This window comes from Duganella hordei (assembly GCF_040369125.1).
Lineage (GTDB): Bacteria > Pseudomonadota > Gammaproteobacteria > Burkholderiales > Burkholderiaceae_D > Rugamonas > Rugamonas hordei.
In genome coordinates this window covers 1-45,049 of the sequence record NZ_BPWI01000027.1, presented here as the reverse complement: position 1 = coordinate 45,049, position 45,049 = coordinate 1, and the positions used below count along the sequence as shown (strand labels likewise).

Genomic DNA, 45,049 nt, shown 5'->3' with positions numbered 1-45,049 from the left:
GGCCGCTGCGTCTGCTGCGGCCTGGGCTGCGGCCGCTGCGGCGGCGTCGGCTGCCGCCTTGGCGGCCGCATCGGCTGCTGCCTTGGCGGCAGCATCGGCGGCGGCCTGCGCCGCAGCCGCTGCGGCGGCGGCTTGGGCGGCAGCAGCCGCCGCTGCGGCGCCGTCGGTCACGGTCGGCTGGACGCCGGTGAAGGTGACGTTAGGCGTGGTCACCGACCCTTGCGGGGCCGCCAGTATGATCGTGCCGCCGCTGCTGTTGATCGAGGTGCCGCTGCTGGCGGTGATGCTGCCCGACGCGGCGGTGGCGCTGATGCTGCCGCCCGACGCCACGCTCAGGCTGCCGCCCAGCACGATGCCGGTGCCGGCCGTCAGCGCGATGGAGCTGCCCGAGTTCACCACCGAGCTGCTGTCCATCGCGATGCCGGTGCCGGCGGTCAGGCCGATGGTGTTGGTCGATTGCAGCGAGGTGCCTGGCGCGAGCGTGATACTGGTGCTGGCCGACAGGCCGATGTCGCTGCCGTCGATGGTGTCGTTGACCGTGATCGGGCTGTGCGCGGCGATCGACACCAGCCCGGTGTTGGCGCCGCTGTGGATGGCGTGGATCGTGCCCGTGGTGTGGATGCCGCCGTGGTTGTCGATAATGATGTTGCCGGTGGTGCTCAACGGACCCAGCGCCAGCTCGCCGCTGCTGACGGTGTTGTTGAGCCGGATGTCGCCGCTGTAGTTGGTCGCGGTGAAGGCGCCGACATGGTTGCCGGTGTTGGTCAGCGTGATGCCGTTGGTGGCCATCGCATGCAGGCTGTCGGTGACCAGCGGGCCGGTCTGCGTGATCGTTCCGCCCTCGCCCGCGTTCAGCGTGATGCCGCTTTGCGCGCGCACGCTGCCGATGGCGATGCTGTTGCCGTTGATGACATTGAGCGAGCCGCTCATATCGATGCTGCCCCCGGTCTGCGTCAGGTTGTTGACGTACAGGTTGGCGCTGCTGCTGGTACCGCTGATGGTGCCACTGGTCAGCGTCAGGTAGGTCCCGTCCAGCGAGCCATTGAGCACCAGGCTGCCGCCGTTCAGCGTCAGCGTCGCGCCGCTCGCATAGGATTTGCCGCCGGTGCCGGTGACGGTCAGCGCGCCGCCGGTCAACTCCAGGTTGCGGCCGCTGCCGACGCTGAAGTTGGCCAGCGTGGTGTTGCCGGCGCTGGCGTCGTAGGTGATGGTGCCGCTGCCGCTCTGGATGGCGGCCGCCAGCACGTTGGCGCCGTCCGGCGCGATGCCGTCGGCCCAGTTGCCGGCCGCGCTCCACAAGCCGCCGCCGACGGCATTGAACGTCGACAGCGGTCGTGCCGTGATGGTGCCAGTAGCGCTGACCGGCACCGTGTAGTTGCCGGCGTCCGCACCTGACAGCGCCAAGCCTGTGCCACCCAGCGTCACCGTCTTGCCGACGCCGACGTTCTTGTCGGCGTAGGTCGCGGTGGCGTTGCCCGCCACCAGCGAGACATTGTCGTAGTCGCCGCCAACGTGCACCACGCCGACCAGCGTGGCGCCGGTCACGGTGCCGGCGGTGGTGCCGTTGTATTCCCGGCTCAGCAGCGACAGGCTCAGCGGCGCCGGCGTGACGTGCAGCAGCGCGCTGCTGCCGGTGTAGCTGATGTCGTACTTGCTGGAATACAGGCCGCCGACGCCATGGTCACCCACATTGAACGGCCCGTCGAAGGCCAGGCTGCCGTCAACGCCGGCCGGCAGAGCGTTCACCAGCGCACCGCCGAAGGCGGCACCGGTGCCGTCATACACCTTGGTGACGCTGGTGCCGCCGGTGACGGCGACCGTGGTCGGCGTCAAGTAATCGCGCAGCATCGGCACGGTAAGGCCATCGTAGATACGCCATACGCTGCTGCTCTGGTCATGTCCCTGTCCGCTGACGTCGAAACCGGCGAAACTGGCCGCCTTCATGGTCTGCGCCGTGGTCAGCGCAGTGCCGGCGATGTCGCTGGCGGTACCGGCCTTCGTCGAATCGAAGTAGCCATGCACCAGGTTGCCGCTCTCATGCGAACCGACCATGCCGTAGACATTGGCGCCGCTGAAGGCGGTGCCGGTGACGCTGCCGTTGCTAAAGCTGTTGCTGACGGTGCCGCTGTTCAGATCGCCAAGCAGCCCGCCCATATTGGAGTGCGAGTAACTGGAATCCAGCGCATTGCCGCTGACATTGCTGGAAGTGGAGACATTGGTGATGGTGCCGTCGTTCGTGTTGCGTCCGGCGAAGCCGCCGACATTGCGGCCGCCGTCCACGGCGCCGGTCGAATACGCCACACTGATGCCGCCGCCGTTGTTGTCGCCCACGAGGCCGCCGATGATTTCGCCTGTGCTGTACACATCGCCGGTTGCAAAGGCGTGGTCGATGCTGCCCGTATGGCTGCCGTCGGCGGCGTTGCTGCCGACTAAACCGCCCGCATAGCCGAAACCGGTGGCGTTGACGTCGCCGCTGGCCGACGAATAGCTGATGCTGCCCAGGTTGCGCCCGACCAGGCCGCCGATATTGGAGGCATCACCGCCGGCAATGCCATTGACGGTGCCGCTGGCGCTGGAATCGCTGATGCTCGCGTAGTTGGTGCCCGCCATGCCGCCGACGTTGAAGACGCCGGTCACGTCGACATCGCTGTGCACGTTCTGCACCAGGCCGCCGGTCTGAGAGCTGCCGTACACGCCACCGACATTGTTGCGGCCGGTCACGATCCCGCTATTGAGCGACAGGTTCTTGATGGTGCCGGTGCCGAGATACGAGAACAGCCCGACGTTGTCGCTGGCGCCGCGATTGATATGCAGGCCGTTGATGGCCAGGTTGTTGCCGTCGAAGGTGCCGGTGTAGGCGTAGTCGAGACCGCCGATCGGTTTGAAGCCCTGGCCACCATTCCAGTTGGCGGTGCCGCTGGCGTCGATGTTGGTATTGAGCTTGTACGAGGCAAGCATCAGCAAGCTGCCCGCGCCTTGCAGGCCATAGGCATCGTCCAGCAGGTACGGCGCCGCCGAGCTGCCGTCGCCACCGGACGCGCGCAGGAAGGTGCCGCCGCCGATCCTGAAATCGTGCGCACTGAAAGCAGGCAGTGTACCGAGTTGCGCCCACGAGCCGTCGGCCAGCGTGAAGGTGCCGCCGACCGAAACGCTGGCCGGCACGCTGATGTTGTTGGTCGTTTGCAGAGTCAGGCCGCCTGCCAGCGCCAGCGGCTGGCCGATCGTGATCGAGCCGCTCTGGGCCTCCAGCAGCAGCGTGCCGCTGGCAAGCGTACTGGTCAGATCGAGGTTGCCGCTGACGGCGACATTGCCGGTATGGGCGTTATCGAAGGCGCCGATCGCCAGCGTGCCGCCGCCGACGCTAATATTCTGCAATTCAGCCTGGCTCAAGCCCAGCGTGCCGGTTGCGTCGGCCGCGCTGCCGCCCAGCGCCACATTGGTACTGTTGGAGTATGGCTGCAGCGTGACCGTATGACCAGTGCTGCCGTTCACGGCGGCGCCGAGCGTCATCTGGTCGGCCGTCAGCGTGATATCGCCGCCGGCGGTGATGGCGCTGTTGGTGGTCAGGCTGTTGACGCCGCTGGCGACCAGCGCACCGCCCACATTGACGGCGCCCAGGCTCAGGCTTTGCGCGGTGACGGTGGCGTTGCCGCTGGTGGTCTGCAACGCAATCTGGCCGCTGACGCTGTTGCCGGTGTTGTTCAGCGAAATGCTGCTGGCCGCAATGGCGCCGATGCTGCTGGCCGTCAGTGCGTCGATCGGGCTGGTGACTTGCGTGATCAGGCCGCCGTTGGCATGCAGGTTCAGCGCCGCATTGGGCGCATTGATGGCGGCATTCAGATTGATGTCGGTGGTCGCTTCCAGCGTCAGGCTGTGCGAGGAACTCCAGCTGACCGGGCTGAGGACTTTGATGAAACCGACGCCGCCACGGGTGATGTTGTTGATGGTACTTACCGTCACGTCGGTGGTAGCCAGTGCGTTTTGCAGGTTGGCGGTGGTCAGCAGCGAATCGACCCAATAATCCGTTTCGAGGAACACGGTGCTGCCCGTCGACGGCACTTCGTTATTGCCCTCCATGCCAGCCGCCGTGGCGGTACTAACGGAATTGGCGATATAAACATTGCTCGGATCGAGCAGCAGCTTGCCGGTGCTGCCTTGCGGCGCACGGGTATCGACGGCGCCCTGCATGTCCAGGTAGTGCCCGGACGTTTCGACAAAGCCGCCATTGCCGCCATTGGCACCGCCGCGCGCGGAAATGCTGCCGTAGACGCGGGTCGCCTCATCGCTCCAGACGATGACCTTGCCGCCGTCGCCAAGCCCGGTGGCGTCGGCCTTGATGACGGCATCCTTGCCGACGTAGCTTTGCTGCGCGTTCTGCACCGCCGCGTTCTTGCCCTGGTAGTCGCCGCCGACCAGCACCGTGCCGCCGCCGGCCGCGCCGCTGGCGTCGACCACCGCGTTGCCGGTCAGGCCGACCTTGTCGCCCAGCAGCTGGATATCGCCGCCGGTGTTCAGGTTGCTGCCCACCGCCGTGGTCGTGCTGCCCGCTTCGACCATCGTGGTGCCGCTCGATTTCAACACGATCCGGCCATTCTCGCCGCGCACCGCGCTGTTGGCGTTGATGGCGCCGCGCTGGCTCACCAGCGCGCCGTACACGCCGACCCGGCCGCCCTGCGCCACGATCTGGCCCAGGTTGACCGCCTGGTCCGACGGCGACGACACCACCACCTGCACGTTCGGGTCCTTCGAGTCGAACAGCTGCACGCTGTGGCCGGCCGCCAGCACCACGTCGCCGTTGGCCGACGAAATGATGCCGCTGTTTTCCACCGCCGGCGCGACCAGGAAGATCTGGCCGCCGGCCGGCGTGGTGATGGTGCCGGCGTTGCTGACCTTGCCCGCGCTGGCGACGTCGGTGAAGTTGTTCTTGCCGGACAGGAAGTCGGCGTTCGAGATCGCCAGGCTGGACGCCACCAGGCCGTTGACGTCGACGCGCGAGCCGGCGCCGAACATCACGCCGTTCGGATTAATCAGGAACACCTTGCCGTTCGACTGCAGCGAGCCGAGGATCTGCGTCGGGTCCTGGCCGGTGATCCGGTTCAGCACCTTGCTGTCGGCGCTTTGCTGGATGAAGCGGGTGATTTCGTCCGACGCCACAGAGAAGCTCTGCCAGTTGATGATGGTGTTGGGCGTGTTGGTGATCGAGTAAGTCTTGCCCTGGAGGTTGAAGCTGGCCTGCCCCGCCACCACGGTCGGGCTGACCGGGCTGGCTTGGGCCGTCGTGTAGCAGGCGGCCACCAGCACGGCGATCAATTTGCGGCGCAGCGGCGCGGAGGCGGCGCGGCGGGTCTGGGAAAGGGTTTCAACTTTCATAACGACATCCTCTATCCGGTGGGGATTTTGCCCACGCGAGTGCTCATGCACGCCAGGCAAGTTTGTTGGTTATTGTTATTGCAGGACTACAGAGAAGTGCAGAGTATAGCCAATAGGAAACTATTATTTCTATAAGTGTAGTCGGAATTGCTCAATCCGCCACTCTTTTTTAGCGTTTTCGGGCACTTTTTTCCGAAATTCCTGACTTGATAGCACTATTACACTGACATAATTGTTGCCACCAGCACACTATTTTGTTTCGAAAGTCGTGACGCCATCCCAGCCCTCTCCCGGCGGATGAGCTCGGTAATAGGCGATGCGCTCGGTATACAGCACATACAAGCCGCGGTCGGGCGAGATTGCCTGCAACTCGACAATGATCTCCATGGCCTGATCCCATTGCTGGGCGCGCACGGCGGCCAGCGCCAGGGCCCAGCGCTCCAGTTCGTGGCGGCTGGCCGGGTCCAGGTCCTTGTCGAGCGCCAGCGGCTCGAAGATCGCCACCGGTTCGTTCTTGCCCTTGACGCGCACCAGATCCAGCTCGCGGTAGGCGAATTCCGGCGCGGCTGCGCGGGTGGCCTCGCCGACGGTGATGCCGACGCCGTAGACCTTGGTGATGCCCTCGAGCCGCGAGCCGAGATTCACGGCGTCGCCCATGACGGTGTAGGCGCGGCGGATTTTCGAGCCCATGTCGCCCACGTGCATCAGGCCGGAGTTCAGGCCGATGCCGATTTTCAGCGGCGGCCAGCCGCGCGCAATGAAGTCGTCGTTGAGGCGGTGCGCGCTGGCCTGCATCAGCAGCGAGGTGGCGACGGCGCGGCTGGCGTGGTCGGCAAAGGCCACCGGCGCGCCCCAGAACGCCATGACGGCGTCGCCGATGTACTTGTCGAGCGTGCCGCGGTGGCTGTCGCGGATGTCTTCGGACATGGCCGTCAGGTACAGGTTGATGTACTCGCGCAGCTGCTTCGGCGTCAGGCCCTCGGAGATGGTGGTGAAGCCGCGCACGTCGACGAACAGCACGGTCAGCTCGCGGCTTTCGCCGTCCATATTGTATTTTTCCGGATCGTCGGCCATCTCGGCCACGAGCTCAGGCGCCACATACTCGCCGAAGCGCGACACCAGGGCCTGCCCCTTGCGCACCTCGAAGAAGTAGCCCCAGGCGACGTTGAGCACGAACACGGCGACGATGACGATGCTCAGCATGCCGAAGTTAAACAGCAGGTTTTGTTCGCTGTACAGGTAGTAGTTGGCGCCGACCGCCGCGCCCAAAGTCAGCAAACCCGCCAGGATCGACGGCAGCGGCGCCAGCGCCGCCAGCGCAAAGCTCAGCGCCAGGCCCAGCGCCAGGATCTCGATGCCTTCGATGGCGCTGGCCCAGTCGGGGCGCGACTTGAAGCTGTTGTCGAGAATGGACTTGATGATGTTGGCGTGGATTTCCACTCCCGGATATTCGGGGTTGACCGGGGTCGCCCGCAAGTCGACCAGGCCCGGCGCCGTGGTGCCGACCAGCACGATGACACCCTTGAGCACCTCCGGCGGCGTGCGGCCGGCCAGCACGTCGGCCGCCGACACGTAGCGGAAGGCGCCGCCCTGCGGACCGCCCTTGCCGCGGTACTGCACCACGGTGGTCATGGCTTCGCCTACCGGTATCACGCGCTGGCGCTTTTCCGGCATCAGGATGGTGACCGAATCGAAGCCGCCGCTGGCCAGCTGGTTGGCTGACAACTGGTCCACCCGTTCGCTCAGATAGGGCTTGATCGCCACCGCGCCCAGGTATCTGGCGGCGGTGGCCAGCGACAGCGCCGGATAGTAGTTGTCGCCGATTTGCTGGATCATGCCGGCGGTGCGGACAATGCCGTCCAGGTCGGTCACCACCGAGAAGCTGCCGGCGCCGGCAGCCGCGCTTTGCAGCACGCCGATGTTGGCTTCATAACCTGGCGCGGAATAGGCCAGCAGCTCGCGCCCGTTCAGATCCTGCTCCGTGATGATCGGGGCGGGCAACTGGCCCTTGATCTGGTCGACCGACAAGTTAAAGCCGAGGATGACCGGCTGGCCGCGCAGCGCGCCGGCAAACAGGCCGTCGTAATCCATGGACGGCTTCAATGCTGTCAGGCGCTGCTTCAGCGCGGGAACGTCCTTCAGCTCGCCGTCGGACAGTTTTTCCAGCACGCCATAGCCGGAGCTGGTGTCCGGCTCGGGGAACGAGATATCGAAACCCACCGCGCCGACATGGTAGTGCTGAGTCAGTTGCGAGACCAGTCTGGCCTGGATATTACGGCTCCACGGGAAGCGCCCGACCTCGGTCAACGACTTGCCGTCGATGTCGACGACGACGATGCGCGGGTCCAGCTTGGGCGGCTGCAGCTTCATGCGCTCGCCGTTCAGCAGGCTGTCGAAGCGGGACACCGCGTCCAGTTCGAACACGCCGGCCGTGTAAGCCACGCCGGCGGCCGTGATCAGCAGACCCAGCAGCCAGCGCGGGCCGTACTTCAGCAGGATCTTGGACCACTTGGCGGGAAGCAGGCGCACACGCGCTCCTTACTGGTTAGGGCGTGTAGCCTGGGATCTTGGATTCGTCGATGGCGTCGATCTGCTTTTCGTCCATGTTCTTGTGGGCGAATTCCATGTAGATCTTGTTGCGGATGAAGATGTCGAACAGGTCCGAGTCGATGTGGCCGTTGAGCGAGAAGTTGCCCAGGATGCGCAGCGATTCCGACAGCATCTTGCCCTTCTTGTAGGGCCGGTCCTTGGCGGTCAGCGCCTCGAAGATGTCGGCGATCGCCATCAGCCGCGCCTGCACCGACATCTGGTCCTTGGTCAGCCCGCGCGGATAGCCCTTGCCGTCCATGCGCTCGTGGTGGCCGCCGGCGTATTCCGGCACGTTCTTCAGGTGCTTGGGCCATGGCAGCGCCTCCAGCATCTTGATCGTCATCGAAATGTGGTTGTTGATTTCCTTGCGCTCGGAATCGGTCAAGGTGCCGAACTTGATGGTCAGGTTCATCAGCTCGTTGTCGCTGAAGAACGGCTGCTCGGCGCCGTCCGGGCCGATCCAGCTGCGCTTGCCGATCTCGCGCACGCGGTCCTGGTCTTCCGGCTTCATGCCCTCGCCGCCGACGTTGGCGACGCGGATGAAATCGCGCTCGGCGCGCAGCGCGGCCTGCTGTTCGGCCAGTTCCGCATCGATGGCGGCGATGGCGGCCTGGTCGGCGCCGGCCTCGAGCTTGCGCTTGAGCGCGGCGATCTCGGCGTCTCGCAGCAGCACTTCGAAACGGGTGTCAACCACGGCGATGCGGTCGAAGATGGTTTCCAGCTTGGTGGCCTTGTCGACCACGTGCACCGGCGTGGTGATCTTGCCGCAGTCGTGCAGCAGGCCGGCCAGCCACAGTTCCTTGCGGTCGGCGTCGTTCATGCGGAAATCGGCCATCGGACCGGTTTCGGTGTTGTGCACGGCCTCGGCCAGCATCATCGTCAGCTCCGGCACGAACTGGCAGTGGCGGCCCGTGTACGGCGACTTTTCATCGATGCCGATGTTGATCAGGTTGACCAGCGATTCGAGCAGCTCTTCCAGCTGGGCGATCAGGCGCTGGTGCGTCAGCGCGACGGCGGCCTGCGCCGCCAGCGCCTCGATGAAACGCTGGTCGGTCTGGCTGAAGGCGCGGATCTCGCCGGTGTCGGCGTCCTTGGCGTTGATCAGCTGCAGCACGCCGACCAGCTCGCCTTCGTGATCGCTCATCGGCACCGTCAGGAACGATTGCGAATGGTAGTTACGCAGCTGGTCGAACTTGACCATGCCGGAAAAGTTGAACACGTCCGCCTTGTAGACGTCCTCGATGTTGACGGACAGGCCGAAGTGGGCGGCATAGGCGGCCACCGAGGCCAGGTTCTTGGCGCCGCTCTCGTCGAACAGCGGCACGCCGGGCGCCGTGATCGGGTCGCCGGTGGCACCGCCCTGGCGGGTGTTGAGCGTGTCGTTGAGCAGAATCGTGAAATCGAGAAAACGCTTGTCCTCGCTGGGACGGTACAGGGTACCGCCGTCGGCGTTGGTCATGCTTTTCGCAACGACGAGGATGCGCTCCAGCAGCGTATCCGTATCGTGACTGCTGCCCAGTTCGACGCTGAGCTCTGTCAGCTGGTCCAGGCGCTGTGCGATTTGCGTTTGATTCAACTCTTGCATGGTTGTTCTTTTAATACCTGTTTGGGATGGAGACTGCGGCGCGCACGCGCGGACGCAGTTTAGAAGTGTAGCTCTAGCGCAAGCTGTTGTACATCAGGAAATGATCCCAGTCATAAAATTAGCGCGACTGTGTCGGGTTTTTCCCTGTTGCGGAAAAAAAAAGCTATCATCGACCGATAGCAACACACAAAAAAACAAAAGCAAAAACAACAAGTAACAACAGGCGATCGCCAGCAAAAAACAGGGACTCTGTATGAAATTCACATTTTGGGGAGTGCGCGGCTCGATTCCCTCCCCCGGCCCGCGCACGGCGCGCTATGGCGGCAACACCACCTGCATCGAAGTGCGCAGCGACGACGACACCCTGATCATCATCGACGGCGGCACCGGCATCTTTTCGCTGGCCCAATCCCTGCTGCAAAACAAAAAAGAAGGCGGCATCCACGCCAACATCTTCATCACCCATAGCCACTGGGACCACATCCACGGCCTGCCCTTCTTCACGCCGCTGTTCGTGCGCGGCAGCCGCGTGCGCCTGCACGGCGTGACCGACCCGGTGACCGGCAACGGCATCGAGCACGTGATGGGCGTGCAATTGCAGAACAGCTACTTTCCGGTCAGCGAAACGCAGATGGACGCCACCATCGAATACCGCACCCTGCTGGTGGACGAGACCATCGAGGTCGGCGACGCCACCGTGCAGAACGTGGTGATGAACCATCCGGTGACGGACCTGGGCTACCGCATCCAGTGCAACGGCAAGTCGGTGTTCTTCACCGGCGACCATGAACCGCACTACAACATCCATCCCGCCGGCCATCCCGAGCACGCCGCCTACCAGCGATGGATGGAAGAGCGCACTGCCGCCATCGACGCCGTGGTCCAGGGCGTCGACGCGCTGATCGTCGACTGCTCCTATACCCGCGAGGAATACCCGGCCAAGCAGGGCTGGGGCCACGGCACCTTCGATTCGGCGTTCTCCATGGCGCTGCGCACCGGCGCCAAGGCGCTATACTGCACTCATCATGAACCGACCCGCAGCGACGACGAACTCGAAGCCGTGTTCGCCGAAGTCATGGCACGCCATGCGCCGCTGCTGGGCAACTTGAAAGTCTTCCTCGCTTATGAAGGCATGGAAGTCCAACTGACCTAGCGAAAGCGATGATGAACGACGCCGGCTCCAGTCTTCACCCCAGTGATGTCGACCTGCGGCTGGCGTTTTTCCAGAAGCTGCAGACGGTCACCACCAAGATCCACGCCACCAGCAACCTGGACGAGATCATGCTCGACCTGGGCATGGAGTTCTGCGACCTGTTCAACTGCGACCGCTTCACCTTGTACGCGATGGATCACGAAAAGGATTACATCGTCTCCAAGGTCAAGACCGGCCTCACTTCCTTCCGCGACCTCAAGCTGGCGGTCACGCCGGCCAGCATCGCCGGCTACGTAGCGCTGACGCGCAAGACCGTCAACATCGCCGACGTCTACGACCAGGCCGAACTGGCGCGCCACTCGCCGGAGCTGCGCTTCCAGCAGGGCGTCGACCAGCGCACCGGCTACCGTACCCGGCAGATGCTGGTGGCGCCGCTGATCTCGGTGCAGTCGCGCGAGCTGCTGGGCGTGGTCCAGTTCATCAACAACCGTGAACGCGGGCCTTTCTCCGCCATCGCCGAGGACGGCGTCAAAGAGCTGTGCGAGACGCTGTCGGTGGCCTTCAGCCAACGCATGAAGCCCCCGCAGATGGTACGCACCAAATATGACGGGCTGGTGACCGAGGCGGTGCTGTCGGCGCAGGAACTGGAACTGGCGACCCGCTCGGCCCGCAAGAAGGATATCGACATCGAGGACGTGCTGATCGACGAATTCGAGGTCAAGCCGGCGGCCATCGGCGCATCGCTGGAAAAATTCTTCGGCGTGCCGTACGAGCACGTCAAGCCGGACCGCATCAAACCGGTGGACCTGCTGAGGAACCTGAAGCGCCAGTACATCGAGGAATCTGGCTGGATGCCGCTGGAGGAAAACAAGGAAGGCATGCTGGTGGTGGCGCTCGATCCGGAACGGGTGGCGCACACGCACATCGTCAACCAGATCTTCCCCAAAGCCAAGCCGGTGTTCCGCGTCACCAGCAACCGCGAGTTCCGCCAGATGGTCGAGCATTTCTTCGGCGCGGCCGGCGACAGCGGCAGCGTCGGCGACTTGCTGTCGGGCATGGACGCCGACGACGAGGAAGGCGAAGGCGGCTCCGGCGAGGTGTCGGAGGCGGTCGAGAACGAGCTGGTCAAGCTGCTCAACAAGATCATCATCGACGCCTACCGCCAGGGGGTGTCGGACATCCACATCGAACCGCTGCCGGGCAAGGGCAAGACCGGCATCCGCTTCCGCAAGGACGGCACGCTGGTGCCCTATATCGAGATCCCCGCCGCCTACCGCAGCGCGCTGGCGGCGCGGGTGAAGATCATGTGCGACCTCGACATCTCCGAGCGCCGCAAGCCGCAGGACGGCAAGATCAAGTTCAAGAAATACGGCCCGCTCGACATCGAGCTGCGTGTGGCGACGATACCGTCGGCCGGCGGGGTCGAGGACATCGTCATGCGCATCCTGGCGGCCGGCGAGCCTATCCCGCTGGACAAGCTCGGCGTGCTGCCGTTCAACCTGGAGCGGCTGCGCGCCACCATCGAGAAGCCGTACGGCCTGTTCTTCGTCTGCGGCCCGACCGGTTCCGGCAAGACCACCACGCTGCACTCGGTGCTCAACTACCTGAACACGCCGGACACCAAGATCTGGACCGCCGAGGATCCGGTCGAGATCACGCAGAAAGGCTTGCGCCAGGTGCAGGTCAACCGCAAGGCCGGGCTGGACTTCGCCACCGTGATGCGGGCCTTCCTGCGCGCCGATCCGGACATCATCATGGTCGGCGAGATGCGCGACAAGGAAACCGTCGGCATGGGCATCGAGGCGTCGCTGACGGGCCACCTGGTGTTCGCCACCTTGCACACCAACAGCGCGCCGGAATCGATCGTGCGGCTGCTGGACATGGGCATGGACCCGTTCAATTTCGCCGACGCGCTGCTGGGCATCCTGGCGCAGCGGCTGGCCAAGCGCCTGTGCGGCAAATGCAAGCAGGCGTTCACGCCCGGCGACGCCGAGCTGCAGTCATTGCTGACGGAATACTGCGAGGAATTGCTCAACACCGAGAGTTTCATCAAGGACGCCGCCGCCGGCCGCGCGGCCGTGCTGGCCGGTTGGCGCGAGCGCTATGCCAAGGACGGCAAGTTCACGCTGTACCGCGCGGTCGGCTGCGACGAATGCAACAAGGGCTACAAGGGGCGCGTCGGCCTGCACGAGCTGATGACGGGATCGGACAAGGTCAAGAAGCTGCTGCAGGAGCACGCGCGCGTCGCTCAGCTGCTGGCCGCCGCGCTGGAAGACGGCATGCTGACGCTGAAGATGGACGGCATCGAGAAGGTGCTGCTGGGGATCACCGACATCAAGATGGTGCGGGCGGTCTGCATCAAGTAGCCGCGCGGCCTGGCGCGGCGGTCGGCCAGCACGCGCAGGCGGGTCAGGCCGGCCTTGAGGTTGAACGAGCGGCCGGCCAGCAAGGCATCGACCAGCCGGGTGGCCATCGCCAGCGCCGGCGCGGCGGCGGCCTTGGACGTATACGGCAGCACCAGGCGGTAACGGTTGCGCATGTGCGGCACCACGCCGACAAAGCCCAGCGTCACTTCATTGAACGCCAGCCGGCGCAATTCCATCGCCACCTGCTGCACCAGCTGCACCAGTTGCGGCACGTCGTCCGCGCGCTTGCCGACCATCCCGCGCTGCCTGCGCAGGCCCGGCAGAACGGCCTGCAGACGCCGTTCCAGCGCGGCCATGGCGGCGGGCGTGGGGGTGTCGCGGTCCAGTTCGAGGATGCCGAGCAGGCAGGGTTGGGTGGAATAGCGGTTGTCGCTGGCGAGGTAACGCTGATCGATGATTCTCATGGTCGCAATGCCTTTTAAATGACAGGCAATATTGTGACCTTCAACCCGCCCACACGGAAGCGGCGCCCGGAGCGCGGCCGTGTAAGACCACGCTGACAGCTATCGTGCGCGGGGCCGACCTGTGCTACTTGCCCAGCCGGGACGCCAGCGCCGGATCCAGACTGGACAGGAAACTTTCCACGGCGTCCGTATAAGGACCGGGCTGACCCAGCGCTTCGTTGATTTCACGATGACTCTTGTCCTGCGGCAGCACCAGGGCGCGGATGCCCAGCTTGCCGGCGCCGGAGGCAAAGCCCTGCGATTGCGGACAGGCGTCCCGCCGGCGCGACGAGCATACCGCCAGCAACGGCGCACCGCCGGGCTTCAATTGCGCCAGCGGCGAAACGCCCGCCCAAGAGGCGGGATCTTTGCCGAAGGCCTGGTCGTACAGCGGAAAATGCCGCTGCTGCATCAATCCAGGCACGTCCATCGCCGCGCTGTCCAGCGACACCGTGCCCAGCCAGGGCGTGGCGCCGCGCGAGATCGCCGCGGACGGCGAGGCAGCCAGCAGCGCCACCAGATGCGCGCCGGCCGAGTGCCCCATCAACACGAATTTATTGCGGTCGCCGCCCCAGCCGGAGGCCCCGGCCTGTGCCGCCGCCAGCGCGCCGGCGACATCTTCCGCCTGCACGGCGACGCTGGCTTCCGGCAGCAGCCGGTAATTGACGGACACCACGATGATGCCATGCGCGGTCCAGCGCGACACCTTGTTCCGCACCACCTGCGCGTTGGCCTTGTCGCCGGTGCGCCAGGCGCCGCCGTGCACCATGAAGATCACCGGCGCGTGGTCGGCCCTGGGCGGCAGGTAGACGTCGTAGCGCTGGAGCCGGCCGGCGCCGTAAGACTGGTCGGCCAGGAGGCGTACGCCATCCGGCAGCGTGAACGGCGCGGCGGCGCCCTCCTCTTCGTCCATGTCGCCGCGCGCCTCCTGGGGGGCGGCACGGCGCTCGGCCAGACGGTCGCGTACCGGTCCCGCCGCCTGCGCGGCCAGCGACAGCATCAACATGCCAATGAACACGCAGCGTTTAGTCATAATTGTTTTTCAAAACAAACGGCCAGCGGGTTGCCGATGTATTTGCCGTAGTTGGCAATCCGGCGATAGCCGTGCTTTTCGTAAAAATCCACGGCGCGGCGGTTGACCAGCCGCGTCTCCAGCCACAGCGCCTGGTAGCCCAGCGCGACCGCCTGATCCTCGAGGAAACCCAGCACGGCACTGCCGACGCCGCCTGTGCCGTGGCGCGCATACATGCGCTTGAGCTCGGCCACGCCGGGTTGCAACGGCCGGAAGGCGCCGCAGCCCAGCGCCGCGCCGGCCGCATCGCGGGCCACCGCGAAACAGGCCGTCGGGCCGCGCACATCGTCCGCGTCGAACGAGGCGTTGCCGCTGTCGCCGGTGATCGCCGCCAGCACTGTCGACAGCTCCGCCATCAGCGCCACCGCATCGGCCACCCCGGCGTCTTCCCTGGAAATATGTATCGTTGTCTGCATAGCGCAAATTATTGCACAGTACAGATCACCAGTTCCGGATCGGCGTTGATGCGCACAGGCACGCCGCTGCAGCCGACGCCGCGGCTGACGATCAGCTCGCCGTTGCCGCGCACGGGAAAGCGGCCGTAGTGATAGGGACGCGACAGCGGGCCGGTCGGCATCACCAGCGGCGTGCCGTCGCGCAGCGCGATCTGGCCGCCGTGGGTGTGGCCGGCAAAGCCGATGTCGTAGCGTTCGCCGTCCAGCATCAGCAAGCCGTCCGGCGCGTGCATCAGCAGCAGGCGCACCGCGCCGGCGCCGGCAAAGGTGGCGGCGCCGTCCGGTTCGCCGGTCCAGGGATCGTCCATGCCGCAGACCGAGACATTGCCGAACGGCGCAGGCAGCGCGACCGCGCGGTTGACCAGCATCTGCACGTCCACGGCCTCGAACAGGCGCGCGATCTCGCCATCGTCGGTCGACAAATCATGATTGCCGAGCACGGCAAACTTGCCCAGCGGCGGACGGCAGGCCGCCAGCGCCGGGCACAACACCGCGGCGTTGCCGGCCGGGCCGGAGACATAATCGCCGCCCAGCAGCAGCAGGTCCGGCTCTTCGGCGGCGATGCTGGCGAATAAATCCGCGAAGATGGCCGGGTGGGTGGGCGCACCGGCGTGGAAGTCGGAAGCAAAGGCGATCTTCAGCGGCTGGGGCAGGCGCAATTGGTCCGGCAGCGCCAGCGCGTGGCGCGTCACCCCCAGGCGGCCGTGCAGACCGCAACGGTAGCTCAGAGCACTGACCAGGCCGCCCAGCAGGGCGATATTCAACAGCGCTTCAAGCTGGTGCTGGCGCCGGGAATAACGCTTATTGCGGGGAACTTTCATGGCAACCGGACAAAACTGGAAAGAGGCGGAATGATAGCGTATTTGGGACGCGGCAGGCCGACAAGCATCGACAGGCCCAGCCAACGCCCGCCAATCTTTCAGGCATCGGCGATCGGCGCGGCGGCCGCTTCGGCCATGCCGGCCGCGGCCATGCGGCGGCAGTAGTCCTCCAGCTTCGCGGTGTCGCAATGGATCACCATCCTGTGCACGCGGCCCCAGCGCAATTCGAATTCATGCACGCCCTGGTTGGAGCCGGTGCTGCCGTCCGGCAGCGTGAAACGGTCCTTCCAGGTCACCGTGGCGACGGTGCGCCACGGCCAGCCGGCGACGGCGATGGCGGCGATGTCGAAGCGCAATCCAGGCAGCAGCCGCGCCAGACGCGCATACCACTGCGCCGTCGACGCCACCGTGCGGCGCTCGCCGGCCAGCGGATGGGCACCGTACATCACATGGCGGTGCGACGCCGCGAATTGCGGCAACACCCGCTCGTACGCTCCCGCGTTAATGTATCCAAAAGCGCGCCGCAGCTTGCGGCCGACAATAAAGTGGTACATGATAGACCCCAATCTTTACAGTGGAAAGATATGTATAGTGCGATTATATCTTTCCCCTGTCAAGATGACTTTATGACCACTAAACCCTATCACCACGGCAATCTGCGCGACAGCCTGCTCGATGCCGCCGACGCGCTGCTGGCGCAGGACGGCGCGCAGGCGCTGACCTTGCGCGAGGTGGCCAAGGCCGCGGGCGTGTCGCACGCCGCGCCCTATCATCACTTTGCCGGCAGGGCGCAATTGCTGGCCGCGGTGGCGGCGCGCGCCTTTGCCGCGCTGGCGGCGGCGATGGCGGCGGCGAATGACGCAAGCGCGCGCAGCCAGGGCGAGCGGCTGATGGACATCTGCGAGGTGTATGTCGAATTCGCCCGCGCGCGGCCGGCGCAGTTCCGCCTGATGTTCGGTCCCATGCTGGCGCAAAAGTCCCGCCATTCGGAGTTGAAGCAGGCCGCCGAGGCGGCGTTCAATGTGCTGGTCTCGGCGGCCACCGCCTTCGATGCGGCGCGCGGCCCGGAACTGGCGCTGACCGGATGGAGCCTGGCGCACGGGCTGGCGAACCTGGCGATCGACGAGGCATTCACCGACCTGCCGGTCGAGGTTCCGCCGCCGTCCGTGCTGGCGCGCGCGATGGCGGCCAGGATGCTGGGGCTCGACCGGCCCGGCGAGACGATGCGCAGCTAGTCTTGCGTGTAACGCCACAGGTTGACGGCAAAACAGATCACGCCAGTCGCCAGCGTCACCGACGCCAGGCCCAGCAAGGGAGCGACCGCCGTGCTGCCGTTCAGGAACAGCGCCAGCGAAATCATCTGGACCGGCAGCGCAACGTTGTAGAGCCAGAAATGCGTCTTCGCCAGTCGGGTAGCGGCAGCCGCCGGCACGCTGCGATAAAACAGCCCGAACAGCGCCAGGCTGACCCAGCCGAGCAGGTTGACGTGCGCATGGACCGGGCGCATGACGAAGTCCTGCGACGCCGCCATGACGATGCCGAGCGCGATGCCGGCGAGGAAATACACAACGGCGATACGCAGAAAGCGATTACCCATGAAATTCTCCTCATTCGCATGATAGGCCGGCGGCGCCGGGCGCCATCATGCTGACACGAAGGAGTTGTCAAGGCAATAAGCAAGTCGCATGAGCTGGTTTTTTTACAACGGCGAAAAAAAGGGAGCCGAGGCTCCCCTTGTTTTACATGATGTGGTGACCGACCCACCAGGCCAGCGCGGCCACGAAGGCCGAGGCCGGAATCGTGAACACCCAGGCCCAGACGATGTTGCCCGCCACGCCCCAGCGCACCGCCGACATCTTCTGCGACGAGCCGACGCCGACGATGGCGCCGGTGATGGTGTGCGTGGTCGAGACCGGGACGCCGAAGTGCGAGGCGATCAGCAGGGTCAGCGCGCCGCCGGTCTCGGCGCAGAAGCCGCCTACCGGTTTGAGCTTGGTGATCTTCTGGCCCATGGTCTTGACGATGCGCCAGCCGCCGAACAGCGTGCCGAACGAGATCGCCGTGTAGCACGACACCACCACCCACAGCGGCGGCGCCGCTTCGCCGGCCGGCACCTGGCCCACCGCGATCAGCAGCATCCAGATGATGCCGATGGTTTTCTGGGCGTCGTTGCCGCCGTGGCCGAGGCTGTACGACGCGGCCGACACCAGCTGCAGCCGGCGGAACCATTTGTCGACGCGGCGCGGCGTCGAGCGCACGAAGATCCACGACACGATCAGCATGATGATGGAGCCGAACACAAAGCCCATCAGCGGCGACAGGATGATCCATTGCACCGTCTTCAGCAGGCCGCCGCCGACCAGCGCGCTGGTGCCGGACTTGGCCACCGCCGCGCCCACCAGGCCGCCGATCAGCGCGTGCGACGACGACGACGGAATGCCGTAGTACCAGGTGAACAGGTTCCACGCGATGGCGCCGACCAGCGCGCCGAAGATCACGTACTGGTCGACGATGCCCGGGTCGATGGTGCCCTTGCCCACCGTCGAGGCGACGTGCAGGCCGACCACGAAGATCGCGGTGAAGTTGAACACGGCGGCCATGGCCACGGCGGTCTGCGGCTTGAGCACGCCGGTCGAGACCACGGTCGCGATCGCGTTGGCGGCGTCGTGGAAGCCGTTCATGAAGTCAAACACCAGCGCCAGGGCAATCAACAGGCCCAGCACGTAGATGCTGATTTGTAGGGTATGCATGTTTTGGACAGTTCTTTGTAATTATGCGTTTTCGACGATGATGCCTTCGATGATGTTGGCCACATCTTCGCAACGGTCGGTCACGGTTTCCAGGATTTCGTAGATGGCCTTCATCTTGATCAGGTTGCGCACGTCCGGTTCGTCGCGGAACAGCTTGGACATGGCGGCGCGCATCACGTGGTCGGCGTCCGACTCCAGGCGGTCGATCTCTTCGCAGATGGCGACGATCTGGCGCGAGTTGTCCATGTTGTGCAGCAGCGCCACGGCGTCGCGCACCTTCTCGGCGCAGGCCAGCACCAGCTCGGCCAGGCGCTTGGCTTCCGGCGTGACCGAATGCAGGTCGTACAGCGAGACGGTCTGGCCGGCGTCTTCCAGCAGGTCGAGGATGTCGTCCATGCGGGTGATCAGCTTGTGGATGTCGTCGCGGTCGATCGGCGTGATGAAAGTCTTGTGCAGCAGGTCGACGGTGGCGTAGGTGATCTTGTCGGCTTGCTTTTCGATCGACTCGATCGCGTGCACGCGGTTTTCCAGGTCGTCGAAATTGGACATCAGGCCCAGCATCTCTTTTGCACCTTTGACGCACAGGTCGGCGTGTTGGTTGAACAGGTCAAAAAATTTGCCCTCGGTGGGCATCAAGCGTCCAAACATGTCTTTCTCCGTTTATTAATTTGCTGCGGGCGCCGGCCTGGTGGGCCGGCGTAAAGATTAGTCGCCTTGGTACAGCGCCAGATTACCGACGTAGTTACCAAACTTGGTGTACTGGCCGATCCAGGTCAGACGCACCGCGCCGATCGGGCCGTTACGCTGCTTACCGATAATGATTTCGGCCGTTCCTTTATCGGGCGAGTCCGGATTGTAGACCTCGTCGCGATACAAGAAGATGATGACGTCCGCGTCCTGCTCGATAGCGCCGGATTCGCGCAAGTCGGACATGACGGGACGTTTGTTGGGGCGTTGCTCCAGCGAGCGGTTCAGCTGCGACAGCGCGATCACCGGGCACTGCAGCTCCTTGGCCAGGCCCTTGAGCGAGCGCGAGATCTCCGAGATTTCGGAGGCGCGGTTGTCGCCTTGGGTCGAGCCGGTCATCAGCTGCAGGTAGTCGACGATGATCAGGCCCAGCTTGCCGCACTGGCGCGACAGGCGGCGCGCGCGGGCGCGCATCTCGATCGGGTTCAGCGCCGGGGTCTCGTCGATGAACAACTGGGCGTCGTTCATCTTCTGGATGGCGTGCGTCAGGCGCGGCCAGTCCTCGTCGTTCAGGCGGCCGGTGCGCAGGCGGTGCTGGTCGAGCTGGCCGACCGAGCCCAGCATACGCATCGCCAGCTGGGCGCCGCCCATCTCCATCGAGAAGATCGCCACCGGCAGGCCGGCCTCGATGGCGACGTTTTCGCCGATGTTGACGGAGAATGCGGTCTTGCCCATCGACGGACGGCCGGCCACGATGACCAGGTCGCCCGGCTGCAGGCCGGAGGTCATACGGTCGAGGTCGATGAAGCCGGTCGGCACGCCGGTGATCTCGGACTGGTTTTCACGCGAGTACAACTCGTCGATGCGCTCGACCACCTGGGTCAGCAGCGGCTGCACGGCGGTCCAGCCGGCGGCGCCGCGGGCGCCCTGCTCGGCGATGGCGAAGATCTTCGATTCGGCCTCGTCGAGCATCTGCTTGACTTCCTTGCCCTGCGGGCTGAACGCCTGGCCGGAAATCTCGTCGGCCACGGTGATCAGCTGGCGCAGGATGGAACGGTCGCGCACGATCTCGGCGTAGCGGCGGATGTTGGCGGCCGACGGCGTGTTTTGCGCCATCGCGTTCAGGTAGGCCAGGCCGCCGACGTCCTCGGCCTTGCCCAGCTGGGTCAAGGTTTCAAATACGGTGATCACGTCGGCCGGCTTGGAGCCGTTGATCATCTTGACGATCTGCTCGAAGATGATGCGGTGGTCGTAGCGGTAGAAATCTTCCGGATGCATCATGTCCGCGATGCGGTCGAACGCGGCATTGTCGCGCAGCAGGCCGCCGATGACGGACTGTTCTGCTTCGATGGAATGCGGCGGGACGCGGAGTGAATCTACTTGCGGATCGGAAGGGGCGTTCATGGCGCGAATTATACCTGCTTGTTTGTGCCATACTACAAAATTATGACGAGAAAAAAGCCGGGCTAGCCCGGCTTTTTTCTCGATGTTGCAAGCTTGGCAGGCGTTGCCGCCCGCTCAAATCTTAGGCAGCTTCGCCTACGACAGCAACGGTCACTTCCACCACCACGTCGGTGTGCAGAGCAACGCTCACCGGGTGCTCGCCCACGGTCTTCAGCGGACCGGTAGGCATGCGCACGGCAGCTTTTTCAACGGCGAAACCAGCTTTGGTCAGCGCTTCAGCGATGTCGAAGTTGGTGACGGAGCCGAACAGACGGCCGTCGACACCAGCTTTTTGCGAAACGTTCACGGTCATGCCGTTCAGTTTCTCGCCTTGGGCTTGCGCGGCGGCCAGTTTGGCGGCAGCAGCTTTTTCCAGTTCAGCGCGCTTGACTTCGAATTCAGCAACGGCCGACGCGGTAGCGCGGCGAGCCATTTTTTGCGGAATCAGGAAGTTACGTGCGTAACCGTCTTTAACTTTAACGACTTCACCCAGGTTGCCCAGGTTGACGACTTTTTCTAACAGAATGATTTGCATAGTTCTTCTCCAGGATCTTATCTAGACTACGCAATTAAGCGTGGTGCAGATCGGTGTAAGGCAGCAGCGCGAGGTAGCGGGCGCGCTTGATTGCGGTGTCAACTTGACGCTGGTAGTGCGCCTTGGTACCGGTCAGACGTGCTGGCATGATTTTGCCGTTTTCCTGGACGAAGTCCTTCAGGGTGTCGACGTCTTTGTAGTCAACTTGTTCAACGTTTGCTGCGGTGAAGCGGCAGAACTTCTTACGTTTGAACAATGGGTTTTGTTGCTTGCGCTTTTCTTTCAGCTTGAGCTTGTTTTTGTCGAACTTTTTACCGAATGCCATTTTAGGCTCCTGTATTTAAATTGAGCTGTCTGGGACAGCACTAAAATCAATGATGTGAAACACCAGGCTTTTGCTATTGCGATTCTTCTTGTTCAGAAAACCGGTGAACTGATACATGCCTGCCAGTGGCGCCTGACTGAAGCGGCCTGAAATCTCGCCCGCGGCAACCGCGGAAATTTCAAACTCGCTCAATCGGGCAATGCCCGCCTCCATCTGCTGCGACCGGTGCTGCAGGACAGCGTTCACGATCGGCATGCCGGCCGGGGTATAGCGCAAGGCGTCCCGTTCGGCGATCAAGGCGATGAATTGGCTTACATTCACTGGAGCTGATTCAGCCCGGTTCTGAAACAATTAGGCCGCAGGAGCAGCAGCGGCTGCTGGAGCTTCGGTGCGATGCGATTTCGCTGCATCTTCACGTTGTACCGACTTCATCATCGGCGAAGGAGCGGTTTCCGCTTTCTTCATCTTGACGGTCAGGTGACGCAGCACGGCATCATTGAATTTGAAGGCGGTTTCCAGCTCGACCAGGGTCTCGTTGTCGCATTCGATGTTCAGGCAGATGTAGTGTGCTTTAGCCAGTTTCTGGATCGAGTAAGCCATCTGACGACGGCCCCAATCTTCAACACGGTGCACGGCGCCGCCGCGGGTCGTTACGGTGGTTTTGTAACGCTCGATCATGGCGGGCACTTGCTCGCTCTGGTCCGGGTGGACGATAAATACTATTTCATAGTGACGCATGCAAACTCCCTTAAGGACTGTGAATATAGCCCACCCTGGCGTCAAGACAGGTGTGGGAAGAGGTAAGCCCGCGACTATATCAGCTTTTGGGCCAAAAAACCAGCCCCGGCCCGCCGCCGAAATTCCCCGCCCTATGAGGCCGCATGAATTTATTTCGCCCAAAGCAACAAATCCTCTTGCATTTCCTCTCACACTGTACAAAAATACAGACTGTCTATATACACAGGCCCAACGGACTCTATGATCAAGCTCACCGCACGACAGGAACAAATTCTCAATCTGATCAAGGATGCCATCGAAAACACCGGCTTCCCGCCGACCCGTGCCGAGATCGCCAATGAACTGGGCTTCAAATCCGCCAACGCGGCCGAGGAGCACCTGCAGGCGCTGGCGCGCAAGGGCGCGATCGAGATCGCCGCCGGCACCTCGCGCGGTATCCGCCTGCTGGGCGTGCATGCCGAGCCGGCGATGCCGAAGGTGCCGCCGTCGCTGATGATGTCGCTGCCGCTGATCGGCCGCGTGGCCGCCGGCTCGCCCATCCTGGCGCAGGAAAACCTGGAAACCAGCTACAGCGTTGATCCGGCGATGTTCTCGTCCAAGCCGGACTACCTGCTCAAGGTGCGCGGCGAATCGATGCGCGACGCCGGCATCATGGATGGCGATTTACTTGCGGTGAAGAAGGTGGACAGCGCCAAGAACGGCCAGATCGTCGTGGCCCGCATCGGCAACGACGTCACGGTCAAGCGCTACCGGAAGACGGGATCCACGGTGGAATTGTTGCCGGAGAATCCGGACTTCAAGATCATCAAGGTCGATCCGGAAGCGGACGAGTTCGCGCTGGAAGGCCTGGCGGTCGGCCTGATGCGCAGCTGGCACTAAGTTCGCGCCAGCTGCCCGGACGCCGCTATGGTCTTAGCGGCGGTTGTCTGCGGTCGGACGCTGGCCAGGCATGGCGCTGCCGACAACATAGGAAGCCATGCCGTTGTCGCTGTTGTTGACCGAATAGTAGTTCTGTTTGAAGTGCTTGACGTAGCTCGGGTCCTTCAGGAATTCCGAGGTGGCCTGCGCCCACAACTCCGCCTTGACGTCCAGCGCCTGCGCCTTGCGCTGCATCTCCATGGCGATCTCGGTATAGGCCATATCCATGCGCGTGGCCGCGACCTTGCGCTCGGCATCGGTCATCACCGCCGCCACGTCGGCCGGAATGGCTTTGCCGGCCGGCAACAAGGCGTTATAGCTGCCGATGAACTGGTTGTAGCACTCGCTCCATTCAGCGATATTGTTACGCACCTGCTTGACGCCGTCGCGGGAAGCGGAATGGGACGGCATCACCGGCTCGGCGCAGTTGGCCTTGGCGGCCAGGTCGGCACCGTCGTAGCGGCTGGTGTAATAGTCGATGTCCGCCTGGTGCGCGCGGCGCTTGGCCACGATCTGGTCCACATCGGTCGTCCCCGCAGCCCAAGCCTGCGTGCCCATCACGATCATCAGACCAGCAATTATTGCAACTCTCATCGTTTACTCCCGGTTATCACATCGTAGTTATTTGGTGCTCTTGCCCATGATAGAACTGCCGACCCGCATGTTCTGGTCCCAGTTCTGCTGCTGGTCGGTTTCCGCCTGGCGCTGGGTCAGCGCGTTCTGGCTGCGGGCGCTGGCGGTCTTGACGTACTCGGTGGTCTTGGCTTCCCAGGCTGCCTGCGCCAGGTTCACGCTGTCGGCCTGCTTCTTCGCATCGGCGCCGGCGGCCGCGTAGGCCTGGTCCATGCGCGCGATGGACTGGGCAAATTCGGCATCCGTCATCAGGTTGGGCAGGTCGGCCGGGATTGCCTTGCCGGCTGGCAGCAGGCTGTTCAGGTTCTTGACGAAACCGTTGTAGCAGGCCAGCCAGGCGTCGACGTTGACGCCGACCGCCTTGATGTCCCTGACATTGGTGGACATCGCTGGAATGTCCGGCTTGACGCAGTTGAACTTGCTCAGCGTAATATCCGAGCCGTCGTACTTGTTGGCGTAGTAGTCGATCTGGCTCAGCTTGGCCTGGCGCTGCGGCGTCATCTGCAAGGCCGCCTTGGCGTCGGCCACGCCAGCGTCGGCGGCCTTCTTGAACAGCTCGTCGCCCTTGGCCATGTCCACCGCCGTGCCTTCGCCGTACCAGTACAGTTCGCCCAGGTGGAATTGCGCGACGGCGTTGCCGCCGGCGGCCAGCTTGGCGTAGATCGGCAGCGCGCGGGTGTAGTCCTTGGCGGCCATCAACTTGTCGGCATCGGCCAGCTCATCCGCCAGCACGCTGCCGCTGACCAATACCATGCACAACCCGATTATCGACGAAGCTTTCATGTCACACCTTTTTAGTTATAGTCTGAAAAACCAAGTGTATAACCAAACTTAAGGATTTGGCAAAACAATTCAGTGCTTGACCGCCAGCGTGGGCACCGGACCCGACGCGCGCGCGGTCGAGGCGCCGTTGCGGGCCTCGGTCTGCTGCACCAGGGCGACCTGCTGCGTGCGGGCGTTCTCGGTGGCGACGAATTCGTTGGTCTTGGTTTGCCAGGCTTCGCGGGCGGCCATGATCTGGTCGGCGCGCTGCTTGCCTTCGGCGTAGACGGCGGCGTAGGCGTGATCCAGCCGGGACAGTGCCTGCTTCAACTCGTCGTCCGTCATCAGGTCGACCAGGTCGTCCGGAATGGCTTTGCCGACAGGAAGCACGTCGTGCAGTTTTTTGACGAAACCGTTGTAGCAAGCCATCCAGGCGTCGATGCCGGCGCCGACGGCCTTGATGTCCTGCTTGGTTTCGGAGCGGGTGGGAATGTCGGGCTTGACGCAGTTGAACCTGGCCAGCGCGACATCGGCGCCGTCGTAGCGCTGGGTGTAGTAGTCGATGTCGGACTGGCGGGCCCTGTGCTGGTCACTCTGCAGGTCTTCGGCCTGGACTGCGCCGGCCGCGGCCAGCGTTAACGCAAACACCAAAGCAGTTTTCATTGTTCCGCCCCTTGGCTTTAAATATATTAAAGCCAAGTGTATAGAAAAAGATAACTGCGCACAAATATTCAAATGTGCAGTTTTGTATCAGCAGCCTTCCAGCGCGCAGGCGAAGTCGTCCAGCAGATCGTCGGCGTCTTCGATGCCGACCGACACCCGTATCAGCGATTCGGCGATGCCCATCGACGCGCGGCGCTCGGCGCCCATCTCGTAGAAGATGGTGTGGGCCACGGGAATCACCAGCGTGCGCGTGTCGCCCAGGTTGGACGCCGGAATCGCCAATTTCAGGCGATTGAGGAAATCGAAGCAGTCGATGCCGTCCTTCAGCTCAAAGCTCAGCAGCGAGCCGTAACTGCGGAACAGCTCGGTCGAGATGCCATGTTGCGGGTGCGACTTCAGCCCTGGATAGTGAACCGCTGCGACGCGCTCGTCCGCCTCCAGCATCCCGGCCAGCGCCAGCGCGTTGCTGCTGGTGCGCTCCATGCGCAGCGCCAGCGTTTCGGCGCCGACGGCGATGTGGTGCGCCGCTTCCGGCGCCAGCGAGGCGCCGAAGTCGCGCAGGCCCTTGGCGCGGATCTGCGCCAGCCCCCATTGCGCGGGCGCGGCCTTCTTGTAGTTCTCGTAGATATTCGGGAACCTGCTCCAGTCGTAGACGCCGGTGTCCGTCAGGCTGCCACCCAGCGCGTTGCCGTGGCCGCCGATCGACTTGGTCAGCGCATTGATCACCAGGCCGGCGCCGACCGATTTCGGACGGAACAGATATGGCGTGGTCATCGTGTTGTCGACGATGTAGAGGATGCCGCGCTGCTGGCACAGTTCGCCGATGCGCCGCAAATCCGCCACCTGCGTGCGCGGATTGGCGATGGTTTCGACGAACACCACGCGGGTCTGGTCGGTGATGGCGGCGGCGACGTTGGCGACGTCGGTGGCGTCGACGAAGGACACGGCCACGCCCTGCCCCATCGTGGTCTGCCACAGGCTGTTGGTGTTACCGAACAGGAAGGCCGACGACACCACGTGGTCGCCGGCGCGCAGCAGCGACTGGAACACGGCGCCGATCGCGCCCATGCCGGTGGCGAAGCACAGCGTGCCGACGCCCTGCTCCATCTTGTTGACCTTGTCTTCCAGCGCGGAGATGGTGGGGTTGCCCTGGCGGCCGTAGCGGAAGCCCGGCTCCTTGCCCTGGAACACGGACGCCAGCTGGCGCGCGTCGGCGTAGCCGAAGGCGACCGAGGTATGGATGGGCTTGTGCAGCGAGCCGTGCTCGATGCCTTTCAGGCGGTCGTTGTGCAGGATGGTGGTGGTGAAACCGTAGTTCTTTTTGTCGCTCATGGTTACGGTTACGCTTCGGTGACAGCCAGGTTCAGGTTCAGTTGCGAGCGGCCCGCGTCTTCCGGCGCGGCGGCCTTCGGATGGTGGCGCGCGTACTCCAGCTTGTCCAGGTAGTCCTTCGAGATGTCGCCGGTGACGTAGACGCCGTCGAAGCACGAAGCCTCGAAATTCTTCAGCGCCGGATTGACGTCCGAGATCGCCCGTTTCAGCGCGTCGATGTCCTGGTACACCAGGTGGTCGGCGGTGATCTCGCGGCACACTTCCTCGGTGGTGCGGCCGTAGGCGATCAGCTCGTCGCGGGTCGGCATGTCGATGCCGTACACGTTCGGATAGATCACCGGCGGCGCGGCCGAAGCGAAGATCACTTTCTTCGCGCCCGCTTCGCGCGCCATCTGCACGATCTCGCGGCTGGTGGTGCCGCGCACGATCGAATCGTCGACCAGCAGCACGACCTTGTCCTTGAACTCGGAGGCGATGGCGTTGAGCTTCTGGCGCACGGATTTCTTGCGCGCGGCCTGGCCCGGCATGATGAAGGTGCGGCCGATGTAGCGGTTCTTGATGAAGCCTTCGCGGTACTCGACGTTCAGCGCCAGCGCCAGCTGGATCGCGGCCGGACGCGACGAATCCGGAATCGGCATGACCACGTCGATCTCGCCGTCCTTGAATTCGCGCTTGATCTTCTCGGCCAGGTACTCGCCCATTTTCAGGCGGGTGGCGTAGACCGAGGCGCCGTCGATGACGGAATCCGGACGGGCCAGATAGACGAACTCGAACACGCAAGGGTTGAGCGACGGATTGTCCGCGCACTGGCGGCTGTGCAGCTGCTTGTCGGCGTCGATGAAGACGGCCTCGCCCGGCGCGATGTCGCGCACGAAACGGAAGCCCATGCCTTCCAGCGCCACCGATTCGGAGGCGATCAGGTATTCGGCGCCCTGCTCGGTTTCGTTGATTCCCAGGCACAGCGGACGGATGCCGAACGGATCGCGGAAGGCCAGCAGGCCGACGCCGGCGATCTGCGCCACGGCAGCGTAGCCGCCGCGCACGCGGCGATGCAGCACGGTCACGGCTTCGAAGATCGTGTCGGCGTCGATCGAGATGCCGGTGGTGGCTTTCTGGATTTCGTGGGCCAGCACGTTCAGCAGCACTTCCGAATCGGAATCGGTGTTGATGTGGCGGCGGTCGTTCTGGAACATTTCCTTTTTGAGCTGTTCCCAGTTGGTCAGGTTGCCGTTGTGCGCCAGCGTGATGCCGAACGGTGCGTTGACGTAGAACGGCTGCGCCTCTTCCTCGCTCGACGAGCCGGCCGTTGGGTAGCGGCAGTGGCCGATACCGGAATTGCCTTGCAGCGTACGCATATTACGGGTACGGAAGACGTCACGAACGAGGCCGTTGGCCTTGTGCATGGCGAACATGCTGCTGTGATTGGTCGCGATACCCGCCGCATCCTGGCCGCGGTGCTGCAGCAGCAGCAGCGCGTCATACAGCAGTTGATTGACAGGTTGATGGGATACGACGCCGACGATGCCACACATGATGTTGCTCCTGGACTTGGTGCTACGGATTTAAAGAATTCAAAAATTTACATGCTGCGCCATGGCAGCGGGAAGGAAGGCTTTCACCATATGCGCCCCGGTCTCCGCGAGCGGACTCAATAGCGCATTCTTCCAGAATGCCTGTTGCGGTATCGACGTCATCCCACACAAGATGACGCCGGCCAACACGATTACAAGGCCGCGGCCGAAACCGAACACCATGCCCAGCAAGCGGTCGACCAGCCCGAGGCCGCCGGCATCGAGCAAGGCGCCCAGCGCCATGCCCAGCAGCCCCATTAAAATTCGCACGCCGATAAACAAGGCGATAAAGGCCAGGATCAGGCGCAGCACCTCGCCCGGCACCACCGGCGGCAGCAGCTGCGCCAGCGCGGCGGCATAGGCGTTGGCGACCACGAAGGCCACCACCCAGCCCGCCAGCGACAGCACTTCCTTCACCAGCCCGCGCATCATGCCGATGATGACCGACGCGACCAGCACGAAAATCACCAGGTAGTCAAAAATCGTCACGTCGGGCAGCCGGCTGGATCAGACGGTTTCGAGACGGCCGTTCAAGCCCATCGCGGTCAGCTTGGCCTTCACTTTTTCTGCCTCGTCCCTGCTGGTGAACGGCCCCACGCGGACGCGGGTCACCTCGCCCGACGGCGCCTTCTCCGTGAAGGAGTTGATGCCGGCTTTTTTCAGCTTGTCGCGCAGCTCATCGACCTTGCCCTTGTCCGACAGCGCGGCCACCTGCAGCACGAACTTCTGGCCGGACTCGGCGGCGGCCGGCTTGGCGGCGCTCTTGCCTTCCAGGATGGCCAGCGCGCGCGCGTCTTCCGACGCCGCAGCCGGTTTCTCGGCTTGCTTGGCGGCCTTCGCCTCGGCCAGCTTGCGTTCGGCGTCGGCCTTGGCCTTCGCTTCCGCCTTCACCTCGGCCTGCTTGCGCTCCAGTTCCTGCTTGTAGTCGGCGTCCTGGCGGGCCTTGGCTTCGTTGTCGGCCTTGTTCTTGGCGATCTGGTCGGCCTTGGCCTTGGCTTCGGCCTTCAGGTCGGCTTCGTGCTTGGCGGTCTCAGGCTTGGCAGGTGCGGGCGCTGGCGCGGCAATGGCCGGCGACGGTTTCACGGCCAGCTTGGCGTCGTCGACGATTTCTTCCTTGCTGTCGAGCGCGGCGCTGTTGGCGACGGCGGCGGCGGCGGGGGCTTCGGCAGGCTTGTCCTTGGACGGAATCTTGATTTCAATGTCGGACGCCAGCGGCTTCGGCTCGGAATCTAGCACCATCGGCAAGCCGATCGCCACGCCCAGCGCCAGCGCGATGGCGCCGACGAGACGGCGGCGCGCACGTTTCTTTTCCGGCAACACCGGATCGTCGGCCTCGTTGTCCCGCGAACGGCGGGATTTGGCGTTGCCATCGGCCGACGAGGCGCGCTTGGAGCGCGCGCGCTCCGACATCGCCTGGTCATCTGCGCTGGTGTAATAGCCGCTGTCTTGCGCAGCAGTTTCTTGCTTGTTTTTACCGAGTTTCGAGAACAAGCCCATGCGTGATTTCAGTCCTGTGCGTTCAATGGAATGAGGATTTTCGCGCCGCCATGACGCCGGCGACCGTGAGGAAAGATCCAAAGACCACAATTCTATCATTCTCCCCGGCCCGGCTGATCGCATTTGCGTAGGCTGAGGCCGGATCTTCGAAGATATTGATGGTGCGCTCCGCTTTGTCGGCTTGCACAATTTGCACTTTTGCCGCCAATTCGGAGGCGCTGGCCGCGCGCGGCGACGGCAGCGTGGTCAGGCACCAGTGGTCCACGTGCTCGGACATGGCGGCGATCACGCCGTCGATATCCTTGTCGTGCATGGAGCCGAACACGGCATAGGTGTAGGGATGGAAGCCCATGTTGCCCAGGTTCTGGTTCAGCGCCGAGGCGGCATGCGGGTTGTGCGCGACGTCCAGGATGACGGTCGGACGGCCCGGCAGCACCTGGAAGCGGCCCGGCAGCTCCACCGTCACCAGGCCGGTGCGCACTTCCTGCGCGCCGACCGGCAATTCCAGCTTCAGCGCCTCCAGCGCGGCCAGCGCGGCCGAGGCGTTGAGGATCTGGTTGGCGCCGCGCAGGCTCGGATAGGCCAGCGAGTTGCGCCGCTGCGAGCGGCCGCCGTAGTTCCACTGCTGCTTGTCGCCGGAATAGTTGAAGTCGCGGCCCATCAGCCACAGGTCGGCGCCGATGGCCGCCGCGTGGTCGATCAGCGATTGCGGCGGCACCGGGTCCGAGCAGATCGCGGTCCGGCCGGGACGGAAAATGCCGGCCTTCTCGAAGCCGATCGCTTCGCGCGTGTCGCCCAGGTAATCGGTGTGGTCGATATCGACGCTGGTGACGATGGAAACGTCGGCGTCGACGATGTTGACCGCGTCCAGGCGGCCGCCCAGGCCCACTTCCAGGATCACGACATCCATGCCCGCGCCGGACAGCAGATGCATGATGGCCAGGGTGGTGAATTCAAAATAGGTCAGCGTGGTGTCGCCGCGCACCGCCTCGACGGCGTTGAAGGCGGCCACCAGCACCTCGTCGCTGGCCAGCTCGCCGTTGACGCGGGCGCGCTCGTTGAAATCGAGGAAATGCGGCTTGATGTACAGGCCGACCTTGTAGCCGGCGCGCATCAGTATCGATTCCAGCATGGCGCAGGTCGAACCCTTGCCGTTGGTGCCGGCCACCATGATGACGGGGCAGCTGAAGCTCAGGTTCAGGCGTTCCTTGACGGCGAGAACGCGGGCCAGGCCCATGTTGATGACGGTTTCGGCATGGCGCGATTCAAGCAGCGCAAGCCAGGCGGGCAAAGTAGTTGGGTTCGACATGATGGTGGCTCAAAAGTGAAAACGGCGCGCAGGCCGGCATGATAGCCGATTGCGCGCCGCAGCGTCGGGAAGCGAGGGCGGTTGCTTCAAAATGAGCGCAGCAAGGCGCGGCGGCGAAGACAGTGCGTTAGCACGGCGAGACGCCGCAACGCCGCTGCGGTCGTTTTGAAGCGACCGCCTTACGCGATCACTTCGACGGCTTGATTCTGCAGCAGAGCCAGCAGGTGGGCGATTTCTTCGCGCATCTTGCGGCGGTCGACGATCATGTCGACGGCGCCCTTGGTGACCAGAAACTCGGCGCGCTGGAAGCCTTCCGGCAGTTTTTCGCGCACGGTGTTTTCGATCACGCGCGGGCCGGCGAAGCCGATCAGCGCCTTCGGCTCGGCGATGACGACGTCGCCCATGAAGGCGAACGAGGCGGACACGCCGCCCATGGTCGGGTCGGTCAGCACGCTGATGAACGGCAGCTTCTTGTCGGACAGCTTGGTCAGCATGGCGGTGGTTTTCGCCATCTGCATCAGCGACAGCAGGCCTTCCTGCATGCGGGCGCCGCCGGTGGCGGTGATGCAAATGAACGGCACCTTCTGTTCCAGCGCCACTTGCGCGCCGCGCACGAAGCGCTCGCCGACCACGGAGCCCATCGAGCCGCCCATGAATTCGAATTCGAAGCAGGCCACGACGACCGGCATGCTCATGATGGCGCCGCCCATGACGATCAGCGCATCGGTCTCGCCGGTGGCTTCCATCGCCTGCTTGAGGCGGTCAGGGTATTTCTTGCTGTCTTTGAACTTCAGCGTATCGACCGGCAGCGTGTCCATGCCGACTTCGTAGCGGCCGCCGGCGTCGAGCAGGCTGTCGAGGCGTTCGCGCGCGCGGATGCGCATGTGATGGTCGCATTTAGGGCAAACGTGCAGGTTCGATTCCAGATCGGTGCGGTACAACACGGCTTCGCAGGACGGGCATTTGACCCACAGACCCTCGGGCATGGTCTTGCGCGCGGCAGCGTCGGAACGCTGGATTCGTGGGGGCAGCAGTTTTTCCAACCAACTCATAAATTCTCCTTGCAGCTAACTTTGTGGCCGAAGTGTAGCCGTTTCTCGCCCCCCTGTCGAACTTTGCAGTACAACAATTTTTAAACTTCGTCATGGAATTGACGGGTTTTTAGAGGTATTCCCCTAGGGGGCGAGGCAAATCAAGCGTCGAGTGCGGATCTGATGCCAGAAACGAAAGATTGCACAGCTGCTACTGCGCCGTCTTTGCCTGCGGTTTCGATTTCCTGGATGATGCGGCTGCCGATGACGACGGCGTCGGCCACCTCGGCCACGGCGCGCGCGGTGGCGCCGTCGCGGATGCCGAAGCCTACGCCGATCGGCAGCTTGACGTGCTTGCGGATCGCCGTCAGGCGCTTCGCCACGTCCACCGTGTCGATGTTGCCGGCGCCCGTCACGCCCTTCAGCGAGACGTAGTAGCTGAAGCCGCCGCCCACCTTGGCCACCTGCGCGATGCGTTCCTCGGTCGAGGTCGGCGCCAGCAGGAAGATCAGGTCCAGCTCGGCGGCGCGCATGGCGGCGGCGAACTCTTCACACTCTTCCGGCGGGTAGTCGACCACGATGGCGCCGTCCGCCCCCACCGCCTTCGATTTGGCGATGAAGGCTGCCGGACCGATGCGCTCGATCGGGTTCGCATAGCCCATCAGCACCACGGGCGTGGTCTGGTTGGTCTTGCGGAACTCGGCCACGTAGCCGAACACGTCGTGGATGCCGACGCCGTGCGCCAGCGCCCGCTCGCAGGCGCGCTGGATCACCGGGCCTTCGGCCATCGGATCGGAAAACGGCACGCCGAGTTCCAGGATGTCGGCGCCGCCGGCCACCAGCGCGTGCATCAACGGCACGGTCAGCTCGGGCGCCGGATCGCCGGCGGTGATGAAGGTGACGAGCGCGGTCTTGTTTTGCGCCTTCAGGGCGCTGAAAGTTGCTGCGATGTTGGACATGCCGATTCCTTAATTAAAATTCAAACCCATACGCTCTGCGACGGTATGCATGTCCTTGTCGCCCCGGCCCGACAGGTTGGCCAAAATTATTTGATCTTTCGGCAAGGTTGCCGCCAGCTTGGCCGCGTAGGCCAGCGCGTGCGACGATTCCAGCGCCGGGATGATGCCTTCGATATGGCAGCAATCGTGGAAAGCCTGCAGCGCTTCCTCGTCCGTGATCGACACGTATTGCGCGCGGCCGCTGTCCTTCAGGTAGGCATGCTCCGGCCCGACGCCCGGGTAATCCAGGCCGGCCGACACCGAATGGGTCTCGATGATCTGGCCGTTCCCGTCCTGCAGCAGATAGGTGCGGTTGCCGTGCAACACGCCCGGATAGCCCTTGGTCAGCGAGGCCGCGTGCTTGTCGCCGTCCAGCCCTTCGCCGGCCGCTTCCACGCCGATCAGCTTGACGTCCTTCTGGTCGATATACGGGTAGAAGATGCCCATCGCGTTCGAACCGCCGCCGATGCAGGCGACCACGTAGTCCGGCTGGCGGCCGGTCATTTCCGGCATCTGCACCAGGCATTCCTCGCCGATCACCGACTGGAAGTCGCGCACCAGCATCGGGTACGGATGCGGGCCGGCCACGGTGCCGATGATGTAGAAGGTGTTTTCAATGTTGGTGACCCAGTCGCGCATGGCCTCATTGAGCGCGTCCTTCAGCGTCTTGGAGCCGGATTCCACCGGCACCACGGTCGCGCCCAGCAGCTTCATGCGGTAGACGTTCTGCGCCTGGCGCTTGACGTCCTCGCTGCCCATGTAGACCACGCACTCGAGCCCGAAACGGGCGCAGATGGTGGCCGTGGCGACGCCGTGCTGGCCGGCGCCGGTCTCGGCGATGATGCGCGGCTTGCCCATGCGCTTGGCCAGCAGGGCCTGGCCGATGACGTTGTTGATCTTGTGCGCGCCGGTGTGGTTCAGGTCTTCGCGCTTGAAGTAGATCTGCGCGCCGCCGGCGATTTCCGACCAGCGCTTGGCGTGATAGATCGGCGACGGGCGGCCGACAAAGTGCTTGAGCTCGTAGCGGAACTCTTCGAGGAACTCGGGATCTTTGCTGTAGCGTTCGTAAGCTTCGTTGAGCTCGGCAAGCGCGTATGTGAGGGTTTCGGCAACAAACGAGCCGCCGTACGGGCCGAAATGGCCTTTCGTATCGGGCAGGTCGTAGTCTTTAGCGTGGAACAGGGCCTTCGCTGGAGCGTTCATGATGGGTTTCGCTTTCAATAATGGCATCTCCGGCCCGCACCGCCGCGACAAAGTCGGCGATCTTGCGGGCATCCTTGATCCCCTTGGACGCTTCGACACCACTGCTGATGTCGACGGCGTAGGGGCGTACACCTACCACCGCGTCAGTCGCGTTGTGTACGCTCAAGCCACCACTTAAAACGACCCGAGGCGCGAGATCTTTTGGAATGAGAGACCAATCAAAACCCTTTCCTGCACCGCCATAGGCATCCACATAGGTATCCAGCAACAGGCTGGTGAACAAGGGACTGGCGGCGCGGCATTGCTGCTCGTATTCTAGCAAATCGGACGGCAGAGTGTCAGGTTTGACGCGGAACACGCGCATGAATTGTCGTCCGGCCGCCGCGGCGATGGCGGCGGACTGCGCCACCGTTTCGTCGCCGTGCAGCTGGATCAGCGAGATCGGCGCCACCTTGACGATGGCCGCCACCTGCTCCGGCGAGGCGTTGACGAACAGCCCGGTGCAGGTGATGAACGGCGGCACGGCGCGGATCAGCTCGGCGGCCTGCTCAGCCGTCACGTAGCGCGGGCTCTTCGGATAGAACACGAAACCGATCGCATCGGCGCCGGCGGCCACGGCCGCTAGCACGTCTTCCACGCGGGTCAGGCCGCAGATCTTGATACGGGTGCGCATACTCTTCCTTTAAAACCAGGGGAGCGCGCTGGTGGTCTCCAGCGGCAGTTCCCATTTGGGATCGTAATCGATTTTGGCCAGGTACAGGCCGTCCGGCATGAAGGTCGGCGCGGCGGCGTGGCGGTCTTTGGTTTCCAGCAGCTGGCCCAGCCATTCCGGCTTTTCGCGCCCGGTGCCGATGTAGACCAGCGAGCCGACCAGGTTGCGCACCATGTGGTGCAGGAAGGCGTTGGCGGTAATCGTGAACACCACCAGCTCGCCGTGGCGCTTGATCCGGATATCGTGCATCAGCTTGACCGGCGACTTGGCCTGGCACTGGGCCGCGCGGAAGGCGGTGAAGTCATGCCAGCCGAGCAGCGGCGCGACGGCCTGCTGCATCAGTTCCACGTCCAGCGGGCGGAAATAGAAACCGGCGCGGCCTTCCAGCAGCGGCGAGCGCGTCGGGTTGTTGTAGAGCACGTAGTGATAGGTGCGGGCGCGGGCGCTGAAGCGGGCATGGAAGAAGTCGTCGACCGTCGGGTCGCCCTCCAGCTCCTTGGCCCAGCGCACGGCGATCGACGGCGGCAGGAAGGCGTTGACGCCGCGCACCCAGGAATGGACGTCGCGGTTCAGGTCGGTGTCGAAGTGGACGACCTGTTCGAGCGCGTGCACGCCGGTATCGGTGCGGCCGGCGCAGGTGGTGGCCAGGCGCACCCTGGCAAATTTCTCCAGCGCCTGTTCCAGCTGGTCCTGCACCGTGTGGCCGTCTTCCTGCTTCTGGTAGCCGTGCCAGGCGCTGCCGTCGTACTGGACGCCGATTGCTATCCGTTTCAATTGCTGCCCGATCTGATGTCTGAGTCAGCCATTATATACGGAGCGGCATTACCCCAATTGGGCCCGCATCGCGTTGGCCTTGGCGATCTGGTCGTCGCTGCCGCCGCGCAGCACCTCGTCCAGCAGCTCGCGCGCGCCTTCCTTGTCGCCGATCTCCTGATAGGCGATCGCCAGGTCCAGCTTGGTGTCCATTTCCATGTGGTGCGCCGACAGCGTGTCGTCGCGCGCATGGGCTGGCGCCGCCTCGGTTGCGGCCGCGGCACCGCCGCCGCCCAGGGCGCTGTCCAGGTCCAGGTCGATGCCGGACAGGTCGAACTCCTGCGCCGCCGGTGGCGGTGCCGGGGTGATTTCCTCGGCGGCCGGGAGGTCGAAATCGTCAGGGCTCAGTTCGGCAACGGCTGGCGCAGGTGCGGCCGGCACGTCCGGAATATCAAAGCCCATCAGGTCCAGGTCGAGCGGGTCGGTGCTGGCGGACGGCTTGGCCGTTTCCGCAGTCGCCATCGCTTCCGCAGGCAGGTCCAGGCCGAAGTCCATGCTCAGGTCCTCGGCAGCCGGGGCCGGCGCAGCTGCAGCGGCCGGCTCGGCCGCAGGCGCAGGCGCCGGTGCGGGGGTGTCGAAAGCCAGGTTGAACGCGTCTTCCGCCGGATCCGGCTCGGCGGGCGCGGCCGGCATTTCAATCGGCGCGCCAACCGCCGGCACCGGTTCGAAGCTCAGGCCGCCCAGGTCGAAGTCCATCAGGTTGTCGGATTCCGCCGCCACGGATGCCGGCGAGATCGCCGCATCGGCCGCTTGCGGCAAGGCCGTTTCCATGTCGCTGCCGAAGTCCATGCCGTTGCCGTCGGCGGCCGGGGCGGCATCCATGCCCAGATCCAGGTCGAGGCCGCCATCGGCCGGCGCAGGGGCCGGGGCGGGTGCGTTGAAATCGCTGCCGAAGTCGGAAGCCGAGAATGCGGCGGCGGCGGCGCCTGCGGCCACAGCCGGCGCGGCGGCGGCAAACATGGTCGAGCCATCGCCGGAGCCATTGCTGTACAGCGGATTGGATGGATCCAGCGACTGACCCATCGCGGCGGCCTGCGCCCATTCGTCGCCCTGGCCGCGTGTCATCGAATACAGCTCGCCGGCCTGGTTTTCAAACGAGCGCGCATCCTTGCGCGTCACATAAATTTCCAGCAGCTTCAGGCGGACCGCGTGGCGTTCCGGATGGGTGCGCAGCGCTTCCTTGAGGATTTCCTCGGCCTGCGCATCGCGGCCGTAGGCGATGTACACGTCGGCCTCGGCCACCGGATCGACTTCGTTGGTGTCCAGCTGGCTGGCCGACGGCGCGAAGTTGGAGTTGAAGACGCTGTTGTTGGTATCGACGCTCTGGCCGCCGGCCTCGGCGATCAGCGACTGCGAGGGAATGGCGGTATCGCCCAGGATGCTCGGCTCTTCCGCCGGCACCACGAACTTCTTGCGGCGGCGCGAGGCGATCATCGCCCCCGCACCGACCAGCAGCGCGGCGGCGGCGAGGCCGACATAGTTCAGGTTCTCCATCAGCGTTTCGAACAGGCTAGGCTCGGCGATGCGCTTAGGCGGCACCACCAGCGTACGCTTGGGCTTGGCCGGCGCGGACGCTTCGACCGAGGCCGCGGCCGATGCGGAGACCGCAGTGGAGGCGGAGGCCGAAGCCTGCTTGGCATCGGCTGCGGTCTTGCTCTTCACCGCCATCAGGCTTTCCAGGTCGCGGGTGTTCTTTTCCAGCTCCTTGATGCGCGCGGCGGCGTCGTCCAGTTCCTTCTGCTTGGCGATCTTGTCTTCCACCGCCAGGCCGGTCTTGCCCTGCACCGGCGCGCTGGCCGTGGTTTTCGACAGCGTCAGCTTGTCCTTGGCGGCATTGACCGCGTTCGGCTTTTCCTCCACCTTGGCGGTGATCTTGCCCGACACGTTTTGCGTGGCGTCCGGCTCCTTGGCCGGCGTGCTGTTGGCGACCTGCCCCGCCAGCTTGGCGCGGTAGGCGTTGAAATCAGCCGCATGCGCGACAACCACGCCGCGCGCCTCGCCCTCGGGCGCGGTGTTGCGGATGGTGTCCGAATCCGGCACCGCCAGGATCTGGCCCGACTTCAGGCGGTTCATGTTATTGCCGGAGAACGCTTCCGGGTTGGCGCGGTACAGGGCCACCAGCATCATGTCCAGCGACACGTCGACCGGCTTGACCTGGTTGGCGATGCGGGTCAGGTTGTCGCCCGCCTTGACGGTGTATTCGCTGGCGGACTTGCTGGACGGCGCAGGCGGCGACACGGCGGCCGGCTGGCGTGCCGGCGCGGGAGCGCTCGGCGCGACCGGTGCCGCGGCCGGGGTTGCAGGCGCGGCGGCTGGAGCGGCCGCACTGCGGCCCAGATCCACCGGCGCGGCCACTTGCGGCGACTGGGTCGCGCGCATCTCGGCAGGGTCCAGCAGGAAGGTGTATTCGCGTACCATGCGGCCGCCGGTCCAGTTCAGCTCCAGCAGCATGTCGACGAAGGGCTCGTTGACCGGCTGGGACGACGTGACGCGGATAATCTGGCGGCCATTGCGCTGCTCGATCTCGAAGCGCAGCGACAACAGGGTGGGGTTGAAATCGATATTGGCGACGCGGAACGCCTCGGCCGGCGCCAGCTTGGCGACCAGCGCGCCGGCTTCGTCGGCCGACACGGCGGTCAGCTCGATCTCGGCCCGCAGCGGTTGTCCCAGCGAGGACAGCACGGTCAGTTTGCCAAGGCCGGCGGCGTTGGCCGTGGCAGCCACTAACACCGCACTGGCGACAGCGCCGGTGAGTGTCTTCAACGCGAATGAAACAATGCTGGAGCGAGTCGGTACGGGCATAGTGGGCGGCATTAGGTTGTCAGAGGGAAAATGTTACTTTCCCAGATATACCAACATATCATCATGCTCCGGGGCACGCAAGCTTTGCACGATGTTTCTCTAGTGATACATGAGGATGTGTAACGTCTACGCCAACTTTAAACCAAAAAAAGGGGTTTTCCCTATGAGAGCACATAGAGAAAACCCCTTCAGCTTTAACAATTGACGCCTGGTATTACTTGTCCAGCACGATGCGCAGCATGCGGCGCAGCGGTTCGGCCGCGCCCCACAGCAGCTGGTCGCCGACGGTAAATGCCGACAGGTAATCATCGCCCATGCTCATCTTGCGCAGGCGGCCGACCGGAATGGTCAGGCTGCCGGTGGCGGCGGCCGGCGACAGGTCCGTGACCGAGGCTTCGCGGGTGTTCGGCACCACTTTGACCCACTGGTTGTTGGAAGCGATGATGTCGTGAATCTCGTCGATCGGCACGTCCTTCTTCAGCTTGATGGTCAGCGCCTGCGAGTGGCTGCGCATCGCGCCGATGCGCACGCACAGGCCGTCGACTGGAATGGCTTTGGAACCGAAGTCCGCGCCCAGGCCCAGGATCTTGTTGGTCTCGGCGCCGCCCTTCCACTCTTCCTTCGACTGGCCGTTGCCCAGGTCCTTGTCGATCCACGGGATCAGGTTGCCTGCCAGCGGCGCGCCGAACTGCTTGGTTTCCTCGGCCGACAAGCCGTGCTGGGTGGCCAGCACCTGGCGGTCGATTTCCAGGATCGCCGACGCCGGATTGTCCAGCAGCGCCTTCACCGACGAATTGATGGTGCCGAACTGGGTCAGCAGCTCGCGCATGTGCTGGGCGCCGCCGCCCGAAGCCGCCTGGTAGGTCATCGAGGTCATCCACTCGACCAGGTTGTGCTGGAACAGGCCGCCCAGGCCCATCAGCATGCACGACACGGTGCAGTTGCCGCCGATGTAGTTCTTCACGCCCTTGCCCAGCGCGTCCTTGATGACGTGCAGGTTGACCGGGTCCAGCACGATGACGGCGTCCTTCTCCATGCGCAGGGTCGACGCGGCGTCGATCCAGTAGCCGTTCCAGCCGGCCGCGCGCAGTTTCGGGAACACCTCGGTGGTGTAGTCGCCGCCCTGGCACGAGATGATGATCTCGCACTTTTTCAGTTCGTCGATGTCGGTCGCGCTTTTCAGTTTGGTTTCATTCTTCGCCATTGCCGGCGCGTTGCCGCCCGGGTTGGACGTCGTGAAGAACACCGGTTCGATGTGGGCGAAATCGCCCTCTTCCTGCATGCGCTGCATCAGGACCGAACCCACCATACCGCGCCAACCTACCAAGCCTACGAGTTTCATTTTGCTCTTCCTTGTCTTTAAATTTTTATGCCAGTGCCTTGACCACCGCGTTGCCCATTTCCTCGGTGCCCACCTTGGTGGTGCCTGCCTCGTAGATGTCGGCGGTGCGCAGGCCCTGCGCCAGTACCTTCTTGACGGCGGTCTCGATGCGGTCGGCCTGTTCGGCCTTGTTCAGCGAGAAGCGCAGCATCATCGCGGCCGACAATATCGTCGCCAGCGGATTGGCGATGCCCTTGCCGGCGATGTCCGGAGCGGAACCGTGCGACGGCTCGTACAAGCCCTTGTTGTTGGCATCGAGCGAAGCCGACGGCAGCATGCCGATCGAGCCGGTCAGCATCGCGGCCGCGTCGCTGAGAATGTCGCCGAACATATTGCCGGTGACGATGACGTCGAACTTCTTCGGCGCGCGCACCAGCTGCATCGCGGCGTTGTCGACGTACATGTGCTCGAGCGCGACGTCCGGATATTCCTTGTGCACGTCGGTGACGATGTCCTTCCAGAACTGGAAGGTTTCCAGCACATTGGCCTTGTCGACGCTGGTCAGGCGCTTGTCGCGCTTTTGCGCGGCCTGGAACGCCACGTGGGCGATGCGGCGGATTTCGCCTTCGGCATAGCGCATGGTGTCGAAGCCTTCGCGCTGCCCCTTGAACGGACCGTCCGGGCACTCGCGCACGCCGCGCGGCTGGCCGAAGTAGATGTCGCCGGTCAGTTCGCGGATGATCAGGATGTCCAGGCCGGACACCACTTCCGGCTTCAGCGTCGAGGCGCCGGCCAGTTCAGGGTAGAGGATGGCAGGACGCAGGTTGGCGAACAGGCCCAGGTTCTTGCGCAGGCCGAGGATGGCCTGCTCCGGACGCAGCGGGCGGTCCAGCTTGTCGTACTGGTAGTCGCCGACGGCGCCGAACAGCACCGCGTCGGCCGCTTTCGCCAGCGCCAGCGTGCCCTCGGGCAGCGGATGGCCGTGAGCCGCGTAGCCGGCGCCGCCGACCGGCGCGCTTTCCAGCTCGAATTTTTCGCCCAGCACATTCAGTACCTTGACTGCCTGCGCGATGATTTCCGGGCCGATACCGTCGCCCGGGAGGATTGCGATTTTCATGTTAGTTCTTCGAAATTAGATGACGTTGGCCAACCAAGGTTGGGTTGCCAGATGGCGCTCTTCGAAGCCGCGGATAGCGTCGGCGTGACGCAGGGTCAGGCCAATATCGTCGAGCCCGTTCATCAGGCAGTATTTGCGGAAGGCGTCGATCTCGAAGGGATAGGAGACGCTGCCATTGCTGGTGGAGATGCGCTGCTGCTCAAGGTCGACCACCAGACGGTAACCGGGGAAGGCCTTGACTTCATTGAACAGGTGATCAACCTGCGCTTCAGGCAATACGATCGGCAACAAGCCGCTCTTGTAGCAGTTGTTGAAGAAGATGTCGGCGAACGACGGCGCGATGATGGCGCGGAAGCCATACTGGTCCAGCGCCCACGGCGCGTGCTCGCGCGAGGAGCCGCAGCCGAAGTTCTTGCGCGTCAGCAGGATCGATGCGCCCTGGTAGCGCTGCTCGTTGAGCACGAAGTCCGGATTGAGCGGACGGCGGCTGTTGTCCTGGCCGGGCTCGCCGTGGTCCAGGTAGCGCCACTCGTCGAACAGGTTCGGGCCGAAGCCGGTGCGATGGATGGACTTCAGGAATTGCTTCGGAATGATGGCGTCGGTGTCGACATTGGCGCGGTCCAGCGGTGCGACCAGCCCTTCGTAGATCGTAAATTTATCCATGATGCTTTATATGTGGACCGCGCGGCACTGGGCGGCGCGCGGTCGGGTCGGGTTCAATGGCCCGCGGCGCCCTGCACCGCCTGGCCGGCTTTCTGCACATCCTTGCCCATGCCGGCAATGGTGTTGCAGCCGGTGATGGTCAGAGCGAAGATGGTCAGAGCGATCAGTTTTTTCATGTTGGTCTCAATGGGTGGTGGAAGACTTAACGTAGCGCGCGCACGTCGACAAAATGGCCGGCGATACCGGCTGCCGCCGCCATGGCCGGAGACACCAGATGGGTGCGTCCGCCCTGGCCTTGGCGTCCTTCGAAATTGCGGTTCGAGGTCGATGCGCAGCGCTCGCCCGGTTCCAGGCGGTCGGCGTTCATCGCCAGGCACATCGAGCAGCCCGGATCGCGCCATTCGAAACCGGCATCCTTGAAGATGCGGTCCAGGCCTTCCTTCTCGGCCTGGTCCTTGACCAGTCCGGAGCCCGGCACCACCATCGCCAGCTTGACGTTGGAGGCGCGGTGCTTTCCGCGCACCACTTCCGCCGCCGCGCGCAAATCCTCGATGCGCGAGTTGGTGCAGGAGCCGATGAAGACCTTGTCGATGCGGATGTCCTCGATCGCGGTGTTCGGCTTCAGGTTCATGTAGACCAGCGCCTTTTCCATCGCGTCGCGCTTGACGCTGTCTTTTTCCAGGTCCGGATCCGGCACCCGGCCGTCGATCGAGGTCACCATTTCCGGCGACGTGCCCCAGGTCACCTGCGGCTTGACCTCGGTGGCGTTCAGGGTGACGACCAGGTCGAACTTGGCGCCGGCGTCGCTGTGCAGCGTGCGCCAGTAGTCCACCGCGCGGTCCCAGTGCGGGCCCACCGGCGAGAACGGACGGCCCTTGACGTAGTTGATGGTGACGTCGTCGACGCCGATGATGCCGGCGCGCGCGCCGGCCTCGATCGCCATGTTGCAGACCGTCATCCGGCCTTCCATCGACAGCGCGCGGATGGTCGAGCCGCCGAATTCGATACAGTAGCCGGTGCCGCCGGCGGTGCCGATCTTGCCGATGATGGCCAGCACGATGTCCTTGGCGGTCACGCCGGCCGGCAGCGCGCCGTCGACCTGCACCAGCATGGACTTGGATTTCTTTTGCAGCAGCGTCTGGGTCGCCAGCACGTGCTCGACTTCCGAGGTGCCGATGCCGTGCGCCAGCGCGCCGAACGCGCCGTGGGTGGACGTGTGCGAGTCGCCGCAGACCACGGTCATGCCCGGCAGGGTAGCGCCCTGCTCCGGCCCGATCACGTGGACGATGCCCTGGCGCTTGTCGTTCATGTTGAAATAGGTCAGCCCGTAGGACTTGGCGTTCTTGTCCAGCGTTTCGACCTGCAGCCGCGAGACCGGGTCGGCGATGCCATCGGCGCGGCCGGTGGTCGGCACGTTGTGGTCGGCCACCGCCAGGTTGGCGGACACGCGCCACGGCGCGCGGCCGGCGGCGCGCAGGCCGTCGAATGCCTGCGGGCTGGTGACCTCATGCACCAGGTGGCGGTCGATATACAGGATCGTGGTGCCGTCTTCCTCGGCCTTGACCACGTGCGATTCCCAGAGTTTGTCGTAAAGCGTCTTCATGATGATTGATGAGTACCCAATTAAGGGAACTACTTCTGCCTGTGTGAGTGATCCACTTCGATTATGCCATATTGTGCAATGCAATAGCAGCCGCCGCTGGCCGGCCTCGTGAGCCGACTCGGTTCCGCCTGTTGATACACTTTTTATGACTCCTTTTACAAAATTCGGTATTGCAAATAAAAACGCGAACGAAAAAAAAGCCTGCGTGGACGCAGGCTTTTGGTCTTTCTGGCTCAGTCCCGAGACTAAGCCGCCATGCGTACACTACCTCGACATCCGTCCATTAGGAACGATAGGCCCACCACTAGCACCAGTTCGCCCTCGGCCGAGCGCGCGGTGCCGGTAATGCCCTCGACGGCGATCGCCGTCATCGGTTTAATCACCAGGTCGGCGGTGCCGTCGACCGCTTCCACCGCCAGGATGTACGGCTGTGGCGCAGCGACAACAATACCCACCTTCTCGCGGCAGCTCTCGTAACCCAGCGAATCGGCCAGCGAGCGTACCGGCAGCGGACGGCCCTGGTCTTTCAGCACCGGCGCGCCGCCCACTTCCATGAACACTTCAGGCAGCTCGACCACGCGCTGGACCACGGCCATCGGCAGCGCCAGCGCGGCGCCCGAGGTCGATACCAGCATGGTCGGCACGATCGACAGTTCGATCGGCAGGCGGATGGCGAACTTGGTGCCCTTGCCCAGCGACGATTCGATATGGATGGCGCCGCGGTTTTTCTCCACGGCGGTCTTCACCACGTCCATGCCGACGCCGCGGCCGGACACGCTGGAGGCCACTTCCTTGGTCGAGAAACCCGGCAAGAATACCAGCTGGAAGCATTCGTCGTTGGTCAGCTGCGCGGATTCGGAGATCAGGCCCTTCTGCTGGGCCTTGGTGCGCAGCACCACCGGATCCATGCCCTTGCCGTCGTCCTGCAGCACAATCATAACGCTATTTGCTTCCTGCCATGCTTTGAGCGAAATATACGACTTGGCCGGCTTGCCTGCGGCCAGGCGGTCCTCCGGCGATTCGACGCCGTGGTCCAGCGAGTTGCGCAGCATGTGCACCAGAGGATCGTACAGGCTGTCCACCACCACGCGGTCGACTTCGGTCTCCGCGCCTTCGATGGTCAGTTCGACGTCCTTGCCCAGGTCTTTGGCCAGCTCGCGCACCAGGCGCGGGAACTTCTGGAACAGGCGGCCGACCGGCTGCATGCGGGTCGCCAGGGTGGCGCGCTGCAGTTCGGTGGAGTAGCGCGAGGCGCGTTCCAGCGTTTCCGCCAGCGTCGCCATCAAGGTCTGGGCCTGGCCTTCGAATTTGAATTGCAGCAGGCGTTCCAGCAGCACGGCGGCCTGGTTGGCGGCCTGCACCGATTCGCCGGCCACTTCCAGCAGCGCGTCGAGCTTGACGGCGTCGACGCGGATCGACTCTTCCTTGACCGGCGCGGCCTGCGGACGCTCTTCGCGCGCCTCGCGGGCCTTGGCCGGAGCGGCGGCCGTGGTTGGCGCGCCGGCTTGCACGGCGGCCACGACAGCGGCGAGCTCGGCGGCAGGGATCGCCGACGCCGATGGCGCGGCTGCGGCGGCCGGCGCTGGCGCCGAACGCGTGTAGCTGCCAGGCGGCATCACGGTTTCGTACATGCCTTCCCAGTCCAGGCCATCGGCCGACGGCGCGGCGGCGGGGGCTGCCGCGGCTGCGACCGGCGCGGCGGCCGCAGG

40 protein-coding genes are annotated in these 45,049 nt (G+C 64.1%); 4 read left to right on the top strand and 36 right to left on the bottom strand.

The window, feature by feature from the left end; translation table 11 throughout:
- From ABWW33_RS31235 to ABWW33_RS31225, 3 genes are all read right to left on the bottom strand, one after another.
- Nucleotides 1-5,370: two-partner secretion domain-containing protein (locus ABWW33_RS31235; RefSeq protein WP_353405320.1), on the bottom strand; the 5,370-nt coding region annotated here is incomplete at its 3' end.
- Nucleotides 5,371-5,619: 249 nt separating this feature from the next.
- Entirely contained in the window at nucleotides 5,620-7,899 is a 2,280-nt protein-coding gene (locus ABWW33_RS31230; protein ID WP_353405319.1) for a CHASE2 domain-containing protein, read from the bottom strand.
- Nucleotides 7,900-7,915: 16 nt separating this feature from the next.
- Nucleotides 7,916-9,544, bottom strand: coding sequence for an HD domain-containing phosphohydrolase (locus ABWW33_RS31225; protein WP_353405318.1), 1,629 nt, complete (start codon nucleotides 9,542-9,544; stop codon nucleotides 7,916-7,918).
- Nucleotides 9,545-9,797: 253 nt separating this feature from the next.
- On the opposite strand from ABWW33_RS31225, the gene ABWW33_RS31220 reads away from it, so the two are divergent.
- Together ABWW33_RS31220 and ABWW33_RS31215 are read left to right on the top strand one after the other, a co-directional pair.
- Complete coding sequence (locus tag ABWW33_RS31220) at nucleotides 9,798-10,697, top strand: MBL fold metallo-hydrolase (RefSeq protein ID WP_176654469.1); 900 nt, start codon at nucleotides 9,798-9,800, stop codon at nucleotides 10,695-10,697.
- An 11-nt stretch (nucleotides 10,698-10,708) separates the two neighbouring features.
- Complete coding sequence (locus ABWW33_RS31215) at nucleotides 10,709-13,063, top strand: GspE/PulE family protein (RefSeq protein WP_176654505.1); 2,355 nt, start codon at nucleotides 10,709-10,711, stop codon at nucleotides 13,061-13,063.
- Here the strand turns inward: ABWW33_RS31215 and ABWW33_RS31210 are convergent.
- The 5 genes from ABWW33_RS31210 to ABWW33_RS31190 all read right to left on the bottom strand — a co-directional run bounded on the left by ABWW33_RS31210 (nucleotide 12,946) and on the right by ABWW33_RS31190 (nucleotide 16,468).
- A complete protein-coding gene (locus ABWW33_RS31210; RefSeq protein WP_176654468.1) occupies nucleotides 12,946-13,527 on the bottom strand; it encodes a cyanophycin synthetase family protein in 582 nt (193 codons plus the stop codon). The genes ABWW33_RS31215 and ABWW33_RS31210 overlap by 118 nt on opposite strands.
- A gap of 124 nt (nucleotides 13,528-13,651) precedes the next feature.
- Complete coding sequence (locus ABWW33_RS31205; protein WP_353405316.1) at nucleotides 13,652-14,599, bottom strand: alpha/beta hydrolase; 948 nt, start codon at nucleotides 14,597-14,599, stop codon at nucleotides 13,652-13,654.
- Complete coding sequence (locus tag ABWW33_RS31200; protein WP_353405315.1) at nucleotides 14,596-15,054, bottom strand: GNAT family N-acetyltransferase; 459 nt, start codon at nucleotides 15,052-15,054, stop codon at nucleotides 14,596-14,598. The genes ABWW33_RS31205 and ABWW33_RS31200 overlap by 4 nt, the downstream gene beginning before the upstream one ends.
- Before the next feature lie 8 nt (nucleotides 15,055-15,062).
- The gene (locus ABWW33_RS31195; protein WP_353405314.1) at nucleotides 15,063-15,857 is read right to left on the bottom strand and encodes a metallophosphoesterase; all 795 of its coding nucleotides are present in this window, start codon (nucleotides 15,855-15,857) and stop codon (nucleotides 15,063-15,065) included.
- Nucleotides 15,858-16,012: 155 nt separating this feature from the next.
- On the bottom strand, nucleotides 16,013-16,468 hold the full coding sequence (locus tag ABWW33_RS31190) for a nuclear transport factor 2 family protein (RefSeq protein WP_353405313.1): 456 nt from the start codon (nucleotides 16,466-16,468) through the stop codon (nucleotides 16,013-16,015).
- Between the two features lie 72 nt (nucleotides 16,469-16,540).
- On the opposite strand from ABWW33_RS31190, the gene ABWW33_RS31185 reads away from it, so the two are divergent.
- Nucleotides 16,541-17,149, top strand: coding sequence for a TetR/AcrR family transcriptional regulator (locus tag ABWW33_RS31185; protein WP_353405312.1), 609 nt, complete (start codon nucleotides 16,541-16,543; stop codon nucleotides 17,147-17,149).
- On the opposite strand, the gene ABWW33_RS31180 is transcribed toward ABWW33_RS31185, so the two are convergent.
- The 8 genes from ABWW33_RS31180 to rpsF all read right to left on the bottom strand — a co-directional run bounded on the left by ABWW33_RS31180 (nucleotide 17,146) and on the right by rpsF (nucleotide 22,392).
- A complete protein-coding gene (locus tag ABWW33_RS31180; protein WP_353405310.1) occupies nucleotides 17,146-17,511 on the bottom strand; it encodes a hypothetical protein in 366 nt (121 codons plus the stop codon). The genes ABWW33_RS31185 and ABWW33_RS31180 overlap by 4 nt on opposite strands.
- A 142-nt stretch (nucleotides 17,512-17,653) precedes the next feature.
- Entirely contained in the window at nucleotides 17,654-18,664 is a 1,011-nt protein-coding gene (locus tag ABWW33_RS31175) for an inorganic phosphate transporter (RefSeq protein WP_176654461.1), read from the bottom strand.
- Nucleotides 18,665-18,685: 21 nt separating this feature from the next.
- A complete protein-coding gene (locus tag ABWW33_RS31170) occupies nucleotides 18,686-19,312 on the bottom strand; it encodes a DUF47 domain-containing protein (protein WP_008450935.1) in 627 nt (208 codons plus the stop codon).
- A 57-nt stretch (nucleotides 19,313-19,369) separates the two neighbouring features.
- On the bottom strand, nucleotides 19,370-20,755 hold the full coding sequence (locus ABWW33_RS31165) for a replicative DNA helicase (RefSeq protein ID WP_176654460.1): 1,386 nt from the start codon (nucleotides 20,753-20,755) through the stop codon (nucleotides 19,370-19,372).
- A gap of 121 nt (nucleotides 20,756-20,876) precedes the next feature.
- The gene (gene rplI / locus ABWW33_RS31160; protein ID WP_090314782.1) at nucleotides 20,877-21,329 is read right to left on the bottom strand and encodes a 50S ribosomal protein L9; all 453 of its coding nucleotides are present in this window, start codon (nucleotides 21,327-21,329) and stop codon (nucleotides 20,877-20,879) included.
- A 34-nt stretch (nucleotides 21,330-21,363) separates the two neighbouring features.
- Entirely contained in the window at nucleotides 21,364-21,654 is a 291-nt protein-coding gene (gene rpsR, locus ABWW33_RS31155; protein ID WP_008450941.1) for a 30S ribosomal protein S18, read from the bottom strand.
- Between the two features lie 15 nt (nucleotides 21,655-21,669).
- The gene (gene priB, locus ABWW33_RS31150) at nucleotides 21,670-21,975 is read right to left on the bottom strand and encodes a primosomal replication protein N (protein ID WP_176654459.1); all 306 of its coding nucleotides are present in this window, start codon (nucleotides 21,973-21,975) and stop codon (nucleotides 21,670-21,672) included.
- Nucleotides 21,976-22,005: 30 nt separating this feature from the next.
- Entirely contained in the window at nucleotides 22,006-22,392 is a 387-nt protein-coding gene (rpsF, locus tag ABWW33_RS31145; protein ID WP_028819549.1) for a 30S ribosomal protein S6, read from the bottom strand.
- Between the two features lie 240 nt (nucleotides 22,393-22,632).
- On the opposite strand from rpsF, the gene lexA reads away from it, so the two are divergent.
- A complete protein-coding gene (lexA, locus tag ABWW33_RS31140; RefSeq protein WP_176654458.1) occupies nucleotides 22,633-23,271 on the top strand; it encodes a transcriptional repressor LexA in 639 nt (212 codons plus the stop codon).
- Between the two features lie 33 nt (nucleotides 23,272-23,304).
- Here lexA and ABWW33_RS31135 read toward each other — a convergent pair whose 3' ends face one another.
- From ABWW33_RS31135 to ABWW33_RS31040, 20 genes are all read right to left on the bottom strand, one after another.
- On the bottom strand, nucleotides 23,305-23,904 hold the full coding sequence (locus ABWW33_RS31135) for a hypothetical protein (protein ID WP_353405309.1): 600 nt from the start codon (nucleotides 23,902-23,904) through the stop codon (nucleotides 23,305-23,307).
- Between the two features lie 27 nt (nucleotides 23,905-23,931).
- Entirely contained in the window at nucleotides 23,932-24,696 is a 765-nt protein-coding gene (locus tag ABWW33_RS31130) for a tetratricopeptide repeat protein (RefSeq protein WP_353405307.1), read from the bottom strand.
- A 99-nt stretch (nucleotides 24,697-24,795) separates the two neighbouring features.
- Nucleotides 24,796-25,368, bottom strand: coding sequence for a hypothetical protein (locus ABWW33_RS31125; protein ID WP_353405306.1), 573 nt, complete (start codon nucleotides 25,366-25,368; stop codon nucleotides 24,796-24,798).
- 87 nt (nucleotides 25,369-25,455) lie between these two features.
- Nucleotides 25,456-26,700, bottom strand: coding sequence for a cystathionine gamma-synthase family protein (locus ABWW33_RS31120; RefSeq protein ID WP_353405305.1), 1,245 nt, complete (start codon nucleotides 26,698-26,700; stop codon nucleotides 25,456-25,458).
- Between the two features lie 8 nt (nucleotides 26,701-26,708).
- A complete protein-coding gene (gene purF / locus ABWW33_RS31115; protein ID WP_353405304.1) occupies nucleotides 26,709-28,232 on the bottom strand; it encodes an amidophosphoribosyltransferase in 1,524 nt (507 codons plus the stop codon).
- 39 nt (nucleotides 28,233-28,271) lie between these two features.
- Nucleotides 28,272-28,760, bottom strand: coding sequence for a CvpA family protein (locus tag ABWW33_RS31110; protein WP_353405303.1), 489 nt, complete (start codon nucleotides 28,758-28,760; stop codon nucleotides 28,272-28,274).
- A gap of 18 nt (nucleotides 28,761-28,778) precedes the next feature.
- A complete protein-coding gene (locus ABWW33_RS31105) occupies nucleotides 28,779-29,768 on the bottom strand; it encodes an SPOR domain-containing protein (protein ID WP_353405302.1) in 990 nt (329 codons plus the stop codon).
- A gap of 22 nt (nucleotides 29,769-29,790) precedes the next feature.
- Nucleotides 29,791-31,077, bottom strand: coding sequence for a bifunctional tetrahydrofolate synthase/dihydrofolate synthase (gene folC / locus ABWW33_RS31100; protein ID WP_353405301.1), 1,287 nt, complete (start codon nucleotides 31,075-31,077; stop codon nucleotides 29,791-29,793).
- A 179-nt stretch (nucleotides 31,078-31,256) separates the two neighbouring features.
- Nucleotides 31,257-32,129 carry an acetyl-CoA carboxylase, carboxyltransferase subunit beta gene (gene accD / locus ABWW33_RS31095; RefSeq protein WP_176654449.1) on the bottom strand — a complete coding sequence of 291 codons (873 nt, stop codon included), beginning with the start codon at nucleotides 32,127-32,129 and terminating at the stop codon, nucleotides 31,257-31,259.
- Between the two features lie 140 nt (nucleotides 32,130-32,269).
- Nucleotides 32,270-33,067 carry a tryptophan synthase subunit alpha gene (trpA, locus tag ABWW33_RS31090; RefSeq protein WP_353405300.1) on the bottom strand — a complete coding sequence of 266 codons (798 nt, stop codon included), beginning with the start codon at nucleotides 33,065-33,067 and terminating at the stop codon, nucleotides 32,270-32,272.
- 9 nt (nucleotides 33,068-33,076) lie between these two features.
- On the bottom strand, nucleotides 33,077-34,309 hold the full coding sequence (gene trpB / locus ABWW33_RS31085; protein WP_176654447.1) for a tryptophan synthase subunit beta: 1,233 nt from the start codon (nucleotides 34,307-34,309) through the stop codon (nucleotides 33,077-33,079).
- Nucleotides 34,275-34,982, bottom strand: a complete 708-nt coding sequence (locus ABWW33_RS31080) for a phosphoribosylanthranilate isomerase (protein WP_176654446.1) — start codon at nucleotides 34,980-34,982, stop codon at nucleotides 34,275-34,277. The genes trpB and ABWW33_RS31080 overlap by 35 nt, the downstream gene beginning before the upstream one ends.
- 9 nt (nucleotides 34,983-34,991) lie before the next feature.
- Nucleotides 34,992-35,795, bottom strand: a complete 804-nt coding sequence (gene truA / locus ABWW33_RS31075; protein ID WP_176654445.1) for a tRNA pseudouridine(38-40) synthase TruA — start codon at nucleotides 35,793-35,795, stop codon at nucleotides 34,992-34,994.
- Between the two features lie 48 nt (nucleotides 35,796-35,843).
- A complete protein-coding gene (locus ABWW33_RS31070) occupies nucleotides 35,844-38,597 on the bottom strand; it encodes a motility hub landmark protein FimV (protein WP_353405299.1) in 2,754 nt (917 codons plus the stop codon).
- Nucleotides 38,598-38,850: 253 nt separating this feature from the next.
- Nucleotides 38,851-39,978 (bottom strand): aspartate-semialdehyde dehydrogenase, encoded by a 1,128-nt coding sequence (asd, locus tag ABWW33_RS31065; protein WP_176654443.1) that lies wholly within the window; start codon nucleotides 39,976-39,978, stop codon nucleotides 38,851-38,853.
- 25 nt (nucleotides 39,979-40,003) lie between these two features.
- Complete coding sequence (leuB, locus tag ABWW33_RS31060; RefSeq protein WP_176654442.1) at nucleotides 40,004-41,074, bottom strand: 3-isopropylmalate dehydrogenase; 1,071 nt, start codon at nucleotides 41,072-41,074, stop codon at nucleotides 40,004-40,006.
- Nucleotides 41,075-41,089: 15 nt separating this feature from the next.
- On the bottom strand, nucleotides 41,090-41,737 hold the full coding sequence (gene leuD / locus ABWW33_RS31055; RefSeq protein WP_176654441.1) for a 3-isopropylmalate dehydratase small subunit: 648 nt from the start codon (nucleotides 41,735-41,737) through the stop codon (nucleotides 41,090-41,092).
- Nucleotides 41,738-41,790: 53 nt separating this feature from the next.
- On the bottom strand, nucleotides 41,791-41,913 hold the full coding sequence (locus tag ABWW33_RS31050; RefSeq protein WP_176654440.1) for an entericidin A/B family lipoprotein: 123 nt from the start codon (nucleotides 41,911-41,913) through the stop codon (nucleotides 41,791-41,793).
- Between the two features lie 26 nt (nucleotides 41,914-41,939).
- Nucleotides 41,940-43,343, bottom strand: coding sequence for a 3-isopropylmalate dehydratase large subunit (gene leuC, locus ABWW33_RS31045; RefSeq protein WP_353405321.1), 1,404 nt, complete (start codon nucleotides 43,341-43,343; stop codon nucleotides 41,940-41,942).
- A gap of 242 nt (nucleotides 43,344-43,585) precedes the next feature.
- Nucleotides 43,586-45,049: chemotaxis protein CheA (locus ABWW33_RS31040; protein WP_353405297.1), on the bottom strand; the 1,464-nt coding region annotated here is incomplete at its 5' end.

Coding starts and splice junctions, on each gene's coding strand:
- ABWW33_RS31130 (WP_353405307.1), bottom strand. CDS start 24,696: ATGGTATTGGTCAGCGGCAGCGTGCTGGCGGATGAGCTGGCCGATGCC.
- ABWW33_RS31210 (WP_176654468.1), bottom strand. CDS start 13,527: ATGAGAATCATCGATCAGCGTTACCTCGCCAGCGACAACCGCTATTCC.
- rplI (WP_090314782.1), bottom strand. CDS start 21,329: ATGCAAATCATTCTGTTAGAAAAAGTCGTCAACCTGGGCAACCTGGGT.
- lexA (WP_176654458.1), top strand. CDS start 22,633: ATGATCAAGCTCACCGCACGACAGGAACAAATTCTCAATCTGATCAAG.
- ABWW33_RS31205 (WP_353405316.1), bottom strand. CDS start 14,599: ATGACTAAACGCTGCGTGTTCATTGGCATGTTGATGCTGTCGCTGGCC.
- ABWW33_RS31135 (WP_353405309.1), bottom strand. CDS start 23,904: ATGAGAGTTGCAATAATTGCTGGTCTGATGATCGTGATGGGCACGCAG.
- ABWW33_RS31080 (WP_176654446.1), bottom strand. CDS start 34,982: ATGCGCACCCGTATCAAGATCTGCGGCCTGACCCGCGTGGAAGACGTG.
- ABWW33_RS31050 (WP_176654440.1), bottom strand. CDS start 41,913: ATGAAAAAACTGATCGCTCTGACCATCTTCGCTCTGACCATCACCGGC.
- trpB (WP_176654447.1), bottom strand. CDS start 34,309: ATGAACGCTCCAGCGAAGGCCCTGTTCCACGCTAAAGACTACGACCTG.
- ABWW33_RS31185 (WP_353405312.1), top strand. CDS start 16,541: ATGACCACTAAACCCTATCACCACGGCAATCTGCGCGACAGCCTGCTC.
- ABWW33_RS31125 (WP_353405306.1), bottom strand. CDS start 25,368: ATGAAAACTGCTTTGGTGTTTGCGTTAACGCTGGCCGCGGCCGGCGCA.
- asd (WP_176654443.1), bottom strand. CDS start 39,978: ATGAAACTCGTAGGCTTGGTAGGTTGGCGCGGTATGGTGGGTTCGGTC.
- ABWW33_RS31175 (WP_176654461.1), bottom strand. CDS start 18,664: ATGCATACCCTACAAATCAGCATCTACGTGCTGGGCCTGTTGATTGCC.
- ABWW33_RS31215 (WP_176654505.1), top strand. CDS start 10,709: ATGAACGACGCCGGCTCCAGTCTTCACCCCAGTGATGTCGACCTGCGG.
- ABWW33_RS31200 (WP_353405315.1), bottom strand. CDS start 15,054: ATGCAGACAACGATACATATTTCCAGGGAAGACGCCGGGGTGGCCGAT.
- rpsF (WP_028819549.1), bottom strand. CDS start 22,392: ATGCGTCACTATGAAATAGTATTTATCGTCCACCCGGACCAGAGCGAG.
- rpsR (WP_008450941.1), bottom strand. CDS start 21,654: ATGGCATTCGGTAAAAAGTTCGACAAAAACAAGCTCAAGCTGAAAGAA.
- ABWW33_RS31165 (WP_176654460.1), bottom strand. CDS start 20,755: ATGAACGCCCCTTCCGATCCGCAAGTAGATTCACTCCGCGTCCCGCCG.
- leuB (WP_176654442.1), bottom strand. CDS start 41,074: ATGAAAATCGCAATCCTCCCGGGCGACGGTATCGGCCCGGAAATCATC.
- ABWW33_RS31105 (WP_353405302.1), bottom strand. CDS start 29,768: ATGGGCTTGTTCTCGAAACTCGGTAAAAACAAGCAAGAAACTGCTGCG.
- ABWW33_RS31120 (WP_353405305.1), bottom strand. CDS start 26,700: ATGAGCGACAAAAAGAACTACGGTTTCACCACCACCATCCTGCACAAC.
- ABWW33_RS31225 (WP_353405318.1), bottom strand. CDS start 9,544: ATGCAAGAGTTGAATCAAACGCAAATCGCACAGCGCCTGGACCAGCTG.
- accD (WP_176654449.1), bottom strand. CDS start 32,129: ATGAGTTGGTTGGAAAAACTGCTGCCCCCACGAATCCAGCGTTCCGAC.
- ABWW33_RS31170 (WP_008450935.1), bottom strand. CDS start 19,312: ATGTTTGGACGCTTGATGCCCACCGAGGGCAAATTTTTTGACCTGTTC.
- ABWW33_RS31190 (WP_353405313.1), bottom strand. CDS start 16,468: ATGTACCACTTTATTGTCGGCCGCAAGCTGCGGCGCGCTTTTGGATAC.
- ABWW33_RS31180 (WP_353405310.1), bottom strand. CDS start 17,511: ATGGGTAATCGCTTTCTGCGTATCGCCGTTGTGTATTTCCTCGCCGGC.
- purF (WP_353405304.1), bottom strand. CDS start 28,232: ATGTGTGGCATCGTCGGCGTCGTATCCCATCAACCTGTCAATCAACTG.
- ABWW33_RS31220 (WP_176654469.1), top strand. CDS start 9,798: ATGAAATTCACATTTTGGGGAGTGCGCGGCTCGATTCCCTCCCCCGGC.
- leuD (WP_176654441.1), bottom strand. CDS start 41,737: ATGGATAAATTTACGATCTACGAAGGGCTGGTCGCACCGCTGGACCGC.
- trpA (WP_353405300.1), bottom strand. CDS start 33,067: ATGTCCAACATCGCAGCAACTTTCAGCGCCCTGAAGGCGCAAAACAAG.
- folC (WP_353405301.1), bottom strand. CDS start 31,077: ATGTCGAACCCAACTACTTTGCCCGCCTGGCTTGCGCTGCTTGAATCG.